The sequence below is a fragment of the Microbispora sp. GKU 823 genome (assembly GCF_002027145.1).
Classification (GTDB): Bacteria; Actinomycetota; Actinomycetes; order Streptosporangiales; family Streptosporangiaceae; genus Microbispora; species Microbispora siamensis.
Genome location: NZ_MWJN01000053.1, coordinates 1 through 57671 on the forward strand (window position 1 = coordinate 1; position 57671 = coordinate 57671).

The following is a 57671-nucleotide window of genomic DNA, read 5'->3' on the forward strand; positions in this document are numbered from 1 at the left end:
CGCCTGCCCCTGCCCTGGCCACGCTTCCAGCACACCCTCTGGCAGGCCAACCGCCTCGCCCTCGACGGCCGATTCGACGAAGCCGGCAAGCTGCGTGACGAGGCCGAATGCCAGGCCGAGCGGGTGGGGGTGTGGCACGCGCGGCCCGCCGTCGCCATGGGCCGTCTCGCGATCCGCTGCCAGCAGGGCGCCATGGCGGATGCCGGACCGCTCATCGAAGCGATCAGCGGCATCCACCCGACCATGGAGCACGACGCTCGCGTCCTGTGCCTGGCCGCGCAGGGACGGGAGGGCGAGGCCCGGGAGCTCGTCCGGGCCGGCTGGCCGTCGCCGCCTCTCGATTGGTCGTGGCTGTCCACGACCTGCCTGCAGGGGGCGGCGCAGGCCGCCGTCGGCGACGCCCCCGCCTGCCACGACACCTACTCCGCGCTGCTGCCCTACAGCGGGCGGATCTCGGCGATCTCCGCCGTGATGTGCATGGGACCGGTCGACTGGTACCTCGCTCTGCTCGCCTCCGCCATGGGCGACCACCTCCGCGCTACCAGGCATCTCTCGGCGCTCGAACAGACCGCGGAGCGAACGGGGCTCATCTGGTGGCGGCACCGGGCGCGGGAGGCGGCGCGTGATCTGCATCGGCATCCGGCCGAGCCGCAGCGGAGATCGTCGCCTGGTGGCACCCGGCCGGGCGCCTGAAGGCCGCCCCGGCCGGTAGGTCGGCGGCGGTTCGCGACAAATCTTCGGGGGCGGCCGCCGAACCCACGACGCGACCGTCCACCGAACCGTCGGGCAAGCCCGCACCGCAGGCACCGGCCGGCCCGCCCCGCTACCTGTCGCCTCAGGACCAGGCCGCCATGGCGCGGCAGGAACCGCTGGTGCGCGCGGCCTCGGCCGTACGCACCGTCGTGGAGCAGGGCGCCGACGACGGATACGCCGGACTGGAGATCAGCGGGGACCGGGTCCTGCTGTGGTGGAAGGGTGCCCCGCCCCCGGCCGTGACCGACACCGCCCGTGCCGCCGGTGTCGCGGTCGAGGTCCGCGCGGCGGAGCATTCCCGCGAGGAGTTGCGGGCGGCCGCCGACCGGCTGTGGCGCTCGTCGGGAGTGGAGCACGGCGGTCAGCTGCAGGCGGTGAAGATAATCTCGGACGGAAGGGGCCTGGAGGCGGCCGTCCGCCCGGGGCGCAAGAGCCCGCTGGCTCCGCTCCCCGAGCTCGGCGTCCCGGTCGACGTCGTCGAGCAGGAGCCGCCCACCCCCACCAGCCGCTGTGACGACGGCGTCCCCTGGTACGGCGGCCTCGCCATCCGTCCCTCGGGGGAGTGGGGCGGGGCCTGCGGCGGCAATGAGAACCTGAGGTACACGTGCACCGGCGGGTTCGGCGTTCATATCGGGTCCACCGAATACCTGCTGACAGCAGGACACTGCGCCACCGTGGGCGAGACCCTGCTCGACGGCGCCGGCCAGTACATCGGCGAAGCCACCCTCAGGCACGCCGAGCACGACCTGGTCCTGGTGCGGACCGACGCGGCGGACCGGATCTGGGACGGCGTCCCCGGCGTCAGCGACTTCACCAAGCCGGTGGTGGGCTGGGTGTGGACCTTCCCCGGTCAGTCGCTGTGCTACTCGGGTGCCACCAGCGGGGCGAACTGCGGCTACACCGTGGTCAAGGACGAGTACACAAAGTTCTGCTACGAGGGCCGGTGCTGGAGCGACCTCATCGCGGCGAAGCGGAAGGGCCGGTTCAGTGTGGCGGGAGGCGACAGCGGAGGCCCGGTCTTCTCCCTGATCAACAACTCCGCCTGGATACAGGCGGCCGGCACCGTCACCGGGACCCTCCAGCAGACCGACCTGCTGGGCAACAAGACAGAGTGGGTCATCTTCCAGGACTTCGGCACCGCTACCAGGGACTGGCCAGGTCTGGACACGATCAATTACCTCGACCCCATGTGACGCCCGCAAGAAAGCACAAGAAATTCGCAAAGGGTCGCTGCACATGATTGGCCGGTCAAAACCGGCGGCTCGCCCTTGCCAGGCGGGCCACACACGCAAGGAGATCCTCATGGCGAACGACGGGCGCAGGAACACCACCACGCGTGGACTGTCCCTCAACCACAACGAGGTGGTGCTCGAGGACGGCAAGGACCTGAACCACAGCGAGGTGGTGCTTCAGGACGGGAGCAACCTGAACCACAACGAGTCCCTCATCGGCTGAACGAGTCCCGGTGATCCGGCGGGGAGTTGACCCGGAAGGCCGCTGACCGAATCAAGGGCCTTCCCGGGACCGGGATCCTGCCTTGGACCGGAAGACAAGGGGAAGAGATGTCATTGCGCCGCATGGTGCCGGGCCTGCCTCGTCAGGCGTGGTGGATACTCACCGGCGACGCGGTGTCCGCTTTCGGTAGCGGCCTGACGCTGCCGTTCTTTCTGGTCTATCTGCATAACGTCCGGGGGATCGAACTCGGCCTGGCCGGGCCGATCCTCTCGGTGATTGCCGTGGCGGGACTCGTCGGAAATCCGTTGGGCGGCCTGCTCACGGACCGTATCGGTCCGCGGCAGGCCGCCGTCGCCGGTCTCGTGGTCGCGGCGGCCGGCACCGTCGGGATGGCCGGTGTGAGGTCCGCCTGGCAGGGTCTCGTGGCGGCCGTGGTGTACGGGCTCGGCGTCGCCGTCACGCTCCCGTCCTTCCAGGCGCTAATCGGGATCTGCGTTCCCAGGGAGCGGCGGTCGCAGATATTCGCCGTGCAGTACGTCATGATGAACGCCGGCTTCAGCGCCGGGGGCCTGCTGGCCGCGGTGCTGGTGAGCGCCTCGGCGCGGAGCTTCGTCACGCTGTATCTGCTGGACGCGGCCACCTTCCTCGCCTTCGCCGCACTGATCGCCCGATCGCCCGGCGGGCGCGTCCCGGGCGTGCGGTCCCCGGCCCCCGGCGAGCGGGGCGGGTATCGCGAACTCCTCTCCGACCGGCTGCTGCTGCGGATCTGTGTGCTGGTGGTCGCGGTCTTCTCCTGCGGCTACGCGCAGTACTACAGCGCCTATCCGGTCTACGCGATGGAGGAGGGCCGGCTCGACGCCGCCGCGTTGCGGCTCACCTTCCTGGCCAACACGGGCACGGTCATCGTCGCCCAGTTCCTGGTGCTGCGCCTGCTGCGGAGCCGGCGCCGTACCCGGGCCTTCGCGCTGTCGGCCGTACTCATGGCCGCCGCGTGGACGGCGGTGCTGTGGGCGGCGGCCGCGGGAGGAGCGGCCGGCATGGCGGGGTTCGCTATCGCGATGGCCCTGTTCGCCGTCGGGGAGACGCTCATGGCCCCCACCGTGCCCGCCATCGTTAACGACCTCGCGCCCGACGCGGCGCGCGGCCGGTACAACGGGGTCTACAGCCTGGCCACCACCCTCGGCTCCATCGCCGGACCTGCGGTCGCCGGCATCGCGCTGTCGGCGGGCCTCGGGGCGGCCCTCTTCGCCGCCATGGCCCTGGCCCTCGGGCTCGTCGCCGTACAGGCGCTGCGGCTGGAGCGGCACCTTCCGGACGCCGTGAACCTGGTCGCGGCGGACGACCGCGCCGCCGGCGAGCGGCACGAAGCAGGCGCAGGAAAGCGGGAGAAAGCAGGCGCAGGAAATGAGTGAGGCCATGGCGGGGGCCGGCACCGGGGCCCAGGCGCTGCTCAGGCTCTCCCGGACCCTGCGCGAGCAGGGCCGGTACCGCGAATGCGACGGTGTGCTGCGGCGTGCGCTGCGGCTCGCGGAGCAGGAGACCGGACCCGGCTCCCTCCTCGTCGCCCACGTGTGCAACGGCCTCGGCGTGCTGCACAAATACACCGGCCGGTTCGAAGAGTCGGAGCGTTTCTACCGCCGCGCTCAGGCGATCGTCGAGGCGAGCGTAGAGCCGGGCCATCGGCTTCTGGCCGACCTTTACCACAACCTCGGCGGGCTCAACCACGCACGGGGCACTCATGCTCAGGGCGAGCCCTTCGCCCGCCGTTCCGTGGAGATCCGGGAACGGATCCACGGCCCCGCCCATCCCGCAGTGGCCGCGGACAAGGCGGCGCTCGCCGCGATCCTGCACGCGCTCGGCGGCAGCGACGAGGCGGAGCGGCTGCTGCTGGACGCTCTGGCCGTGTTGGAAGAAAACTTCGGGCCCGAGGACTACGAGGTCGCCTCGTGTCTGAGCAACCTCGCCGCCATCCGGTACGCCAGGGGCGACCTCGACGGCGCGGAGGCGGGGTACGCCAAAGTGGTCGAACTCAAGGCAAAGAGTCTCGGCGAGACCCATCCCGACCTGGCTGTGCCGCTGCACAACCTGGGAGTCGCCGCCTCCAGACGGGGCCGGGCGGAGGTGGCTGCGGCGGCCTTTCACCGGGCGCTCGCCGTGCTCGGCGACGAGGTCACCGCCGACCATCCCGTACGGCTCGCCTGCCTGCGCGGACTGGACGCCGTCCGCAGGGCGGCGGGGAGCGGGCACGGCGCCGGCTGACCCGGCGCGGGATCACGAGGCGAACGGTCGCCGCGTCCACCGGGGACCGCCGGTGGTGACCGCTCCACGAGTTCACAAGCGGCTTTCAAGCGGGATTCGCAGAGTACGTCGCATGAAAGTCCCGGTGATACTTCAGCACAGCATGGTCGAGTGCGGGGCGGCCTGCCTGGCGATGATCCTCGCCGCACACGGGCGGCGGGTCCCCGCCCGGGTGCTGGCCGAGGAGATGGGGATCGGGCGCGACGGGGCGAACGCGCTCGCCCTGGTCCGCACCGCCCGGGCACACGGGCTGACCACCCGGGCGCTGGCCGTGCCCGCGGCGCGGATGCCCGAGGTGTCGCTTCCCGCGGTCGTCCACTGGCGGCAGAACCATTTCGTGGTCGTCGAACGTGTGACGCGAGGCCGGATCGCGGTCGTCGATCCCGCCGTCGGCCGCTACGGCCTGACACCCGAACAGTTCGCGCACGACTACAGCGGGGCGGCGCTCGTGTTCGCCCCGGGCCCCGGTTTCCAGCGCGGGAGCCTCGGCGAACGGAGCGGCTGGTGGTCGCGACACCTGCGGGGCGTCCTCTCCCGGCACCGGACGACACTGGCCCTGCTGGTGCTGCTCGCCATCCTGATGCAGGCTCTCGGCCTGGTCCTGCCCGCCGTCACCGAATTCGTCGTCGACCGCGTCCTGACCCCGGGGAACGCAGGCGCGCTCTCCGTCGTCGGGCTGGGTCTCGCCGTGACGGTCGCCACACAGGTGGCGGCCGGAGCGGCGCGCGCCTGGGCGCTCGTCTTCCTGCGCACCCGCGTCGACAGCGCCCTGCTCGACGCGGTCGCGCGGCGCCTGCTGTCGCTGCCGTTCCGGTTCTTCGCGCATCGGGGCTCGGCCGACCTCGTCTCCCGCGTGTCCGGTGTGAGCATGCTCAGGGAGATCCTCACCGGCCAGGCGCTGGCCGCCCTGCTCGACGGGCCGCTCGCCGTCGGTTACCTCGTGCTGGTCACCGTACGGTCGCCGCTGCTCGGCGCCGTCCTCATCGCCTTCGCCGCGGCTCAGGTCCTTTCGCTGACGGCCACGCACCGGCACATCAGCGATCTCGTGCACCGGGAGATGGAGGCGCGCACCGGTGCGCAGCGGCAACTCATCGAAAGCATCCGGGGCATCGAGACGATCAAGGCGTCCGGGGCGGAGCCGCGCGTTCTCGACCGCTGGTCGCGGGCGCTCGCGGTTCAGACGCGTCAGGCGGGGGAGAGCGGACTCGCGCAGGGCCTGCAGGACGTCCTTCTCGCCGGGCTGCGGTTCGCCACCCCGCTCACGTTGCTGTGGGCCGGCAGTCAGCAGGTGCTCGCGCACCAGCTCAGCGTCGGCGCCATGCTCGCCCTGCAGGCGCTGGGCGCCGCCACCATCACCCCGCTCGCGTCGCTCACGAACACCCTGCGCGGCCTGCAACTCGCCCGCGTGCACGTCGAGCGGCTGTCGGACATCTGGAACACGGACCCGGAGCCGCAGATCCGCGAGCCCGAGTCCGCACCGGGCGGCGCGCCCGGCGACGTCGCCCCTCACGCGGTCGAGCTACGCGGCGTGGGTTTCCGCTATGGGCCGCAAAGTCCGTGGATCGTGCGCGAACTCGATCTCGCGGTGCGGCCGGGGCAGAAGATCGCGCTGGTCGGCCGGTCCGGGTCCGGGAAGACCACCCTCGCACGGCTGCTGCTCGGGCTGCTGCCCCCTACAGAAGGCGAGATTCTCTACGCCGGGGTACCCGCCTCCCGCTTGGACCCGGGCCGGTTGCGCCGCCGCTTCGGCGTCGTGACCCAGGAGCCGGCTCTGTTCACCGGGTCGATCCTGGACAACATCACGCTGGGAGACCCGGACGCGTCCCTGGAGCGTGTACGTGAAGCGGCCCGGCTGGCGTGCGTCGACGACGACATCGCCGACATGCCCATGGGATGCCACACGATGCTGACCGAGGGCGGCGGCCTGTCCGGCGGGCAGCGCCAACGCCTCGCGCTGGCCCGGGCGCTGCTCGCCCGGCCGGACATCCTCCTGCTGGACGAGGCCACCAGCCATCTCGACACCGGCACGGAGGCGGCGGTCGAGGCGAACCTGAGCATGCTCACGCAGACCCGCATCGTCATCGCGCACCGCCTCAGCACCGTACGGGACGCCGATCTGATCCTCGTGCTCGACGGCGGACGCATCGTCGAGAGGGGGACCCATGACGCGCTGGTCCGCCACGGTGGCTTCTACGCCCGCCTCGTCGAAGCGCAACTCGACGCAGGCTTCCGGTTTCCGGCCTGAGAGCTGCGTCTCTTCGGCCGTCAAGTGACGACATTTCGTCTCAGGTCCTTTCAAGCCATCGGCAAGTCCGCCCGGACACGATCTGCCGCAACCCGGAAGAAGGGAGGGAACGACATGAAGAACGGGCGTACCGAGCTTCGGGACATCACCGCCCTCGGCGCGGAGCTGGACGAGAGCCTGCTCGTCGGCATCAGCGGCGGCATGCTGCCCAACGGGGCCACGAGCCTCTGCGGCGTGGTGGTGCACACCGACGACTGGTGGTGCTAGAACCGCCGCCCACCCGGCGACGGAATCCCGAACAGGAAAGGAGTAAACGATGAGGTTGACCACCGAACTCGCTGACATCAGCGCCCTGGGCGCCGAGCTGAACGAGGAGCACCTGCTCGGCATCGCCGGCGGGCAGCTGTACGAGGAGCAGAAGACAGGCTGCTACACCGACAACAGCTGCGCGTACGACGACATCCTCATCTGATCGTGTGCGGGGGCGTCGCGCGCCGGCGCCCCCGCCACCGCAGGACGAAGGGATCCCATGTCCTCCCCGCATGTCCTCGTCCTCACCGGAGAGGACGACCCGCATGCCGATCGGGTCCGCGCGCTGCTCGCCGGCCGGGGTGCCCGCGTCACCGTCTTCAACCCCGAAGACTTCCCCGTCTCCGTACGCGCGGACCTCGCCTATGAAGCCGGCGGCCTCGTCCGCAGGCACCTGCTCGGCGCGGGCGAGACGATCGACCTCGACGCGCTCACCGCGCTGTGGTGGCGCCGCCCGAGACGTCCCGCGCCGCACCCGGAGATCACCGATCCGGTCGTCGCGGCGTACACCGCCGAGGAATGCCACAGCCTGACGACGGGCCTGTGGGAGAGCCTCGCCTGCCGGCAACTGCCCGGACGGGAGTCGGTCTTCCGCCGGGCCGGGCACAAGCCCGCCCAGCTCGCCGTCGCGGCCGAACTCGGCTTCCTGGTCCCGGAGACCGTGATCACCACGGAGCCGGAGACGTTCCTCGACTTCTACGAGCGGCACGACGGCCGCGTCATCACCAAGCCGCTGCACATTCCGTGGGTCTCCGGGGTCGCGGGTCACCTCACCCTGAACCGCCTGTGCGAGCCGGTCTCCTCTCGCGACGTCGCCTACGCGGACGGTCTGAGGTTCTGTCCGGTCATCGTCCAGGAGCGGATCCCCAAGCGCGTCGAGCTGAGGATCACCATCGTCGGGCGCCGGATCTTCGCGGCCGAGATCCACTCTCAGGTGGCCAACCGATCCGCGCTCGACTGGCGGCGGTACGACACCCAGGTCACGCCCTACCGGGAGCACCGGCTGCCGGACGAGGTGGCCGCCCGCTGCCTGGCGCTGATGGACCGCCTCGACCTGGCGTACGGCGCGATCGACGTGATCCTCACCCCCGACGGCCGTCACGTCTTCCTCGAGATCAATCCCAATGCCCAGTGGCTGTGGATCGAGAACATGACCGGCCAGCCGATCAGCCAGGCGATCTGCGACTACCTGTACGAAGGACCGTGACATGCCCCTACCCGACCGTCTGCTGCCCGACGCCCTCGCCTGCCTCCGCCGGATCGCCGACATGGCACCCGGCCCGGCCAAGGAGGAGCTGGCCGGGCTCCGCCGGCGGCATCCCGGCGTGCGGATGCGCCTGGTCTGGGAGCGCGACGCGCCCGGCGGGAGCTACCACTACGACTTGCTCGTCACGACCGCAGGAGGCACCGTCTCCCTCGCCTTCGCCCCGGACCGCGCGCTTCCCTGGCCGCTGCGCGGCAGTCACCACACGAGCGAACAGGTCCTGCTCCGTGTCAACGGCATGGAGGTCACGATGGAGCACGCCGTGGCCGTGCTCGACGTGCTGTGGACCGATCCCTCCCTCGCGGCCCGGCTGGTCGACGCCAGCCTCGTCGAGCAGGAGCTGGCACTCGACCCGGTCGAGCTTCCGGCTGCCGAGCTCCAGCAGGCCCTCGACGCGTTCCGGCGGGCGAGGGGTCTGCTGACCGTGGAGGCCACGCGGGAGTGGATGGCCGAGCGTGGGCTCGACCACGGGCGTCTCGAGGAGGTGGTCGCCGCCGAGGCCGCCGTGGCGCGGCTGCGTGCCCGGGTGGCCGGTGACCGTGTGGAGGAGGTGTTCGCGGCCTCGCCGGGTGACTACGACCGGCTGAGCGTGCTCGCGCTGCGTTACCCGGACCCGGCGGCGGCCCGGGAGGGGCCGTACGGCTCGCCGGCGCGGGACCCGGCGAGGACGCGCTCGCCCTGGCCGCCCGGGAGGCCCTCGAGCACGGAGCGCGAGGCGAGGTGCGGCTCGCGTACCGAGGTGACCTCGGCCCCCGGGCCGCCACCGCCCGGGCGGGCGACCTGCTGGGGCCGTCCGGGCACGAGCCGTCCGTGACCCGCGTCCTCGAGGCGCGGCCCGCCGCGCTCGACGGCCCGACCCGCGGGGAGATCGAGAAACGGATCTTCGAGCAGTGGCTGGCCGGACGGCGTCGCGAGGCCGGAATCGAATGGATGTGGGGGACGGCGCCGCGCACGGACGCCCTCACACGGGCCCTGCGCCGGCAGGCCCCCGACGCCGTCGGCGTGTGACACGCACGAAGACGCCGCCGCCGCACCGCTTCGGTGCGCCGGCCGGCGTCCCGTTGTCGGGGCCGGCGCTACGCCACCGGGAAGCTCTCCCGGCCGAGACGGATCCGGGCGAGCTCTTCGGTCACGGCCGGGGCGACCTGCGCGGCGAGCGCGGAGTGATCGCTCATAAGCCGCTCCGGCCGGCAGGCCAGCAGCTTGACCACGTCGCCCACCTCCGGCAGCGGGTGCCGGTTCGGCGAGGCCTCCCAGAAGCCGAAGTGGCGGAGGATCGCGTCCTGTCCCGCGACCGTCCCGGCCAGCACCCAGATCAGGCGGCGCTCCAGCTGCTGCGCCAGGAGGTTGCTGGCGACGACGAGGAGCTGCCCGATCTTCCGGCCGCGATGGCCCGGGTGGACGACCCAGCGGGCGCCCTCCAGGACATCCGTGCGCCGGAGTCGCTCCGAGCTCAGCAGGCGCGTCGCTCCCGGCTCGTCGAGCGCGACGACCCTGCTCGGAGTGAGCAGTTCGACGGGTGCGAGCCGGGCCGAGGCGATCAGCTCTCCCGTCGAACGCAGCCGGGCCAGGAGGTGGTAGGCGTGACCGTCGTGCTCGTCGGCGTCGTCGAACCCTCCGTCCTCCGTCCGGAAGTGCGGAAACCGGCCGTTCTCGTAGATCACTTCACCGCGGAACGATCTGATCTCGCGTTGCCACGGTTCCGATCCGAAGGACGAGCTGCGGGAAGTCGGTGGCTGGATTTCGAGACGTACCGTCTCCAAGAGATATGCGTCTGTTGTGTCGTTTCGCATGACGTGCCTCTCCCGATGGCCGTGAATGGGCGTCCGTCCGCCGGCGCGCGAGTGACCGTGCGTGCCCGTACGCCTGCGGAGTGATGGCAGCGGTGCTGAGCGGGATCGCGGCCGGGCTCAACCGGGGAAGAGCCCGTGGCCCGCTAGTCCTGGAAGGGCCGGGTCGCGACGGCCACGTATACGGGCATGGCCATCAGGAAGTGGCCGCGCATGTCGGCCAGGGCGAGGCCGTCGAACCACGCGTCCCGGTCGTCCTCCGCGACCAGGGCGGCCTGCCGCCGGTCGAGGACGGGGATGACGGACGCGGCGTCCGCCAGGCCGGTGGACACGGCGTGAACCGAGCGCACCACCGGATCGACGAGGCCGGCCTCCACGAGGCGGCGGCGCAGCGTGCGGCCGGCGGCCGGCTGACGCACCTTCAGCTGAAAGGCCTCCAGGACCCGCGCCGTGAGGGCCTCGTCCACTCCGTCGACGACCAGCGCGCCCCAGTCGACGTCGAGGAGGCAGACCCGCCCCCCGGGCGCCGCCGCCCGCGCCAGCGATCCGGCCGCCGCCGCGGGATCGGGAACGTGCTGCAGCACCCGCTCGCACCACACCACGTCGAATTCGTCGCGGTAGCCGAGGGACGCCACGTCGGCGACCTCGTACTTCACCGCCGCGTCCGCCGGCATGGCGGGGTCCCTGTCCCGTGCCGCCGCCACCATGGCGGGATTCAGGTCGACGGCGTTGACGGACCCGGCCGGCCCGACCATCGAGGCGAAGGCTCTCGACATCTCGCCGAGTCCGCAACCGACGTCCAGCACCCGGCTGCCGGACGCCACGGACAGCATGCCCACGGCTGTGGCGCGTACCGCCCGTATCACCGGGTGCTGGGCGACCTGCGCAAGGTAGGTCTCCGCCGCTTCCTGCTGCGCGACGTCGGGCTTCCTTGAAATACCTTGTCGCCGGCGGGCATTACACGCCGCCGATCATGCGCGGGTTGAACCGGAAATACATGAATCCTCCTACGCCGATGCCGTTGAAATGGGCGAAAGCGTCTGAATGGAAGCGCTCCGGCTCCCAGAATGTCCGTTTCTTCTTGGGAAACGCATGAGCTGCCTTGTGCGTCCTGCGAAGAAATCGCCTGCCGGTTTCGCCCAGGAGACGCAAGACGGTTCAAGAACCCTTCAAGGCCACCCCGCCGGAATGCGGCCGGCGGCCGGCGCGGGAAGGGAGGCTTTCGTCCTCGGGCGAGTCGGTTCTGCCGCACGGTGATCGCGCCGGTGAGAACCCGGCCATCCCCCGGCGGACGCCGTCCACGCGTCGTGGTTGCGGGTCTGCTGCCGCGGCCCTCGCGGCACGGGTTCGCCGCGGCCGAGATGCTCGCCCGCACCCGTGAGGTCTACGCCGACAGCGTGCGGACCCTCGACTTCCTCGCCGGCCCCTCGGCCAACCCGGTCATCGCCGCAGGACGAAAGCGCTCGGGGGATGGGCCGGGTGACAGGAGGGCGGCCCCGGCCTGAGTCTCCTCGGTCGCAAGTTGTCTCAAGGGAGCGGCAAGAGGCGGCCGGACACTCATGGTCGACCACTTTCATCTCTGCGTATCCGGGGCCCCGCGGCCCCGAGGGGCCGCCCATGTTCATGCCGGAAGCACAACCGTTCCCATTCCCCGTACGGGTCCTTCGACGGCCCGTCATGCGCCGACGGATTCGGCGTTCCGCAGTCTGAGGATTTCCTCTCGGCAAGCTGCCCGCAACGGGATTTCATCGGACCGTGAAGGGCTTGCCCGCATATTCGGAGAGTATTCCGTGAAACGTTTATTCAGCCGGGCGCTGGTGCGGCGGTCGGCACTTCCCGTGCTCGCCGCGCTGGCCGGCTCCCTTCTCACCCCGATCCCCGCGCTCGCCGCGGGTGATCCGCGGCCGTTCGGCGCCCGGCGGCGGCCGCCCTTCCCGACCCCGGCTCCGTCACCTACACCGACCTCGGCTCCCTCGGCACCATTCCCATCTTGGAGTTGAACCTGGGGGGAAAGGTCAACAAGAAGGGCGAGGGAGCCACGGCGATCAGTGGGCAAGCGGTCACGCTCGCCGCGGACCGGCCCCTCAAGGACATCAATGGGCGTCTCGGCGCCGACGTCACGGGGAGCCGTGCCTTGGACGTCAACGACTACGGCACGGTTGTGGGCACGTACACCGCCTACTCGAAGGGCGAGAAACACACCGGGTCCTTCATCTACTCCGACAAGGCCGGGGCCAAGCTGCTGGAGGGCAGGTCGGGGGCAACCGCCATCAACAATCTGGGGCAGGTAGCGGGCGGCTCGTGGGTCTACGATCCCTCAGACGACTCCTTCCTGGACCTTCGGGCGTACAAGGGCCAGAGCGTCAGCGTCAGAGGGATGAACAACTTCGGCGCGACCGTCGGCATCGCCGATGAGAGCCCCGTGCCCGCCGCCTTCCGCAGCCGGCCGGGCCAGCGCCTCGACATGGCCCGCGACCACCTGGAATACCCGGGTGGGTCCACCATGGCCATGGACATCAACGACAGGGGCGAGGTCGCGGGCTACGCGCGCGTGGGCGGCACGGACACCCCCGTCTACTGGGACAGCAAAGGCACGCCCTACACGATCCCGACGCGCCGCGGCGGCATCGCCTACGCAATCAACAACTCGAGTGTCGTCGGCGGAATGATGTACGGCGACGGCCCAGGCGGCTCTGTGGAATCGCTCTGGCGTGCCGCCGTCTGGTTCCCGGACGGCACCGCGATCAACCTGAACGACCTGGTGCCGGCCGAGCAGCGGAACGGTCTGACCCTGCGGCAGGTCACCGGCATCAGCGATCAAGGGGTGGTCTTCGGCAACTCCATGGCGCTCGACGGTTCCGAACGGGTCCACGCCTTCATGCTCGACCTGCACCTCGGCGAGCCCACGATCGACTCGGTCAGGCTTCTCACGCAGTTGCCCCCGTCCACGGCGTTCGTCCCGGTGCCCGACAGAGGGGTGTACGAGGGCAACAGGGTACGCGTCAACCTACAGGTCACCAACCCCACAAGTCAGCGGCTGAACAGGACGCTGCAGGTGGTCGAGGAGGGGACCGGCAAACCCCTGCCGAACGGCACGTTCCCGCTGACCCTGAAACCCAACGAGACCGTCGAGCGGACACTGGTGTGGGACACCAAGGGCTATGCCTGGCTCGACGGCAAGCCGCACTCGGATCGCTCCCTGTCGATCCGGCTCTTCTCCGGCACCGGTTACGTCGAGGGTGTGGACACGAAGGAGAGGGCACCGATAAAGATCCTGCCCATGCCTCTGGTGCTGGTCCACGGCTTCACGAGCACAGCGGACACCTGGAGCGCGTTCGGCACCTTCGCCAAGCAGCAGCACCCGGCCCAGGAGGTCTACGCGGTCGGCGACGGGCGCTGGCCGGGCACGATGAACACCGGCGACAGGCGTCACCCGGAAAAGAGGACCAAGAGCCTGCTGGAGAACGCCGACGAGGTGAACATCTACACGCAGCACATGCGTGAGGGACTGGGCGCCGACAAGTTCCGGCTGGTCGCTCATTCCATGGGCGGCAACATCTCCAAAGAGTACATCTTGAGCCGGATGCCGGACGGGGTCGACGGCAAGCCCGTGGTGGACCGCCTGCTGCAGATGGGCACCCCGAACATGGGGTCCGCGTGCGCGGACGCATTGCTCGGCAACGGGCTGTCCAAGTATTGGTGGTCGCCGGCGTTGCGGCACAACGGCACCGCCTACGTGGCCGGCCTGAACAAGTTGTTGCAACTGGCCGGGTATTCGCGCGGTGTTGTGAAGGGTGTGCCGATCTCCAACCTCGTCGGTCTGGGCCGGCGCCTGCGCTGTCCCACCAAGGACTGGATCTGGCACGGCGACGACACCGACGGAGTCGTCGAATCGACCAGTGCCTTCTGGGACCTGCTGGACACGCCGACCACCCGCAGCGAACACAGCGAGATGGTCGCCAACCAGAAGGACTACGCCGGCTACATCGCCCCGCGGCTGATGCAGGGAGGGTCCACCAGCTCGGGCATTCCGGGGGGAACGCCTCTGGCGCCGGAAGGCGCACCGCACAAGCGGCTCGCCGGTGCGGCGAACGAGTCCGGGACGACCGGGACAGCCGGCGTGAGCGCCGCCGCGGCCGAGGGCGGGGGCGGGGGCGAGGCCAGTTCGCTGTTCGCGTTCCCGTCGGCGATGGTGGAGGCGGGCAAGACGGTCAGCGTGCCGCTGGAGGTGCCGCAGGGCACCGCGTTCGGCGTGGTGACGGCGCTGCCGCCAACGGCGGGAGTGCTGCTGCGTGACCCGTCCGGCAACCCGGCCGCCTCCTCCGCCGCGGGCGGTGACGACGCCAAGGAGCCGATCCAGGCACTGGACGTCGACAAGCCGCAGGCGGGGATCTGGCGGCTGGAGTTCAGCAACACCGGGTCCGAACCGATCCAGGCCTGGGGAAGCGCGTGGATCGCGGGCACCGCGGTGAACGTGACGGCCACGGCCGAGCAGTCCTCGGAGGAGGGCCGGGTCACGGTGTCGGCCACCGTGACCGACGGCGGTGACCCGGTTTCCGGGGCGACGGTGCGGGCCACCCTCACCGGTGAGGACGGTGCCGATCACGAGCTGACCCTGACCGACGAGGGGGCCGGCGCGGCCGGTGACGGCGTGTACGGCGGCACCACCGAGGCGCTGGCCGACGGCGTCTACACCGCCGTGATCACGGCCGACACCGCCAAGGGCATGCGGGCCACGACCGCCGGTGTGGAGGTCAGGCAGGTCGACACCCGGGAGTTCCCGTTGACGCTGTCGGCGCAGTCCGGAGGGTCGGTGGCGGCCTCGCCGGCGCGGGACTCCTACCGGGCCGGGACGACGGTGAAGGTGACCGCGACCCCGGACGCGGGGCGTGTCCTCATCGGCTGGGTCATCGACGGCCAGGAGCGCGGCCCCGGCCCGCTGACGGTGACCATGGACAAGGCGCACACGGTGGAGGCGCGGTTCGGCACCTACCAGGTGACCGAGATCGGCACTCTGCCCGGCGGGGATGTGACGAAGACCGACGCGTGGTCGCTGAACGACCGCGGCCAGGTCGCGGCGACGGTGACCGGCAAGGACGGCAGGCAGCACGCGGTGCGCTGGCAGGACGGCACGTTCACCGAGCTGGGCGGCCCGCCCTGCACCGACGGCACGCTCACGTGCGAGACCGGCGCCGTGGGCATCGACGAGGCCGGGAACGCGTCCGGCTGGGCCGTGGCGACGACGCGCGGCTACAACTCCCAGCACGCGGTCACCTGGCGCAGCGACGGCTCGGTCACCGACCTGCAGCCGAACGACACCGCGGCGGCAGCCCTGGCCGAGACCCTGAACGACAACGGTCAGGCCTTCGGTGCGACGGGGTGGCACAGGTACGTGATGTGGGATCGCGGGGCCATGCTCCCGGTCCCCGAGTACGACACGGGCTTCAACTACCAGGGTGAGGCGGCGCAGGTCAACATCTCGCGCATCAACGGCAGCGGCGAGGTCGCGGGCGCCTACGCGCTCGGCCGGAACTCCCAGAACGAACCGACGGAGACCGTTCCGGCGGTGTACGCCGACGGCGTGCTCACCAAGCTGCCGATGGGCGCCGTGGAGGGCTGCGCCGGGACCGGCGGCAGAGCCAACGACCTCAACGACACCGGTCTGGTCGTCGGCACCGTGCGGTGCGGCTACACCGAGAGCACGACGACCAAGCGCGCCTACGTCTGGAAGGACGGCAAGCCGACCGACCTGGGCGCCGGTGAGGCGATCGCGGTCAACGACAACGACCTGATCGTCGGCCTCGAGCAGGAGCCGCGGCGCAACGGCATGCGGTCGCCGGTCATGTGGGTGGACGGCACCGCGTACCCGCTCAAGGATTTGCTGTCCCGGCCGTGGTGCCCGGAAGACGGCCGGAAGACGACCGTGCCGTGCATGGGCATGGCCGGCTCGTGGTCGGTGCGGGACGTGAACTCCTCGGGCCAGATGCTGGTGGCCGGGTTCGTGCGCGAGCCGGCGCCGGCGGAGGACGGTGGGTTCCACCAGGAGAATCGGATGTTCCTGCTGACGCCCACCACGGCGCAGGCGGACCTGAAGGTGGAGCAGACGGTCACCCCGGCCGAGCCGGGACCGGGCTCGACGGTGATCTGGACCACCACGGTGACCAACCGGGGTCCCGACACCGCGACCGACGTCCAGGTCGACGTGTACGTGCCCAAGGAGCTGGCCGGGGTGGCGGTGTGCGAGCCCTGGCGGGGCAGGTGCGCGCCGATCAAGGGCGGGTTCCGTACCAAGATCAACAAGCTGGAGCCGGGCTGGGACGCCGTCGTCGAGGTGTCGGCCAAGATCCCGGCGACCACGGCCGACGGGACCGCGCTCACGGCCAAGGCATGGGCGGTTCCCCTCGAGGTCCGCGATCCGAAGACGGACGACAACGGCGCCTCGGCCACGGCGACGGTGCGGCCGTTGCTGAACACTCCAGGGGTGGTCTGGCAGGACCCGGTCAAGATCGGTACGACCAGTTACCCCGTGACGGTGACGCTGACCAACCGGCTGGACGCCCCGATCCCGCTGAAGGCGATCGCGGTGGAGGGACCGTTCGCGCAGTCCAACGCCTGCCCGGTGGAACTGGCAGTGGGGGACAAGTGTGTCGTGACGGTGACCTTCAGTCCGACGGCGGAGGGTGCCGCGAGCGGGAAGCTGACCTTTAGCACCGCTGACGGCGCCGCGCCGGCGTACACCGTCACCCTGGCGGGAACCGGCGTCGCCGCGGTCAACTCCAGGCCGGTGATCAAGGTGCCGTCGGCTCCGCTGCGCGGGGTGGCCGGTACGGAGTTCACGCTGGAGGCGGAGTTCACCGACGCCGACGTGAACGACACGCACACCGCGAAGGTGACGTTCGGAGGCGCCGAACCGGAGCCGGCGACGGTGAAGCAGCAGGCCGGCGGCGGCACCGTCACGGCGACCAGGACCTTCACCGCCCCGGTGAACGGCATGGCGCTGGTCATCGTCAGCGACGGTAAGGAGACCACCATGCAGGGCATCCCGTATGTCATCGAGGCGGCGCCCGCCAACACCGCTCCGGTGGTGACGGCCGGACCGGACGCCGAGGTGACGGTGGGGGAGAAGCTGCAGCGCAGTGTGTCCTTCACCGACGCCGACTCGGCCTCCTGGTCCGCCACGGTGGACTACGGCGACGGGTCCGGGGCCCAGCCGGTCACGCCCGGTGCCGACAAGCGGATCGGTCTGGAGCATCAGTGGGGAACCGCCGGGACCTACACCGTCACGGTGAAGGTGAAGGACGACGGCGGCCTGGAGGGCACGGCGAGGTTCACCGTCACGGTCAAGACGGCCGAGACGCCGAACCAGCCCCCGAAGGTGACGCTGCGGACCGGGTTCGACACCGTCGAGGCGGGCAGCGAGTGGATCGGGATGGGGTCGTTCACCGATCCCGACTCCTCCTCTTGGAGTTACACCGCCGACTACGGCGACGGGGCGGGCCCGCAGCCGCTCACGCTGACCGCGGGGCAGCTCAAGCTCGTCCACGCCTACGACAGCGCCGGTGACTACACGGTGGTGCTGACCGTGACCGACGACAAGGGCGGCTCGGGCAGCGCGCCGCTGGTCGTGCACGTGACCGACGCCGCACCCGAGGTGGCGCTGAAGGCGCCGGTCACGGCCGTGGAGGTGGGCACCCCGGTGACGCTGACCGCCTCGTTCACCGACAGGGCCAAGGGCGACACCCACACCGCGACCTGGACGGTCGGCAAGGAGCAGCTCACCGGTGCGGTGACCGAGCACGACGGCAAGGGCACGCTGGCCATGCCGCACGTGTTCACCGAGCCGGGCCTGTATCCGGTGTCGGTCACGGTGGCCGACAACCACGGCGGCCGGACCACGGCCGACGCCGCGGGCGGCGCGAAGGCCCATGTGCTGGTGTACGCGCGAACCGCGGCGCTCACCGGGGCGGGCACCCTGGCCATCCCCGCCGGGGCCTGCACGCTGACCGCGGAATGCGCCAAGGCCGGCGAGGCGTCCGTGACCGTCACGGCCCACTATCCGCGCAAGGGCAGGACACCGGCCGGGAAGCTCCGCTACTCGGCGCCCGGCTTCACCCTGGACGACACCTCGTACACGGTGCTGTCCACGACCGGCGCCACCGCGATCCTGCGGGGAACCGGGCAGGTGAAGGGCGTGGGGAAGGTGTCCTTCGAGGTCACCGTCCTGGACGCCGGGGCCGGTGACAAGGACCGCCTCCACCTGGTCGCCCGGGACGGCAAGGGCACGCTGGTCTACGACAACCAGCCGGCCGGCGCGCCCTCGCCCATGACCGGCGTCCTGCGCGTCGCCGGCTGATCGCACCCGCCGTCGTCGAACCGGCGCCTGCCCGGGCCGTTCCCGCCAGGGATGGCCCGGGCAGGCGGCCCGTCTGCGGGCCGTGCGCCGGGTGACGGCGGTCGCGCCGCAGGACGGGGCCCTGATCGCCGTGAGGTGGGCCCGCACCCTCGGATACGGCTTCGGCTTCCGGCACGAGCCGGCGCCCGGACACCGGGCGCCGGCTCGGCGCGTCAAGGAACTCGCCGTTCCGGCGACCTCGATCACGGCACCGGCCGGGTGCCCGGAAACAGGGAGGACACGGGATGGCCAGGCGCATGCGCCTGCCCGGCGTGGGACAGCGGGAGCGCGGCGGCGAGTTGCCGCCGGCTGCGGACGCCCAGCTTGTGGTAGGCCCGGGCCAGCAGGTTGGTGACGGTACGGACCGAGACGCCGAGGTTTACGGCGATGGCGGAGTTGCTGAGGCCCGCCGCCGCCAGCTCGCACATCTCCCGTTCCCTGCTGGTGAGAGAGGAGAGGTTCGCCGAGGAGGACGAGGACGGCGGGGAGACGGGTGGGAGCCACGGGGGGCGGAGGCCGTCGCAGCGGCCGGCGAGGTCGTCGAGGCGGTCCCGCCCGGTCCGGCCTCCACCCGGCACGGCGCCGGCGGCCTCGAGGGCCAGGCCCGTGTAGCCGAGTTCGGCGAACCGCTCGGCGAGCCCGCGCAGCGCCGGGCCGTCGCCCGTGGCCAGCGCTTCGCCGTGCTCGGCGAAGAGCTCGAAGAGCGGGCTGTCGCAGGCGGCGGCCGCCTCGCGAAGGCGGGCGGCCGCCCTGGGCGAGGGACGGAGCCGCACGTGGTAGTAGGCGCACTCGACGCCGGTGGTGAGCCGCGACTCGCGCAGGTAGCGGTCGGCGAGCCGGTTGGCGAGGTCGGCGGCGTGGGCCAGGCTGCCCGAATACGCGAGCAGCCGGATCCGGCTGAACTCCAGCCTCTCCTGCAGGCTCAGACCGTCGGGGATCAGCGCGCGGAGCTGGTCGAGCTCCCGGGTCGCCTCCTGCGGGCGGCCGAGGGCGGCGAGGCACACGGCGTACTCACATCCGATGAAGACGCGCAGCGGGAAAGGGGTGTGCTCGTCGGCGAGCGCCCGTGCCTCGCGCAGGGGGGCGAGTGCCCGGCCCGGCCGGCCCTCCCACATCGCGCAGTGACCTCGCATGTGCGCGGTGATGGCGACCTCGGACGGCTCCGCACGCCCGACGGACTCCGAGTAATAGGCCTCCGTGAGGGGGAGCGCCTCCCGGAGCCTGCCCGCCAGCACGAGTGCGTTGATGTGACAGGCCGCAGCCGACCCCCGCATGGCCGGCCACCGGGAGGGCGGCTCCAGCGTCCCGCGGTCGAAGTCCTCGGCCGCCCGCGCGGGCCTGCCGCGGAAGGTGAGCCGATAGGCGCGCAGGACCATGGCGGCATCGGCGACCAGCGGGCTCCGGGGGCCGCCGACCTCGGCGGCGGGAGGCGGGGCCGGGTTGGTGATTGAGACGGTCCCGGTGAAGAGCGCCAGCCCGAGTTCGGCCACGCGGAGATCGGCCGACGACGCGGCGTCCCGGGGCCGTCGTGCCATCTCCGCCTGCGCCTCCGCGGGCCGGTTGAGCCCCCAGAACAGGTTCAGTGAGCGCAGCGCGACCGTCTCGGCGCTGTCTCCGCCGTGGTCGGCCAGCAGCCGCTCACCGTCCGCCGCCCGGCCCTGGGCGATCAGCGCCTGGCCCCTGAGAACCGCCCCGGGCGCACCGTGGACGTGCTGTGCGAGGTCCTCGGCGAGCACGGGGTCGCCAGAGGCGAGTGCGAGGCCGGCCGCGGCGACCGCCTGTGCCAGCGGTACGTCGAGGCCCGCCTCCAGCCGCCACAGCACGGTCGCCGGGTCGCCGTCGTCGGGGACGCGGTCTCGGCCGCGGCGACGATCAACTCCCGGTACCTCTGCCGGCGGCGCAGCAGGCCGATCCCGGCGAGCAGGGCCTGACGGTGGAGCGCGTGGGACATCGTGACCGCGTCCGCCTTCCCGCTCGAGGTGAAGGCGACGACCCCCCGATCCGCCAGTCTGCCGACCGTCGGCGATCCGGCCAGGTGCTCGAAGGTGGCCCGGGGGAGGGATCCCGTCAGGGCGACGTACTCGAGGGCCTCCGACTCCGGCGCGCTGAGCGTGGCGAGGTCGGCGGCGACGAGTTCGTGCAGGCGCGGATGCCTGCCGGGAGACCCGCGCCAGGACCAGACCTCGCGGACCGACGCCAGGTCTTCGGTGTCGAGGCCGATGCCGACGACGCGGCGCAGCAGCAGCGGGTTGCCGCGGGTGATCCGCCACAGCATGTCGGCGGTGAGCCCGTCGACCGGCCCGTCCAGCACCCGGGTGAGCAGATCGAGGACCTCCGTGCGGGGCAGGTTCGCCAGGCGCAGCACGCGCAGCGGACCCCTCCCGCACAGGTGGGCGAGCGACCCGTCGAGGCGCGCGCCGGAGCGAGCGGTGAGAAGCAGCGTGACGCCCGCGGTCCTCACCAGGTCGCCGACCACCGCCGCGGACGACGCGTCGAGCTGATCGGCGTCGTCGATGCCGAGCACGACCCGCCGCGCCGGGGCCGCTACGCCGCGGGCGCCCCGGCGGGCTTCGGCGACGGCGGCGGAAAGGCCGGAGAGTCCGGAGAAGGCGCCGGCGGCCGGCCGGCCGACGATGTGCAGGCCGGCGATCCCCACTCCGGGGATGTTCCTGGTGGCCTCGGTCGCCGCTCCCCGGACGATCAGGGTGTCCGCTCCGGCGCACTCGCCGAGCACGTGGTCGATGAGCCGGGTCTTCCCGACGCCGGGTTCACCGGTGACGAGCACTCCCGATCCCGAGTGCCGCGCCATCGCCACGAGAACCTCCCGCGTCACCTCCTCCCGGCCGGTCAGAGGCCATTCCAGGGCGTCCGCGGGACGTTCGACGGCATGTTCGATCATGATCTCTCCGGAGTCGGGGTGTGCTCCCTCTACCCGCCGGCCGCCTCTCATCCCCCTCCACGGGATCCTCCGCCGACCCGTCTTCTCCGACTGATTGTCTCCCGTTATTGTCCAATTTTGACACCCTCTAATGGATTATTTGCTTTTGTCCCATACATGTGGTGGAAAAAGTGCGCTTCCCGATGAACTTCAGGCGAGCGGGGGAGGTCGTGTGCGAGCGCGCGAGGACGTCGACGGACGGGCTTCCCGCCCTGCCTGGCCCTTCCTGGGGCGTACGGCGGAGATCCGGGCCGCCGTCGCCCAGCTGAGGCGGCAGGGCGAGCCCGGCGTGCTGCTCGTCGGGGAGGCCGGGGTCGGCAAGTCGCGGCTGCTCGACTCGATCGTCTCGCGCTGCCGGGACGAGGGCATGCACGTCGTCGTCACCGCCGGGGCGGAGGCGTCGCGCGGGCTGCCGTTCGCGACGATGGGGATCCTGCTGCCGGAACCGGCCGGCGACGACACGGCGAACATCTTCGCGGCTGCAGCCGGTGCGATCCGTGAAGCCGCCGGCGACCGCACCTGCGTCGTGGTCATCGACGACCTGGACCAGCTCGACGACCTGTCCGCCGCCTTGGTCCAGCATCTGGCCGCCGTCGCCGGGGCGCGCGTGCTGGCCGCCGTCAGGGCCGGCGTCACCGGCGCCCCCGCCGTCACGGCGCTGCTGCGACGGCCGTTCGTCCAGACGACGGAGGTGGAGACGCTCGACCGCCCGACGGTCGGCGCCCTGCTCACGGCGGCGCTGGACGGGCCGGTCGACGGAATGACGATCGACAGGCTGTGGCGCGTCACCCGCGGCAACCCCCTGTTCCTGCGGCATCTCGTCGAGGAGTGCCGGGCCTCGGGCACGTTGCGCCGCGTCGGGGAGGTGTGGCGGTGGATGGGGCGGATGCCGATCCAGCGCGGGCTGCGCACCATCGTCGCAGATCTCCTCGCCGGCCTCATGGAGGAGGAGGCCCGCGCCCTGTCGTACGTGGCGCACGCCGAACCGGTGCCGCTCGACCTGATCGAGGCGCTCGTCGATCCGTCCGTACTGGTGAAACTCGAACAGCGCTCGCTCATCACGGTCGAGCGCGTCCGGCGCGACCTGCTGGTGCGCATGGGTCACCCGCTCTACGCGGAGGAGGTCCGGGCCCGCTCCGGTGAGGACCACCGCCGGAGCGTCTACCGGGCTCTCTCCCACGCGGTCACGCACACCTCCTCGCCCATGGACGGGGCGCGGCTGCGCGCGGTGACCTGGCAGCTGTCCGCGGGCGACCCGGTGCCCGGCGATCAGGTGGTGCAGGCCGCCGCCGAAGCGCTCGCCCGCTGCGACGCCCCCCTGGCGGAACGGCTGGCACGCCACTCCGGCACCACCGCCGCTGTCGACGTGCTGGCGCGGGCTCTGGTGGCGCAGAACAAGGCGGACGAGGCGGAGGAACTGCTGAGGCGGCGCATGGCCGCCGGGGGACCGCCGCCGGAGCTCGCGCCGGTCGCGGCGTTGCGCGCGCTCAACCTGTTCTGGAATCTGCGGCGACCCGCCGAGGCCGAGGAGGTCGTCCGCGCGGCTCGCGCCGGCGCCCCTCTCGCCGGCGAGGCCGCCGCCGAGCTGGCCGTCGCCGAACTGGCGCTGGCCGCCTTCGGCGACGGCGCGGCCGATCTCGGCCCGGCCGGCCTGGCCTGCCTGTCCACGGGAGTGCGGGACGGCGTGATCGCGAGCGTCCGCGAGCCCCTGCAGGCCTACCTCGACATCTACCTCGGCCGGCCCTCCCTCGTGGTCGACGGCTACGCCTCGGGGCGGCTGGGTGCACCGCGGGTGTGGAGCGCGATGGGGGCCGCCACGGCGCCTGCCACGTGCAGGCCCTCGCCCTCGCCGGCTGTCTCGACGGGGCCTTCGCCACGGCCCGCACCGGCTATCGGGCGGCGATCGAACGGGAGGACTCCGCCGGCGCCTCCCTGCTCTCCTTCGAGCTGGGCATCTGCGAGGTGTGGGCGGGACGGCCGGGCCGGGCGCTGCCCCACTTCCGGGAAGCCCACGCGCTCCTCGACCATCACGTGCCCTTTCCGATCCAGGTCTACGTGTTCGCCGAGTACGCGGCCTGCCTGGCGGCCGTCGGCCGGTTCGACGAGAGCCGCCGGGTGCTGGACGACATCGCCCGCCGGCTTCCCGCCAGGTCGCACCTGCACGACCATCTGACCCTGTCGAGGATCCGCATCGACGCGCTGGCGGGTGCGGACCGGGTGAAGACCGCCGAGGCCGGCGCCTCCCTGGGGGAGCGCTACCGGTCCGGCGGATGGTTCACCAAGGCGGTCGAAGCCTTCTACCACTCCGTACGGCTGCACCCCTCGCCCTCCGTCGCGGACGCACTGCACGAGGTGGCCGGGCGCTGCGACAGCCGCCTGTTCCTGCTGTTCGACCGGCACGCCCGGGCGGCCGTCGACGGAGACGCCGACGGACTGGCCGCGGTGGCGGACGCCCTCGCGGAGTGGGGCTACAACGGCCTGGCCGGTCAGGCCGTCGCGACCGCGGCCGAGATCGCCGCTGAACGGGGCGAGCACCGCCTGACGGCCCGGCTGCGGATCCGAGGCCGCGAGCTGGCCCAGTCGTGCGAGGGCTACTGGCCGCCGTGGACGGCGACATTCGAGCAGCAGGCGGCGCTCAGCCCGCGCGAGCGGGAGATATGCGAGCTCGCAGCCGGCGGCATGACCAACGACGCCATCGCCGCACACCTGGCCCTGTCCAAGCGGACCGTCGCCAACCACCTCCAGCACGCCTACGGCAAGCTCGGCATCCGCGGCCGGAAGGATCTGCCCGCGGCCCTGGGCATGCCCCGGCCGCTGCCGCCGGTCGGGCCTGCCTGGACCACGGGCGGCCCGACACGTGACGGCGTGGGCGAGGGCGGCCGGAATCAGCCGCATGAGACCGGGCCCACGCCGGCGGGTATCTCGCCGTCGTCCCGCTGCCAGGAGTAGCCGGTCTCGGCCAGACCGAGTGCGAGAACACCGTCCGCCTGCGGCCGCCTCCCGCCGTTCACCCGCATGTCGAAAGAACGGCCGGGGCGGCCGTCGGAGGGACGTCGGCGGCGCGCGCGGCGCCCCAGCGCCGGGAGCGCCCGCACCGGTCTCGAGCCTGACATGTCTCTCGTCTTCCTGTCGCCGGATGTACAGGGTTTCGGCGTTAGAGCACCAGGCCCCGCGATCCCGGGGAGGGCGTCGCTGGGGGCCGCTCCTGCGGTGTCTGCTCGTGGGCTGATCTGCGTATGCCGACAGCATCGACGAGAAGCGCGCGCCGGTCATGAGTAACCGATGCTCATCCGTGGGCCGTGATCCAGATGAGTACCGCCTACTCATGACCGTCGTCCCGGGGTCGGTGACGCTGACGGCGACGGGCACCCCGGCAGGCGACCCCTGCCGGTCCAGGTGGTCCGCTCGGTTGATCGTTCCCCCCACGTGAGGAAGGTCCACGTGAAGAAGACCGCGGTATACGCCGCACTCGCCCTGGCCGCCACGCTCATCGGCGGTGTCTCCAACTCACCCGCCGCGACGGCCGCACCGACCCCTGCCCCCGCCCCGCAGGCGGCGGACGCGTCCGCCGCCGCCCGGGCCGACGCGCTGGACGGCTTCAAGCGCCACCTCGCCGAGGAGGTGGCGCGCCGCCTGGGCGATCGGCGGTTGCGTGACGCGCTCACCCACGAGCTGGCCGGTGACGGCGAGGCCGACCTGGCGGCGCTGCTCGGCTCCGTGCCGGGCACTCAGGACCTGGCCGCGTACGCCCGCGACGCCAACAGTCAGATCCTCAAGCTCAAGGGCATCGAGGCCGAGGGGGCGCTGCTGCAGATCCGGATCGACCCGCAGTCGGTCGAGCGCATCTCGGCGGGGGGAACCCTGGTGATGGCCACCCCCTCCGGCGACGAGAAGACCGTCCGCACCGTCGTCGCCTACGGCTCGAACGGCCACACCCAGGAGCTCGACGCCTTCAGGGCGCCGCAGCGCCCGGTGCTGATCGTCGGCCTCGACGAGCACAAGTCCGCCGAGCTGGCGCAGCAGACCATCCGGCGCTACCTGACCGAGGCGGGCATCGGCGGGACCGACCGGTCGGCCGCCGACGAACCTCAGACGAGCAACAGCCTGGCGACGCGGCCGGTGTCCACCGTCTTCCGCATCGTCAACCGCGACGACCACGAGCCGTGGTACAAGGGCGGGCCGGAAATCTACGCCTGGGTCGCTGGCGCGGGGCTCGACGGGAAGGCCCGCGTGGACCAGGTGGAGATGCCGTACATCACCAAGGAGGGCACGGTCTACTCGCCGGGGCAGTCCCTGATCGAGTGGTCCAACTTCAGCTGGACCTCCGTGGACGTGGTCTTCATGGAGCACGACGACAACTCCGACCTGTCCGGGCTGATCCGTGCCGTCGTCGACGGCGTGCTCACCGTAGCCGGCTACGAGAAGTACGTCCCGGTGGCCGACAAGATCGTCGCGGCCCTGCCCAGCGGCTGGACCAAGGACGACGACGACTGGGTCGACTCCTGCTACAACATCAACCGCCAGACCACCGACGTGCACTGCGCTGCCATTCCCAGCGGAATGAGCCTCGTCCTCGCCTTCCACTGGCTCTGACGAACGAGGCCGTCGGCGGTGACGCGGGCGCCGGCGGCAGTGCAATCGGCGGCGGCCCCGACAACCCGGGGGCCGCCGTCCATCTCGCCGGTGAAGACGACGAGAGCGCCCGGTGGCAGTTCGAATCGGGTTATGGGGGCGCCAGGAGTCCCGGCGCATCGGTCAGGGCGTCTTCGACGGCCGCGTCTGGTCGGCCCTTTCGGCGTCTCGGGGACCATGTCATCTTGTATGCGACCTCATGGCGCTTCTTTACTGCGGCCAAGATGGAAGGTCCCCGCTATCGGCGATGTCAACGTCACTTGGAGAGTCTGCGTCATGGGACGGCGGCTGCAGAGGCGGACGGGAACAGCGGTGAGCGCCGCAACCACGACCACGGCAGGCAGGAGCGGACCGGCGCCGCTCTGCAAGCGCTCGCCGCGGCCTTCGGCAGCGCTCACCGCGCCGAACGCGTTGGGACAGTGTCGCCCCCACAGCGTGTGCACAGCAATGACGGCCTCAGGGAACTCGGACAGAACCACCGAGAGTATTACGGAGAACCGTTGCTTCACCCGGGCGCGGCTCGGCCGCAGGGGAGACGTTGCTTGATCATTCCGTGAGGGATGTCATGAGTCCTTACACAGACGTTCTCGGACGTCCCAGGCGCGCTATGTCGGGGGAGCGTTCGCCGCGCGTCGGGGGTTACGCGCTGCGGCGTTCGGTCTGGACGAAACGCGCTTCCCAACGGGCGAGCAGGGCTGCGTCCTCCTGCGGGTCGCCCGCCAGTTCGGAGAGGGTGATGGCGGTCACGGCATGAACGTCGTAGTCCGGATCGCGTGGAGTCACGCTGACGGCGCCATCGGCGTGCGAGCATTTCCATAAACTATGAATATAAAAATGTTATGCTTCGAGCGTGAATCGTCAAGACATCGCTCCTGACGCGTCCGCCGCCATCGCGGCAGCCCTCTATGGCCTGGCCACCAGGGCCGCGAGACGCCTGCCCCGGGACATGAGCCTGACGTCCGCCGCCACCCTGGCCACCCTGGACCGGACCGGCCCGCGGCGCATCACCGATCTGGCCGCAGTCGAGGGCGTCACCCAGCCCGCGATGACCGCCCTGGTCCGGGTGATGGAGCAGTCCGGCCTGGTCGAGCGGCGGGGCGACGCGTCCGACAAGCGGGTCACGCTGGTGTGCCTGACCGAGGCCGGCGCCTCCTATGTCCGGACGCGGCGCCAGGCGGGCGTCCACGCGTTCGAGCGGTTGATCGGCGAGCTCACCGGCGACGAGGTCGAGGCGCTGGTGGCGGCCCTTCCGGCGCTGAAGCATCTGGCAGAGCTCGAAAGCCAGGACCGTGAAGGGCCGAAGCAGTGACCGGGCAGCCGGTCGGCTGGGGCACGGTGAAGGCGTCCCCGGTGGCGCGTTCCGAGGCGCGGCTGCTGGTCCCCGCCCTGATGTTCATCGCTTTGGTCGTGGCGGCGGTCGCCAGCCTCGGGACGCCGCTCATCACCAGCGTGGCGACCTCGTTCCACGTCTCGCTCGGCAGCGCGCAGTGGACGCTGACCGTCGCGCTGCTCAGCGGCGCCGTCGCCACGCCGGTCCTGGGCCGGCTCGGAGCCGCCCGCACCGGCGGGCCACGATCCTCGCCACGCTGGCGGTCGTCGTCGCCGGCAGCGCGCTCACCGTGCTGCCGCTGCCGTTCGCGTGGCTGCTGGCCGGCAGGGCGGCCCAGGGCGTCGGGCTCGGGCTGACGGCGCTGATGATGGGCGTGGCCCGGGACCATCTCCCCGAGGAGCGCAGCGCGGCCGTGATCGCCCTGATCTCGGTGGTCTCGATCATCGGGGCCGGCGTCGGCTATCCGCTGGCCGCACTGCTCGCCGAGCTCGGCGGGGTACGGGCCGCCTACGGCCTCGGCCTGGTCGTCACCGCCGCCGCCCTCCTGACCGCGTGGCGCTCCATGCCCGAAGCCCCCGAAGGCCGCTCCGCCCACGTGGACGTGGCAGGCGCGGTCGTCCTGGCCGCTGCGCTGCTCCTGGTGCTGTTCCTCGCCGGCGAACGGAATCTGTGGAGCCGGCACCTCGCCGTGGCGGCGGGCCTCGCCGTCGTCGCGGTGGTGCTGCTCTGCGTCTGGGCCGTCATCGAGCTGCGCAGCACGACGCCCCTGGTCGATGTGCGGGCGGTGCGGCACCCGGCGGTCGCCGGGGCGAACCTCGCCATGGTCGTCGGCGGGATCGGCATGTACCTCCTGCTCACGCTCATCACCCGGTACGCGCAGACGCCGCACGGCGCCGGCTACGGCTTCGGGCTGACGACCTTCGTCGCCGGGCTGGTCCTCATCCCGTTCTCGGTGCTGGGGTTCGTCGCCGGCAAGCTCACGCCGCGGGTCCGGACGCGGATCGCCGACCCCCTGCTCCTGGCCGGCAGCGCCGTCGTTGTCGGCGGCGGGTTCGCCCTGTTCGCGGCGGCCCGGTCGAACCTGGCCGAATTGTTCGCGGCGATGGGCGTGCTCGGCTTCGGCGTCGGCGGCTTCTCGGCCGCGATGCCCGGCGTCATCCTGGCCGTCACCCCCAAGAGCGAGACGTCGAGCGCCATGAGCTTCAACTACGTCGTCCGCAGCGTCGGGTACTCCCTGGGCAGCGCCGTCGGCGGCCTGATCCTCGCCGCGGGCACCGGCCCCGGCCACCTCTTCCCCGACGACAGCGCCTACACCACCGCGGCGCTGGTCGGCATCGGCGCCATGGCGATCACGACGCTGACAAGCCTCGCTCTCGCCCGCCGTCGCCCGTCCGAGACCAACCCGTAAGTCAGATGCACTCACCCCAACACTGGAGGTTCCATGCCCAAGGGCTACTGGGTCAGCGTCTACCGCACCATTTCAGACCCTGAGAAGCTGGCTGCCTACAACAAGCTGGCCGGTCCGGCCGTACGGGCCGGGGGCGGTCGGACCCTCGTCCGTGGTGGTCGGGTCGTGGCGCATGACGCCGGAATCGCCGAGCGCACCGTCCTGGTCGAGTTCGACAGCTTCGAGCAGGCCGTCGCGGCGTACGAGAGTGCGGCCTACCAGGAGGCGCTGGCCGCCCTCTCCGAGGGTGTCGAGCGCGACTTCCGAATCGTGGAAGGCATCGACTGACCGAGGTCCAGTCGATCTTCACTGAAGATCCACCATTTTGGTTTTCGCTGGTGCGGCTGCTGGTGTGGCGGGGTTCGTGGGTGCTCGTGCTGGTCGTGGGCGGCTGTCTTCGGTCTTGATCGTCTGTCGGCGGTCGAGTTCGAGGTTCGTCAGGACGAGCAGGGCGCGGAGCAGGTTGGTGGCGCGGGCGGGGCGGAGGCGACGCCGGTGAGCGCTGGGCGGCGGTTGGTCTGTGCCGGCGGTGATCATGCTGAGAGAACCTTGGTGGGAAGCGGTCAGGGCCACGCGTGGAGCTCCTCGCCGTGCGGGTCGTCCACCATGCTCCACTCGGCGCCGATGCGCATGGTGGCCCGGCGGGCGGTGTCGTAGCGGTCCCAGCCGGGGTGGCCGGTCGCGGCGAAGGCCACCCAGGCCGCGTGCATCCGGGCGGCCAGGTCCGACGGCGGCTCGTACGGACCGAGCAGAGCCTGTGGGCCGCGCAGCCGGGGCAGGTCGGCGACGTCGAAGACGAACGGCAGCTCCACGGCGTGGGTGGCACCCAGCTCGCCGTCCAACGCGTTCGAGCGCCATGCGAACGAGTAGCGGTAGGTGGCGGCGGCCCTCCCCGCGTGCGCGTCGCCAGCCGCCGGCTGCCCACACCGAACAGGGCGTCGCCCATGATCGCCGAGCGCAGTTCGCCGGACGACGCCTGCGGCCGGGCCCTGCGGTAGGCCTCGACGAGGCGGGCGGGCCGCGGGTGCGAGCGGGCCGCGGCGGCGTGCACGTCCGCCGCCGTCGAGGTGGACAGGTTCCCGAACGGTGCGAGGTAGAGGTTGCCCTCCTCCGTGTTCGTGCCCACCAGCAGGTCCACGCCGTCGCCGCGGCCCGCGGCGACGGCCTCGGCCGGCTGCCGGTCGAGGACGATGCTGAAAGGGCTGAGCCCGATGAGCGGGTCACTGTGGGTGTCGGTCCGCAGGTCGATGCCCGACAGTTCGGCCATGACCTCGACCAGCCGCAGGTCGGGGATGCCGGCGAAGGCGTCGGCATGCGCCTCGACCCCGAGCGCGTGGGCGGCGGCGCGGGTCACCCGGGCGGCCTGCTCGGGCGTGAAGGCGCCCAGGCCGCTGCCGCTCTGCATGATCACGCGCCGGAACAACCCTTCGGCCTCGGGCGTGGCCAGCACGGCGCCCACGATCGTGGCGCCCGCGGACTGGCCGAACAATGTGACGCGGGCCGGGTCGCCGCCGAACGCGGCGATGTTCTCCCGTACCCATCGCAGGGCGGCGATCACGTCGAGCAGGCCCCGGTTGGCGGGGGCACCGGGCAGGTCGAGGAAGCCCGCGATGCCCAGCCGGTAGTTGAGCGTCACGAGCACGACCCCGTCCCGGGCGAAGGCGGTGCCGTCGTAGAGCTCCGACCTGGTGGATCCCGCCACGAAGCCGCCGCCGTGCACGAACACCATCACGGGCAGCCGCTCTCCAGCGACCCCCGGCGTCCACACGTTGACGGTCAGGAAGTCCTCGCCGGGGATCCAGCCCGGCCCGAAGTACGGGGTCATGTCCACGCTGCCGAGCCGGCGTTCGGCCTGCGGCGCGGTGGGCCCGGGCTCCGTCGCGTCCCGTACACCGTCCCAGGGGGCGTGCGGTCGTGGAGCGGCGAATCGGGCGGCGCCGGTCGGCGGTGCGGCGTACGGGATGTTCAGGAACACGGTCGTCCCGTCGCGCCGCAGCCCGCGCACGACGCCCTGCGCGGTGAGGACGGTGTCCGCCGCGTGGTGGTTCATCGGGCCTCCTTCGAGGTCGCGGAGTAGGGGGCGAACGGAGCCCAGCCTTTGATGACGAACCCGTTCCCTTCGCGGACCACCTCGGCGGCTCCCTGCCCGCCCAGGTGCGCGGGGACGACCAGGGCGCCCAGGTCGGCGGCCCAGTGGAGGATCCTGCGGCGGGTGGCGCGGGCCGCGGCCGGGTCCTCGCAGAAGCAACTGTTGGCGTCCGGCTCCACGAACTGCACGGGGTTGTGCACCAGGTCGCCGACGAACACGGCGCGGTCCGTGCCCGATTCGAGGGTGATGACCGAGGACCCTGGCGTGTGCCCCGGCGCGAGGTCCAGGCGCAGGTTGGAGTCGATCGTGTACGAGTCCTCCCACAGGTGTGTCAGCCCCGCCTCGTGGACGGGGGCCACACTGTCCTCGAACACGTTCTGGTTGCCCCGCCCGAGCAGCGGCTTGTGCTCGTTCGCCGGATTCCAGAAGTCGAAGTCGGCCTTGGAGATGAGGTACGTGGCGTTGGGAAAGGTCGGCACCCAGGTACGGCCGTCCAGGTAGGTGTTCCAGCCGACGTGGTCCACGTGGAGGTGGGTGTTCACCACGATGTCCACGTCCTCGGGCCGTACGCCGGCCTCGGCCAGGTTGTCCAGGAAATCGGTGTCGAGGCGACTCCAGACCGGCGAGTACGGCCGCTCCTTGTGGTTCCCGACCCCGGTGTCGATGAGGATGTTCCTGCCCTCGCTGCGCAGCAGCCAGGTCTGAATCGCGGAGTTGACGATCCGCGTCTCGGGATCCACGAACTGCGGCTCCAACCAGGAGGAGTGCTCCTCCCAGGTGCGTGGCGAGCTTTCCGGGAAGAACGTCTCGGGCGTCATGTCGACGGGCCCGTAATATTCCCAGACCCGTGTGATCGTGACGTCGCCCAAAGTGATCTGATCGGCAGGCATGAGCGTTCCTTGATCGGACGAGCGGTGATCGGTGCGACGAGATCCGCCGCCCGTTCATCGTGGGCCACCGCCGGGGGCCGGCGGTATGCGTCAGGTGACTGCATCCGTTGCGGGGGCACGCACTTGCTACCGTGACAGCGAGGGGACGAGGACCCGCCGTGACGCCGCGGTCCTGTCCGGTGAGACTTCTGGAGGGCCTGTGGACGGGCGGGCGCCGGGTTGCCGCGCCACAGCGGAACGTGACGCGGTCGTCGGACGGGACGCCGAGGTCGAGCGGCTCTCCGCTCTGGTGACGGACGCGTCCGACGGCGGCCGGGTCCTGCTCCTGTCCGGAGCCGCGGGGATGGGCAAGAGCACGTTGCTGGAGTACACGGCCCGCCGCGCCGAGGAGGCGGGCGCCGGGTGCTGCGGGCGAGTGGTCGCGAGTCCGAGAGGGATCTGGCCTTCGCGGGCCTGCACCAGCTTCTCCGGCCGGTGCTGGACGAGGCGGACCACCTGCCGGACCGGCAGCGCCGGGCGCTGCTCGGCGCCTTCGGGTTCGTGCCCGACGCCCCTGATCCGCTGCTGACGGGGGTCGCCGTGCTGACTCTGCTGTCCCAGGTGGCCGAACGGGCGCCGCTCGTGCTCGTGCTCGACGACGCCCAGTGGATCGACTCCGCCTCCGCCGACGCCCTCGCCTTCGCCGCCCACCGACTGGACGACGACCCCGTCACCCTGCTGGCCGCCGTACGCGACGACGACCCGGTCGCGCCGCCGGTCGGCGCACGCGACGACGGGCCGGGGTTCGGCCGGGGATTGCCGACGCTTGTGCTGCCCCCGCTCGACCCCACGGCGTCCCGGCGGCTGCTCGACCTGCGCGCGCCCGATCTGACGGGCAGGATGAGGGAACGCGTGCTCGAGCAGGCCGCGGGGAACCCTTTGGCCCTTCTCGAACTGGCCGACCACGCTTCGCTTGATCCCGACGACCACGGCCCGCTGCCGGTCGGCCGGCGGCTGGCGGCCGTCTACGCCGCTCGTCTGGCGGAGCTGCCGGAAGCCGGGCGACGGGCCCTGTTGCTTCTGGCCGCCGCCGACGTGGAGGATCCCCCGGACGCCGTGCTGGCGCTGCTGCCCGACGCCGACGACAAAGCCTGGCCCGCCGTCGAAGACTCGGGGCTGATCCACCGGGCAGGCCGGCACGTACGGTTCCGCCACCCACTGGTCCGTTCCGCGGTCTACCACGCCGCCCCGTTCGACGCCCGCATGGAGGCTCACCGCGCGCTGGCCGACGCCCTGCGAGACGAGCCGGACCGGCGTGCGTGGCATCTCGCCGCCGCCACGCTCCACCCCGATGCGGAGGTGTCCGCCGCCCTGGAGCAGACGGCCGACAGGGCTCGCAGACGAGGCGGCTACGCGGCGGCGGCCAGGGCGCTGGCCCGCGCGGCGGAGCTGCGTCCCGGGCGCGACGACAGCGCCCGGCTGCTGGCGGACGCGGCCGGCCTGGCCGTCTTCACCGGAGACCTGCCCTGGGTGGAGGAACTGGCCGGCCGGGCCCGCGCACGCACCGACGACCCCGCCGTGCTCGCCGCCGCCTCACTGCACGTCGGGCGGCTGTCCGCGCTGACCGGGCAGCACGCCGCCGTCTTCGGCGGCATGGCCGCGATCGCCGACGACCTGGCGGCCGAGCGACCTGCCATCGCGCTCGACGCGCTCGCGGCCGCCGCGGTGCTGCGCTTCTACTCGGGTGAGGAGTTCCAGCGGCGGGAGATCGACCGGCTCCTCCCACGCCTGCCCGCCGGGCCGCTGCGGGAGTGGGCGCGGATCGTGTCGGATCCGCTGGGCGGGCGCGAGCTGGCGCCTCGCCTGCCGGACATGATCGCCGCGGCCGGGGGGCGCTCCACAGCGGGTGATCGCGAAGGGGGTGGCGACGGCGCCGGTGCGGGTGGTCGTCCCGCGGAGTTGACCGCGCTGGCCGTCGCGGCCTGGGTGCTGGATGAGACCCCGCTGGCGATCCGGACGTTCGACGAGGCCGTCGAGTCGTGGCGCACCGACGGGCCGCTCCCCGACGGGCTCGGCGGCGTCGTCGCGCTGGCCTACTTCGAGTACGGCCGCTGGGATCGGGCGCGTGCGGTCTGCGCGGGCCTCGGCGCGCTGCCGGCGGCGGCCAGACTCAACCACGCCGTCGCGTGCGCGCACGCCATCGAGGCCATGGTCGTGGCCTGCCAGGGCGATGCGGCGGGCGCCCGCGCTCTCGCCGATGAGGCGCTGCGTCTGGTGGATCCGCTGGAGAGCCGATCGGTCGCCGTGTACGCGCGCCGCGCCCTGGCCGCCGCCGCCATGGCGGAAGGCGACTACGAGGCCGCGTATGAGAACGCGCGGGTGGTCTTCGACGCCGACGGCGCCCCCGTCCACTACCACGCCTCCTACCCGGCCCTGCCGGAGCTGGCGGAGTCTGCCGCGCGTGTCGGTCGTGAGGCCGAGGCGATCGAGATCGTCGAGCGTTCGGCCTGTACTCTCGCCCGCGGCGGCTCGTCCCGCCTGCGGAGCCTGGTGCGTCACAGCCGTGCGCTGCTCGCCGAACCCGAGCACGCCGAGCCCGAGTTCCTGGCGGCACTGGCCGATCCCGCGCTGGAGCGCTGGCCGTTTGAGCGTGCGCAGGCGGTGCTGAAGTACGGGGAATGGCTGCGCCGCCGTCGCCGGATCGCCGAGGCGCGGCCGTTCCTCACCGCGGCGTACGACACATTTCGCCGGCTGGGGGCGCGGCCGTGGAGCGAACGCGCGCAGGCGGAACTGCGGGCGGCCGGTCTGGATGTCGACGCGACCGACCCCCGAGCCTTCGCCGGCCTTTCCCCGCAACAGCAGCAGATCGTCCGGCTCGCCGCCCGCGGGCTGACCAACCGCGAGATCGGGGAACGGCTCTTCCTGTCGCCGCGTACTGTCGGCTCCCACCTCTACCGCACCTTCCCCAAGCTGGGCGTCACCGCCCGCTCCCAGCTTCGCGACGTGGTGGAGGCGGCGTTGGGGTCGGCCGTCTAGGTCACGACGCAGTGGGCGGCGCCGTCGTCGAGTGCCTGCGCCAGTTCGGCCGTCGCCTCGTCCAGGCGGTTCACGTGATAGCTCTCGCGGGACGTACGATCGGCGGCCCACCGGCGGTCGGCGGCCAGCCGGGCCAGCGTGCCGCGGCCGTCGTGGCAGGGGATGGCGGGCCACCCACCGGCCTCCATCAGGCGGATCGCCCGGTCCAGGTTGGCGCGGACGTGCTCGGCGGCACGGATCTCGTGCCCTGTCTCGTCCGCCTGAGCCGCTGCGGTCACGGCGGCGAGGCTGCGGACGTGGTAGGCGCACGACTCCAGCAGGGCGAGCAGGTGGCGCGCGTGGGCCCGGCGGGCGCGACGCGGGTTCAGCGGGTGGGTCAGCGGGCGAAGGGCACCGCGCAGCTCTTCCAGAGCCCGATCCAGCTCACGGGTGTCGAGAGACCTGCCTCCTTCCGGCACACGCGTACGCCGGAGGGCACGCAGCACCTCGAGCAGGCGCTCGCCGCCTGCCCGGCGCACGGTCGTGGGCAGCACGAGCGCCCCCGCCAGCACCCCGCACAGCGCACCGAGCGCGGTCTCCCAGATGCGCAGCGCGAGCAGCTCGGCCGAGAACGTGCCGAGCAGGACGAAAGCCATGGCGATCAGGCAGGTGATGAAGAAGGTCACCGCCCAGTACGCGTTCGGCGGGGTGCGGAAGACCCCGAAGACGCACAACAGCGACACGCCCAGGGCCGACGGCACGTCACCCCCGGCCACGGCGGCGATCGCCAGCCCGCACGCCACGCCCAGCACGGTGCCCAGCACGCGCTGGAAGCCTTGGATCAGGACCTCCCCGAGGCTCTCTGTGCCGACGAAGACGACCCACGCGGTGAGCACGGCCCAGTACCAGCGTTCGGACGACGACAGCTCGCCGCTCACGACGGCGACGGCCGCCGCCGCGGCGGCTTGCACGGCCTGCCGCGGCGCGACGCGCCTCAGCCGGCGGGCCGCGCCGGCCGTACGAGGGCCGCGGTCCGCCGGGGCGCCGGCGACCGATCGCAGCCCGTCGACGGCACGCATCAGCTCGCCGATGGCGTGGTGGACGTCCCGGGGCACGGCGGGGGCTCGGTCGCACGTAGTTCCCTCGAAAGCCGGACCGGAGCGGACGGCCAGCACCGCCAGCCGCTGCGCGGCCGTTTCGGCCCGCACGATTCCCTGCAGCACCCGGTCGGCGGCGCGTCCCCGGTCGAGGAGATCGGCGATCATCAGCGCGCTCCGGTGCAGCCGGGCGACCCGGCGTTCCAGTGACCGCGTCAGGCGGGTGTCGTCCCCTCCCGCCCGGACCACCTCGATCGCGCCGAGCACGACCTGCTCCAGATGGAAATCGAAGGCACGCCGCAGCCGCCGCAGCGTCCTGGCGGGGGTCGTCCGCAGCAGGCCGAACCCCACCAGCGCGTCGGCGGCGAAGCCGACGCCCACCGCGGCGGACACGCCGGGCAACTGGCTCAGCCGCGCCCCGAGGAACTGGGTCAGGAAGTACGCCATGAAGGCGAAGATCCCGAGCGCCTGCTCCCGTGGCCCGTACCGGCGGACGTACACCGCGCAGAAGACCAACAGGACGAAGACGGCCTCGGCCGCCCCGGGGAAGGACGCGAGCGCGCAACCCGCGAGCAAGACGGCGGACACCAGTGGGACGGCGGCGACGACGACGAGTACCTGATCACGCGGAGGGCTGTCGCCGGTGGCCAGCGCGACGGTGAAGGGGGCGAAGCAGCCCGCGACGAGGAACGCGGCAGGAAGGTCCGTCAAGGACAACACGGCCAGGGTGAGGGCGATGCCCGCGACGGCTCTGAGTGCGGTGGTCGTGCGCACGAGCCCCGGATCGCCTGCGGCGAGGCGATCCCACGCGCGTGCCGCGCGCTGCAGCGAAGTGCCCATCGCTTTCCTTGCGGTCGTACGGATTCCTCGGCCATCATGCGGACGCGCAGCCCGGCAGGGGTATCGGCCGGATGACTGCACTTCGACGGACGCGGGCGCACCGCCCGTCCGCGAGGGCCGAGGCGTCAGCCGCACGCACCTGCGGCCGATCGGCACCCCGTCCGTGCTGTCGGAGGCCGGGTGACCGGCAGTACGGGCGTGTACCTGCCGGCCGAGATCTGCGACCAGGGCCTGGCCGACAAGCTTGGCATCCTCCTGCCCTACCTGCGGCGCCTGCACGCCCACCAGCCCGCCCTCAAGGTGTCCCGTTTTTCGGCTGACTGGGGGTTGTCTCCCATCTCCGACGGGTGCCAAGGCGGTTCTCCGCCCGGTGATCGCGCTCCTAGCGTTGCCACCGCACGGATTGCAGGTGCGAGCAGGAGGTGGTCGATCGTGAGCAGGGTGACCCGCCGCGGATTCATGGGCGGGGCGGCGGCACTCGGCGGAACGGCGGTGCTGGGTTCCGGCACGCCGTCAAGGGCGGAGGCGCTGGAGCCGGGGCCGGTCCGGATAGATCCCGGTGACCCCCGCTAGGAGGATCTCGCCGTAGGGTCTGTCCAAATCAACGGGTCTGGCCCGATGTTCTTACAGTCCCGCGCCGCCGTCAGAGCGGTTCAATTGGGTGCGCTCCAGGTGGGTGCATCCGTAATCGGTTGCGCTTGTCGGGACTGCCGGCACTCCAGCCTCGGTCACAGGACTCATAGCTGAGCAGCGAGTCGGGTAAGGGTGTCGGCGGCGGATTCGGCCTTCGCTTGCCGGTAACCGGTTCCGGCCCACAGGTGAATCAGGCGTGTGTCGCCGGCCGCGGTGGCTGCCTTGCGGAGTGGGCTTGTGAGGTGGTGCAGGGCGGGGTAACCCTCCGGGGCGATGGGGTCGTAATGATCGATGAAGTAGTTGCGCAGGGCTCGCGCGGGCCGTCCGGTGAAGGCGCGGGTGACGGTCGTAGTGGTGAAGGCCGGATCGGCCAGGGCCGCCTTGTGCGGTGCAGACGCTCCGCTCTCGTGCGTGCACAGCAGGACGGTGCCGACCATGACGGCTTCCGCGCCTGCGGCCAGCGCGGCCGCCACATCGGCGGCGGTGGTGATTCCACCGGTGGCGATGACGGGCAGGGCGACGGCGCGACGTACTCCAGCGATCAGGTCGGTCAGCGGGATTGGCGCGGGCACCCGCGCCGGGGTGAGCGTGGCCGAGTGCCCACCCGCGGTCGGCGCCTGCACGATCAGCGCGTCGACGCCGGATTCAGCCGCCCGGCACGCTTCATCGGCTGAGGTGACGCTCTGCAGGACGGTGCTCCCGGCCCTGCGGAAAGCACTGACGACCGCGCGATCCGGGATGCCGAAGGTGAAAGACACCCAGGGGACGGGAGCGGAGGTCAGCACGTCGATCTTGTCCGCCCAGTGGTCGTCGTCCTCAATCGGTTCCTCGGGCAGCTTGAGGCCATAGCGGTCGGCCTCCGCCTGGACCGCCCGCGCGTAGCGCCGGTACGCCTCCTCGGAGACCGGGACCGGGTTGGGAACGAACAGGTTGACACCGAATGCGACGCCTTCCGCGCGCGTGGTGTGGATCTGCCCGGCGAGTGCCTGTGCGGTCTTGTACCCACCGGCGAGAAAGCCCAGGCCGCCCGCTCGGGCGGCTGCGGTGACCAGCGCGGGCGTGCTCGGTCCACCGGCCATCGGCGCTGCGATGACGGGAAGGTCTACTCCAAGGCCGGCCAGCAGTCTGCTCACGACAACTCCTTTGAAGGTACGGGCGTCAGGCCGCCGAGGTCACGGGGCCGAGGTGGTGCGGGAAGCGGACGCATACGGCGGCGGCCGCGACCGCGGCCACGCCGACCATCGCGCTGCCCAGCAGGAGCGCCTCGTGGTAGCCATGCCCCAGCAGCGGGGCGGCGAGCAGCGGGCCAAGGATCTGACCTGCGCTGTATCCGGCGGTCAACACGGCGACGGCGCGGGGCACTTGCAGGTGGCTTCCGATCGACAGTGCGATGGTGCTGACGCCCATGAAGGTGGCGCCGAACAGCACGGCGGAGACAAGCGCGGGCGTGGCGCCGCCGAGCAGCGCCGGCAGGGCGATGCCGACGGCCTGGATGATCAGCGAGGTGAGCAGGAGGGCGGGCCTGGACCAGCGGTGTGCCAGCCGGGTCCACAGGGTGCACGAGGGAAGGGCTGCGAGGCCGACCACTATCCAGGCTCCTCCGCCAAGCCAGCCCTTGGCGCCCTGCTGGATCGCGACGACCAGGAAGGTACCGGCGATGATGTAGCCGATGCCCTCGAAGGTGTAGCTGGCGAGCAGTGCGAGGAACCAGCGGTGGGTGCGGGGCCGTTCGGCTTGCTCCGCTGCCGTGGAAGTCCTCGGCTGGGGCTGTGGGGCCAGGGGCCAGGCGACCGCGGCGAGCAGGGCCGCGAGGGCGGCACACGTCCACCAGGCCGCCTGCCAGGTGGAGGCGGCCTGCACGGCGACGACCAGCAGGCCGGACAGGGCGATTCCGGCACCGACCCCGCCAAAGGCCCAGCCGACCAAATGGTGGGCGTGTGCGTGCAGCCGGGAGAGCATGGCGCTGACAGCGATCATGAAGATCAACGCGCTGGCGGCTCCGGCCACGAGGCGCAGTAGGAACCAGACGGTGCCGTCTTGGGTGACCGGCATGAGCGCCAGCGTCACCACCAGCACGACAAGGGAATAGCGCAGAGCCACGGCCGACCGTACGACGGCGGGTACGGCGATGCCGACCAGGGCACCCGCGAGGTAGCCGATGAAGTTCGCCGTGGCCAGGCTCGCCCCAAGTCGAGAGGAGAGCCCGGCCTGGGTGTGCATGAGGGGAAGGATGGGGGTGTAGACGAACCTACCGATCCCCATTCCCGCCGCGAGCGCTGCTGCCACCTGGGCGACGATCGCCCAAGGGGACGGCGTTCGGCGGGGCAGGGCTGATGACTGCACGGTCTTGGGCACCTTCCTCGTGACTCAGTGGCCGGCTCTCACGCTAGGCAGCGCGTTCATGCCCTGTGAAATGCCGGTTAAGGTGCTGCTATGCATGGCAGGCATGAATGCGGCGAAGGGGCGCGAGGAGCATGGACGTCGAACTGCGTCACCTGCGGGCCTTCGCGTCCGTGGCCCGCCATCGCTCGTTCTCCCGCGCCGCCGAGGAACTGCTGATCACGCAGCCGGCGCTGAGCCGTACGATCGCGCAACTGGAGGACAATCTGAGTGTCCGTCTGCTCGACCGGTCCTCACGGCACGTTGAACTGACCGACACCGGAGCCGAGTTCCTCGTCCACGCCGAGCGGGTCCTCGCGACCCTCGACCAGGCCCTCGCCGCCGTACGCCACCGCGTCACCCTCCGGCTCGGCTTCAGCTGGCTGCTGCCCCATCCCTGGACGCAGCAAACCGTCAGCCGCTTCGAGGAGAGCACGGGGGCGTCGGTCTCGCTGATCCGGACCGACGATCCTCTCCAGGCGCTGCGTCAGCGTATGGTCGACATCGTGCTGGTCCGCGGTGACTTCGACGCGCCAAGAGGGGCACGCACCGTGCACCTGTACGACGAGGCGCGTATCGCCGTGTGCTCCGAGAGCTGTGATCTGGCCCGCCTCGGCCATCTGGACTGGACGGACGTCCAGTATTGGCCGCTGGTCGTCAACACGGTCAGCGGCACCACCGGCCCATGGTCATGGCCGGAGGACCAGCGCCCAGCCCAGATCATCGAAACGGCCAACTACGACGAGTGGCTGGAGACGGTGGCCGCCAACCGGGGCATCGGCATCGTGCCCGAGGCCGCGCAGCGCCGCACCCAGCACCCCGCCCTTCGATTCATACGCCTGACCAATGCACCACCGAGCCCGGTCAGCCTCGTCCATCTGCCCGACACCCAACGCACGCTGATCCGCCGGTTCCTGGACGGCGCCGTATTAGCGGCAGCGGAGTGACGGACCCCGCGGCGCAGTGAGCAGCATCCATGCGTGCCATGCATGGATGCGTCGCCCCAGGCATTTCACGCAGGACTGAGCGGTCACTAGCGTAGATGTGCGACCGAACGGAACCGGACCATCCGGCGAGGACAAGATGAGCACGACAGGGCTGGCCCCACAGGAATGCGCGATCACCGTCCTGGGCGGCCCGACGACCGTAATCGACATCGGCGGCCTGCGCATCGTCAGTGATCCGACCTTCGACGCGGCCGGCCCGCACGGCTACCTCACCAAGACCGCCGGACCTGCCGTCGACGAGGACGCGGTAGGGCCGGTGGACCTGGTTCTGGTCAGCCACGAAGCGCATCCGGACAACCTGGACGAGCGTGGCCGTGCGTTCGCCTATGCCGCCCCGCTGGTGCTCACCGGGCCCCTGAGCGCTGAACGGCTCGGCCGCCCGGTCATCGGTCTTTCCCCATGGACCAGCTACACCCTGCCTCGCAGGGACGGCGGGGGCGACCTGACCGTGCTTGCGGTTCCGGCGGTCCACGGCCCCGAGGACGGCGAGCGCGACGCCGATGGCAACATCAACTGCGAGGTCACCGGATTCGTGCTGTCCGCGCAAGGACTTCCCACCGTGTATCTGAGCGGCGACAACGCCTCGATCCGCGCGGTCGCGGAGATCTCCCGCCGGATACCGGACATCGACGCGGCCGTCCTGCACGCGGGTGCGGCACGCGTACCGGCGAAGTTCGACGGCCGGCCGCTGTCCCTGGACGGCCGCGGAGCCGCCGCCGCGGCAGCCGTCCTCGGCGCGGACACCGTGGTCCCAGCCCACTACGACGGCTGGGCCCACTTCTCCGAGGGGCTGTCGGAGATCGAGCTCGCATTCCACGAGGCCGGCCTGTCCTCTGTGCTGCGGGTGGCGGCCCATGGGACGTGGGTGCAGCTGCCCCGCTGATCCGACCGCCCCGGCAGGCCCGTCTGCAACAGACAAGCAAGGAGCGACACGCATGCCATTGGTACGGATCGATCTCATCCGCGGACGTCGTCCCGACGAGCTGAGGGCGATCGCCGACGCGACACACCGGGCGCTCGTGGACGTGCTGGACATCCCCGAGCGGGACAGGTTCCAGATCATCACCGAGCACGACACTGGATCGCGCGGCGCTGACCGCGCTGGCCACAAGCGCCGCCCGGCCACCAAGCTGGGGTGGGCGGCGCAGTGGGGCACGGTGCGGATGCTCGGGGTGTTCCTGACCGAGGACCCGCTGGCAGTCCCACCCGGCGCGGTGGCCTTCGTTGCGGAGCAGTTGGACCTGGATCCGGCCTGTCTGGCCGATTGTGGACAGCGGCCCAAGACCGCCTACGAGCACGCCTGGCAGATCCGCGAGCTGCGGCGTCGTGCGGGCGCAGGGTCCCGAGCTTGCGCTCGGGGTCGCTGATCTGGGCGTCGTGCAGGCGGCCGATCTCGCCGACGATGGTGTTGATCGAGCGTGGGGACAGCCGCCCGTCGGGGCGGCGGGCGGCGACGGACGCGGCAGACAGGAACAGCGCGGTCGGCTCATGGCTGGCGGCGGCGTCGCCGGGCCGCTCGCCTTCCAGGTAGTCGGCCAGGGCCTGGCGGGTGTCGCGGCCGAGGAACACCGTGCGGGTGGTGCGGCCTTTGCCGCGCACGCCGGTCAGGCGGGCTTTCTTGGCCTGGCGCAGCCGGTCGGGGTCGGCCGGCTCCAGTTGGTCCAGGTCCAGGCCGACCAGCTCGGCGCGGCGTAGCTCGGTGCCGAATAGCAGGTAGACGATGGCGCGGTCGCGGGCGGGGCGGGCGTGGGTGTGCAGGCGCGGGCTGCTGCCGCGATGGCGGCAGCCCTTGAGCTCGCGGAAGACCTCGATCCGGTCGACCACATTCTTCGTACGCCTCAAGGATCTCCATGATCTCCCTGCTGTTCTTCACCCGCCCGGGCCTCGCCGAGCGGGATGCGTCCAACGCGAGCGGGGAGATATCTGGCCGTACGTGGGGAATCCCGTGGCCGCGCCCGGCCTCTGGAGCACGTCCTCGCCTGGTCCCGCCTCCGACGCCTCTATCAAGCCCGCGCCCGGCACGCCCACTATCAGCAGAGACACCTCAGAAACAACGAACTACTGTTGTAGTACTAAGCCTCTGCGATGCATATCTCCCACCAAAGTTTGTCCCACGTCATGACATGCATCTTGGACGTTCCGTCTTCGTGCAGGTATGCGTGAGAACAGGCGAACATGGTGGGGGGATGCTCATGTGGGCTTGGTGGCGATATTGCTCGATCCAAGCGCGCTTCACACTCCTTGCCGGGGTGCTGTCCCTGCTCGTCTTCACCGTGATCGCGGTAGGTCTCGACCTGATGATCCGCACCAGGATCCGAGACCACATCTTCCGCCTGACGCAGCGCGTGGCGATCGACTGGATCGCGTCGATGAAGCCCGGCCGTCCTCCGGCTGCGGTACCGACTACTCAGGTCAACCTCCTGCAACTCATCGACTCGCGTGGCCGGGTGGTGGCGGCCAGCCCGGCCCTCGCGGGCAAGCCGCCGCTCAGCGCTGTCCGGCCGCCCTACGACGACCGCATCCTGCACCTCACCGAGTGCTCCCACGGCAGCTGCGTTATGCTCACCGCCAACCGCGTCTCACCCCAGGAGGCCCGCTTCGTGTGGGGGGGCGAGTCTCACATCGTCTACGCCGGAATGATCGAGCCGCCCGCCCTGGCCTCGCACATCTTGGAGGTCGGCACGCTGACTGCGGCCCTGCTGACCAGCATCTTCACCACCTGGATAGTCTGGTCGCTGGTCGGCCGGACACTGCGCCCCGTGGAAGCGATCCGCGCGAGAACGGCGGAGATCAGCGTCAGTGACCTGAGCTTGCGGGTGCCGGAACCGGCCTGCGATGACGAGATCGGGCGGCTGGCGCGCACTGTCAACAAGACTCTGTCCCGGCTGGAAGAGGCAGTGGAGCAGCAACGCCACTTCGCCTCCATCGTCTCTCATGAACTCAAGACCCCGGTGACCGGTCTACAGACCCAGCTTGAAGAGGCGGTGCTGTACCCAGACCACGTCGATCAGGGCGAGGTGATCCAAGCGGGGCTGGCGACGACGGAACGGCTACGAGCACTGATCGACAACATTCTGATCTTCGCCCGGATCCGCACGGCCGCTCCCGACCCCCCCGAGCCGGTCGACCTCGGCGCGCTGGTACAGGAGGAGTTGATCACCACGACGCGACCCGTGCCGGTGCATACCCAGGTAAAGAGCGACGTGAAGGTCCTCGGCAACCCTGTCCAACTCACCGAAGTGCTCAACAACCTGGTCGTCAACGCCCAACGGCATGCCGCAACCCGCGTCGAGGTCAGCGCCGAGCGCAAGGATGGCCAGGCGGTCGTCACGGTGAGCGATGACGGAGACGGCATCGCCCCCGAGGACCGCGAACGGGTCTTCCAGCCCTTCACACGACTGGACGGTGGGCAGCGCAAGGACCCCACCGGGTCCGGGCTCGGACTCGCCATCTCCCGCGCGATCGTGACCGCCCACCATGGGACACTGGAGATCGAGGACAGCCCGCGAGGCGCACGCTTCGTCCTCCGACTGCCGCTGCTCCCGCCCGGCACCACAGACCGTCAGGCGTGACCGCGCCACTCAGTGCAGGCCGATCCCCAGGTGCGGGAGCAGAGCCGCACCCGCCGACGGTGACGCCGACCCAGATCAGCCACATTCGCGTCGCGACACGGCGCCTCCTCGTATCGGAAAGTTCACGAAAAGTCTTGCCCGTAGGGCTGGTCCATGCGGCGCTGTGGTAGCCATCAGGCATTACCGCCAGGGCTGCTGACCTGCGCGACTCCGAAGGCAGGCGTGCCCGCCGTCTAGTACGGGCGAAGTCGTTGGCCACGGGCTTCGCGGCGCGGGCCGGGTCGTTGGTGGGCGTGAGAACGACCGGTGCCGGCAGTGTGAACGCAGCCATCATGCCGCTGTGCCCGGGGCGGCCGTCCGTCCTTCGTCAGCCGGCCGGTGTCGGCCCAGGTCCTCGGCCATGAGCGTCAGTGCGGACTGGATTGCCAGGTGCTCCGTGGCGTTCAGAAACCGACCGGCCGAAACGAAGACAGCGTTGACACCGCCGTGGCGGAGCCCCCAGAGGGGGCACGGAGACGGACGGCCAGCCATATATGAAGGCAACCTTTGTAGGTAACCTTCGTATATGTTAGCTTGAGTACATGACCGAAACGACTGACCTGGCCCAATCGCTGCGAGAGGTGTTCGGCCGAGCCCAGCGCACGCTGCGCGAGCAAGGCGGCCGGATGGGGCTGAGCGCCAGCCAGTCCGAAGCGCTGGGATACGTCTTGCGCGAAGGTCCGCTGACGATCACCACGCTCGCCAAGCGGCAGCGCGTCCGCTCCCAGTCCATGGGGGCGACGGTCGGCGTCCTTCTCGAACGGGGGCTGGTCACCGTCACGCCGGACCCCAACGATGGCCGCCAGAAGGTCGTGGCCGTCACGGACGAGGCCAGGGCCCTCATTGCCGAGGGCCGCAGTGCGCGTACCGACTGGCTCACGAAGCAGCTTCAGGGTCTCTCGCCGGCCGAGCAGCAGACCCTCGCCGAGGCACACAAGATCCTCGATCGCCTGTTCCCCTAAGGAGTTTCTCCATGCCCATCACCGCCCTTGATGCCACCACCGCCCTGGTCGTCATCGACCTGCAGGCCGGGAGCGTCGGCGTCGATATGGCGCCCCACGCCGTTGCCGATGTCGTCGCCCGCGCCGCCCGGCTCGCCGACGCCTTCCGCCGCCACGGCCTGCCGGTGGTCCTGGTCAACGTCGCGGCTGCCCCCGGCGTGCGCAGCGACCACAACCCGGAGGGCACGCCGTTCGTGATGCCCGAGCACGCGTTGCCGGTAGTGCCCGAGCTGGGCGAGGCCAGCAAGCGGATCACCAAGCGCACCCCGGGCGCCTTCACGGGCACCGACCTTGAGGACTACCTGCGCAGCCAGGGCGTCACGCAGGTGGTCGTCACCGGTGTCGCGACCGGCGACGGTGTCGCCGCCACCGTCCAGCAGGCATTCGAACTCGGCTTCCACGTGACCACCCCGATCGACGCGATGAGCGACCCCGACCTCGGTCGGCACGAGTTCTCGGTGACCCATCACTTCCCGCAGCGTGCGGAGACCGGCAGCACCGACGACGTCATCAAGCTGCTCGCCGCCCGCGCCCGGTGAAACACACAGCCCCTCAGCTGCGCCGTCGAAGGGATACCGCCCGACCGGCAGTCCCAGCACCAAGCGAATATCCACTGATGCGCGCACCGGAAGCGCAGCAAGGAAGTTCCGAATGCCGTCACGGACCTCATCAACAGGGCTGACCCGCACGGAGCAGGAGCACGCATTCTCGTGGCGTTTCCTCACGCCGCTGTACGTCGGCTCGGCGCTCAACCCGGTCAACAGCTCGCTGATCGCCACGGCCCTGGTCCCGATCGCGCACGGCATCGCAGTGCCGATCGGGCAGACCGCCACCTTGGTGACGGCGCTGTACCTGGCCAGCGCGGTGGCGCAGCCCACGGCGGGCAAGGCCGGGGAGGTCTTCGGGCCTCGCCGGGTCCTTCTCACTGGGATCGTGGCCGTGGGAGTGGGCGGGCTGGTCGGCGGGCTCGCCCAGAATCTGCTCGCCCTGCTGATCAGCCGCATCCTGATCGGCATAGGAACCTCTTGCGCCTACCCGACCGCAATGCTGCTGATTCGCAAGCGTGCCCGCGAGGCGGGCTTGGAACAGCCGCCGGGCGGCGTGCTCGGGGGCCTCCAGATCGCCGGCGTCGCAACCGCGTCACTGGGCCTGCCTGTGGGCGGTCTACTGGTCAGCGGCTTCGGCTGGCGAGCCGTCTTCTTCGTCAACATCCCGGTCGCGCTGGTCGCGCTCGCGACCGCCCTGGCCTGGGTCGAGGCCGACGGGCCACTGGAAGGATTCCGCCTCCGCGAGGTCGCCTCACGCCTCGACGTGACGGGAATCGTCGGCTTCGCCGCCGCGATGCTGGCCCTGCTGGTCTTCCTGTTCGAGCTTCCTTCGGCCCGCTGGTGGGTCCTGGCACTCTCGATCGTGCTGTGGGTCGCCGACATCCTGTGGGAGTTGCGAGCGGCCAGTCCCTTCATCGACATACGCCTGCTTGCCACTCGCCCAGCGCTGACCAACACCTACGTGCTCTTCGGTCTGGTCATGCTCTGCCAGTACGTCGTGCTCTACGGCGTCACCCAGTGGGTCGAAGCGGTACGCGGCTACAGCGAGTCGGCTTCCGGCCTCCTGCTGCTGCCCATGACCCTTGTCTCCGGGATCGTGATCGCGCTGATCTCGCGCCGGAACATGGTGCGCGGCCCCGTCATCGCCGCCGCCCTGACCGCCCTGGCCGGCTCCGCCGGTGTGCTCCTGCTCGACTCCAGCGTCTGGATCGGCGTCGTCGCACTCCTCACGCTCGTCTTCGGCGCCTCGACGGGCTTCGCCGTCGCCGGCTACCAGACCGCTCTCTACACCCACGCACCACAGCAGCAGCTCGGCACCGCCGCCGGCCTGCTGCGGACCTTCGGGTACGTCGGCTCGATCGCCTCCTCCGCCATCACCGGCATCGTCTTCCACCACCAAGTCAGCAACGACGGCATCCACCTCATCGCCTGGATCATGATCGGCGTCAGCCTGGGCCTCACCCTCCTCACCCTGGCCGACCGAACCCTGCGAACCCTCCCAGATCAGCCAACCCAGACTTGAAGCCGAACTGCTGCCTCCGAAACAGTCGAGAGCCGCTCAGCCCGTTGAGCGACCCGTGCTCGCGTCCTCCCGGCTCATGGCTCCGGTATCGGGGCTACCTGGCGGTTCAGCAGGCACATGCGCCAGCTCGCCCAGCTCGTCCGGATCCCACTGCTTGCGCACTCCGGGCAGAGATCACGATCAGGGACGCCGAACTCATCACCGCCAGGTATGCCTGAGCCGCAATAACTACGCTCGGAAGCCGAGACCTACCTCACCGCTACCTTGCGACCCGCCGTGGCTTCCGGCCTCGGGGAACATCGGTACAGCGGTTGACGCCAAGCCCGTGATCTTGCTCAGGCCGGAGTTCCGAGGCCGGTGACGCGGTTCTCCTACTCGCGCCGGGCGTTGCGCTCGGCAGGGACACCCTGGCCGCCGTCGAGCGGTTGGCAGCGGGCAAGAAGCTGGCGGTGGACCCCTGGCACAGCCGTGATGCGCAGGGTGTAGCCCTGGCCGCCCCGTACGGTCACCCCTTGGTCGAGCGCGGCTTGCTCGGCGGGCTCCAGGTCGGACGCGCGGAGGAAGTCCGCGACCTTGCCCGGCATGTCGAGGGTGACCGGCAGTTCCGGAGCGGGGGCGTCCTCCTGAGCGATGGCGTTGTAGTCGGGCATGAGGTCGGCGACCGCCGTGCGGATCGCGTCGCGGCTGACGCCGTGGTCGCGGGCGAGGGCAGCGATCGAGCGGCCATCCAGGTACGCGGTGCGGACGTCGCCGGTCTTCTCCGCCGCCACGGCGGGGTGGCGCCCGTCCTTGCTGCCCTTGGACTCGGCGGCTCGCAGTCCGTCGTAGGTCAGCTCGCGCTGGAGGTCTCGCTGGAGTTCGCGGCGGCGGCGAGGGTCTGCACCATGAACTTCACGGTGGACAGCAGCTCCCCGGTGCGCGGGTGACGGGCGGTGAAGTCCACCGCGGAGAACGCGCCGTCGTGGATGCGCAGCGCCACCTGGTCGCGGTGGAGGACGTCGAGCACGTCGAGGATGTGCCCGGTGCCGCGCACGAGGCGGAACATCTCATGTGCTCGGTGTCGCCCGGCCGCGCGTAGGTGAGCAGTTCGCGGAACTTCGGGCGCTGGAGGGGGTGGAGGCGGCTGGAGGCGCCCGGGTCCTCCTCGAAGACGACTGGGTCCTCGATCCCGGCCTCGTCCAGGACGAGGTTCTGCCGGGCGGGCGACTGCTGGTCGGTTGAGACCCGCTTGTAGCCCAGGTTCGCCACCAAGGGCCCTCTTCCGTGCGGAGGATCGGACCTTATCTGTCATCAAACCCTGTCAGCAATCACCATCGGATCTGATGGGATTCGCGCCGCCGCGAACCCCGGATTGCACGGGTTCATTGGACGCGTCGGTCGCCTGTCGTCAAACGATCGTTTGCCGACACTCGCATAGCCGATTACATGGCACTCCGTTCGGTGCTCGTTGACGACCCCGGTCCAGGTCCCGGCCGCGGAGCGCCAAGTTAACTTGACACTGTCTCCCGTCGCCGGTCATCGCTGGCTGTGGCGGGGATGGCGTTGTCGATGAGGACGGCGGCGATGGCGGCGGCGGTGGGGAAGGCGTCGGCGTTGAGGACCCGGGTGCGGGCCGCGGCGCGTCGATGAGCAGCGCGAGCTGTTCGCCGAGCTGTTCAGGCTCGGCGGCGCCGGCTTCGCGGGCGGTGTCGGCGAGCCGCGCGGCGACGGCTTTCTTGTACTCGCGTGCGTACTGGGACGCGGGGTGCTCGGGGTCGTGGAGTTCGACGGCGGCGCCGATGTAGGGGCACAGGGGGGGTGGTGGGGGGGGATGTCGAAGGCGGCGAGGAGCCGTTCGCGGGGCGTGAGGTCGGTGCGGTCGAACACGCCGGACAGAACGGAGGGGTCGAACCGGCGCAGGTACTCGGCGACGAGTTCGTCCTTGCTGGCGAAGTGCTGGTAGGCCGTGCGCTTGGACACCTGGGCCGCCGCGCAAAGCTGGTCCATGCCGGTGCGGTTGATGCCCTGCTCGCGGAACAGCTGTTGGGACGCGCTGAGGATGCGCTCGCGGGCGCCCCGGCCCCGGCGGCGGCCCTTGGGGCCCTTCTCCAACTCCGTCATGGGTCCATGATACGCCGGCTGGGTAACGACCGGTGTACATAGTTTGCGCCCCGGCCGACCGCCCCATACTGTAAGCACACAGATCGGTGTACATAGCATCGTCACCCCTGGTGCGCACGGCACCACCGACCCAAGGAAGCGACTATGGGAAAGCTTGACGGCAAGGTTGCGGTCATCACCGGCGGCACCAGCGGCATGGCGCTGGCCGGCGCGAAGCTGTTCGTCGATGAGGGAGCGCACGTCTTCATCACCGGCCGCCGCCAGGAGGCCCTGGACGAGGCCGTGAAGCAGATCGGCCGCAACGTCACCGGCGTCCGGGGGGACGCTGCCGACCTGCACGACCTGGACCGCCTGTACGACACTGTCAAGCGGGAGAAGGGAAGCCTCGACGTGCTGTGGGCCAGCGCCGGAGGGGGCGAGCCCGCCCTGCTCGGCGAGATCACCGAGGCCCAGTTCGACACCTGGTTCGGGCTCAACGCCCGCGGCACCCTGTTCACCGTCCAGAAGGCCCTTCCGCTCTTCAACGACGGCGGCTCCATCCTCATGACCGGCTCCAACGCCTCCCTCGGCGCCTTCCCCGGCTGGAGCGTCTACGCCGGCAGCAAGGCCGTCCAGCAGGCATGGGCCCGCGTCTGGCTCAACGAGCTCAAGGACCGCCGCATCCGCGTCAACGTCCTGACCCCCGGCCAGGTCGCCACCGCCAAGCAGGAAGAGCTCTTCGACGAGGCCACCAAGCGCCAGTTCGAGTCCCTCATCCCCCGCGGCCAGATGGGCCGCCCCGACGAAATCGCCACCGTCGCCCTCTTCCTCGCCTCCGACGACTCCAGCTACGTCAACGGCATGGAACTCGTCGTCGACGGCGGCACTACCGCCATCTGAGCCGAACAACACACAACCAGGGCAGGACATCTCATGAGCAACATCAGCATCATCGGCACCGGGAATATGGCCCGCACCATCGGCGCGCGGGCGGTAGCGGGCGGAAACACGGTCGAGGTCATGGGCCGCGATTAGTCCAAGGCCGCTGACCTGGCCAAGGCTCTCGGCGGCGGCGCCACGACGGGCGAATGGGGCACCGCCCCGGCCGGGGACATCGTCATCGTGGCCCTGTTGTACGACAGTGTCGTGCCGGTCGTCGCCCAGTACGGAGACGCTCTCGCGGGCAAGGTTATCGTCGACATCAGCAATCCCTTCAATTCCACGTTCGACGGCTAGCCCACCGCGAGGAGACCTCGGTCGCGCAGGAAGTCGCCAAAGCGGCCCCGGCCAGCGCCAGCGTGGTGAAGGCGTTCAACACCATCTTCCGTCATGTCCTGGAGAAGGGTCGGCCCGACGTCTTCATCGCCGGCGACAACGCGCAGGCCAAGGCAAGTGTGGAGGCGTTCATCGAGAGCCTCGGGCTGCGCCCGCTGGACGTCGGCGACCTGAAAATGGCGCACTGGCTGGAAGGAGCGGGCGTGGTCACGGTGGGCCTCGCCAACCACGGGGTGGGGAACTTGGACTTCGCCCTCAGCATCACCGAACTTCCCGTCTGAGCAAACGGTTGACGGATCACCGAATTGCCGCCCAATCTCGGTGTTGCGCCGCACGTAGCGGGCGCTCTCGGGGCCCAGTGGCATGCCCGGCATGCTAAGACGCCTACGCTCTCGCCGCCGAGATCGAGGGCGCCCGGGAGATGTCGAGCAGCGTGCTCACTCCTCGGCTTCGTCGTCCTCGTCCAGCCCAGGCGCGTCCGGGGCGCGCAGCGGGCCGTAGGGCGCCGGCGGCCGGGACGCTGGCGGTGAAGCTGTAGCGGCCGAGCAGGTTCAAATTGCAATGCTTGAGCGGGGAAAGCCGGGCGATGTCCTCCTCGCGGATCTCGTGGCCCTCGGCCTGGAGCTGGGCGATGGCGGCGTCGATGTAGCGGGTCGTCCAGAGCACGATGGCGTTGAGGACCAGGCCGAGCGCGCCGAGCTGGTCCTCCATGCCGTCTCGGTACGCCTGGTGGATGGTGCCGCGCTTGCCGTGGCACACGTCCCGGGCCAGCTTGTGGCGGGATTCCTGAACGGTGAGCTGCCGGTTCATCTGCCGCCGGTAGGTGTCATCCACCGGGTCGACCACGCGCAGCAGGTGCTCGGTCTTCGCGATCCGCCCGTACCGGCGTCCAGGAACGTCAGGCCCTCAACGGTCGTTCGCGCACCAGCCAGAGGAGGCCGAGTGCAGCAAGCGCCAGCGCGCCGGTGTCAAAGAGCATCCACCGCCATCCGGTCAGATCGACCAGTGCACCCACCACCGCTGGTCCGACGGTCTGAGCAATGGCCGACACCGCGGTCCATATACCCGTGAGCACCCCGACCAGTGCGTTGCTCGGGGCAAATCCCCACCAGGCGACCGTTGCGTTGATCGCGAACGAGGCGTAGCCGATCGAGGAAACAGCGAGGGCGATCATGGTCGACCAACGCCCCGGCAGCAGGGACGCCGCAATCATCGGCACGATGAATACGCCGACTCCCACGCGTGCGACCATCATGTGCCCGTAGCGACGCCCGGCGATGGCGAGCGGGTAGGCAGCCAGGATGAATGCCACCCCGCCCACGAGGGAAAGTCCCCCGGCCTGCCCCTTGGTCAGACCGACTGTTTCCGTGCCGTACGGGGTCAGGAGGGACCGCAGTCCGGCCCACGCGCCGAGAAACAGGACGGCCGCGACCAGGAAGTGCCGGGCCTGCGGATGCCCCGACCCGAGCACGGTCTTGATGTCCCGCCAGAAGCTGCTCTCGCTCCTGCCGGCGGCGTCTGCGTTGTCCGCCGCGAGCGCTGCGCGGTAACCCGCTGAGCGCGTCTCGTGGATGGTCGGTGCCAGCACGGCGACAGCACCGACCATGAGCGCCGCGGGGATGGCGAAGGCAAGGCGGGGATGTTCGTCGATGACGAAGATACTGATGAGCGCGGACACGATGATGGTCAGACTGGTGCCGATCTTGAGGATCGCCGTGCCGCGGGAGAGGTGCCGCAGGGGCACGAAGTCGGGGAGCAGAGCGGTCGCAACCGGCTTGAGCACATTGGCCGTCAGTGCGTAGACCACGATCGCCAGCAGCAGCAAGGGCAGCGAGGGCGCGTGGGGAAGCAGGACGAATGCAAGGGCGGCCACGGGCGTCAGCACGACGAGGTACGGGACGCGTCTTCCCCAACGTGACCGTGTCCGGTCCGAGCGGTGCCCGATCCACGGGCCCAGGAAGATCCCCAGGACGTTGTCGATGCCCATGACGAGCCCGATCGCCGTGGCACTGCTGACGTAGTGCTGGATCAGCGGCGGGACCTGGGCGTCGTAAAAGTTGCCGGTCGCCTCGAGCGCGAATACGGCCAGTGCGACGAGCAGGGTCGTCCGCAGCGAGAGCGACACCCCCTGTCCTGCCTGCACGTCCTCCTGGCCACCTTGTGACCGCTCGCTCCACCCGTGTGTCTCGGCGCGCATCGCATCTCCCTGGGACGGCAACTATGCAATCCCTCGGACCGTAAACTTGAGATGGCAAATTGTAAACCCCACGTTACGACACCGTTTTAGCTGGATCTTCTCTTGGTCGCTTGTTTTGCCGTATGAGATGGCATCTTGCATAAGGTGAGCCTCGTCGCTACGGTCGAGGGCATGGCGGAACAAGACGCGGACGGTCCACTGGCGTTCGAACCCCTGGCACGCTCGGAGACGCTGACCGAGCGGGTGTACGGGACATTGCGGGAAAAGATCGCTGCGGGACAGTTGCCGCCCGGCCAGCGACTGAGCGAGCGCCGCTTGGCGGTCCTGCTGGGCGTCAGTCCCACTCCGGTGCACGACGCGATGCGCCGGCTGGAGCAGGAGGGACTGGTCTACCGCTCCGGGCCCCGGACCCTGCGGGTGGCCGAGCATTCCGAGCGGTCGCTCCGCGAGTTGCTGTACGTGCGCGCCCTGCTACGGGGCGCTGAAGCTCGCTTCGCGGCGGGAAGGATCACCGAGCGTGGCCTGGCTGCGATGCGTGAGGCACTGAACGAGCTGGAGAGTGCCACGGCCGAGTCCGCGCCCGAGGACGTGCTCGCCGCGGGCCGCCGGTTCGACGCCGAGATCACGGCCGCAGCGGACAACGAGCGGCTGCAGACCATGATCGAAAGCACCACGGTCATCGGCCCTGCTCGCAGGCTGCAGTCCGTCACGGCCATGGCGACGGTAGCCCGCGACATCGGCGAGAAGCACCTGCAGGCACATCGCGACATCCTCGCCGCCCTGACCGCCGGGGACGCTGACGAGGCGGAACGCCAAGTCGTGCAGCACATGCTGTCGGCGATCGACCTGCAGCTTGCCCAACTCACTGAACCCGAACGGACGGAAGGCACAGCACGATGACCGAAACCCGGGTCCTGGTGCCTGTCGGCATGCTCGGAAACGACATCGATCCAGGCCTCGTCGCCCACGGAATCGAACTGGGCGCAGACGCCATCGCGGTGGACGCCGGCTCCACCGACCCCGGCCCGTTCTACCTCGGCAGCGGACAGCTGAAGAACGCGGACAACGCCATGCGCCGGGACTTGCGGGCCATAGTCCCGCCGGCCCGCAGGGCCGGAATCCCCGTCGTCATCGGCTCGTCCGGGACAAGCGGGTCCAATGCGGGGGTGGACTGGATAGCCGGCCTGGTCACCGAGGTCCTGTCAGAAACCGGACAGACAGCCAAGGTTGCGCGCATCTACAGCGAACAAGACCCCGACACCTTGCGGCAGCGACTTGGAGAAGGCCGCGTCCACGCACTGCGCCCTGCCGCCCCGCTTGACGAGGACACCATCGACAGGTGCGAACGCATCGTGGGCGTCATGGGCCACGAGCCGATCGCCGCCGCGCTGTCAGCCGGGGCGGACATCGTGGTGGCAGGCCGCGCCTCCGATGCAGCCGTGATCGCGTCCGTGCCGTTGCTACGTGGCTGCCCTCCCGGAGCCAGTTGGCACGCGGGGAAAGTCGCCGAATGCGGCGCGCTCTGCACCACCGATCCCCGCAGCGGCGGTGTCATGATCACGGTCGACGACACGGGATTCGTCATCGAACCACTGGCCGCGACGGCCGCCTGCACCCCCAGGACGGTCGCCGCGCACATGCTGTATGAGAACGCCAACCCCTATCGGCTGACCGAACCGCCCGGGACACTCGATGTGACCGGGGCTCGCTACATCGCACTGGACGAGCGCCGTGTCCGGGTTGAAGGCTCGGCCTTCGAGCCGGCCACCCACCACACCATGAAGCTCGAAGGTGCCGCACTCACCGGGTACCGGTCGATCACGATCGCAGGGATCCGTGATCCGCATGTTCTGCGGGACATCGACGCGTGGGGGGACCTGCTGGCAAAGGTCGTCGAGGACTCGGTCGCCGCCACGCTCGGGCTCACGCAGAAGGACTACACGCTCGAGGTGCGACTGTACGGACACAACGCCGTGCTCGGATCCCGGGATTCCTCCGGTCCGCCACCCAAGGAGGTGGGGGTGGTGCTGTCGGCCATCGCGGGCAGCCAGGACGACGCGACCCGTATCGGGCAGCTGGCCAGCAAGTACATGCTGCACCTGCCCCTGCCGGACATGGACCACCTGCCGAGTTTCGCCCTCTTCTCCTCACCGTCCGTGATCCCCACCGGCGCCCTTTACGAGTTCGTCCTCAATCACACCATCGAACTCGACAGCCCGGTCGACCTGGTCCGCACCGAATGGAGCGCGGCATGAAAACCACACAAACGATCGGAGACCTGGCGTCGCTCGTCAGGTCCAAGAACGCGGGCCCCTTCTGGCTCACGATTGACGTCTTCTGTGACAGCAACAGCTACCCAGTGCTCGCCCGTGAAGACGTGATCAACGCAGAGCGTGTGAGCCGGGCCTACCAGATCGAGCCGACCGAGGTGGACATCTACCGCGTTCCCGATCTGGAGGTCATCAAGGTCTCTTTCCCACGCCCGACGCGGCAGGCCACACCGACCGACCGCGACCTGCACGGCGGCCAGCAATACGTGCCGCTGGCCCAGCTGCCGGTCGAGCTGTGAAAGTCGCAGCAGGCCAGTTCGCCGTCGGCGAGTCCTGGAGGGAAAACCTCACCACCGCCTGGAAGTTCATCGACGATGCGGAAGCCAGGTCGGTCGACCTGCTCGTTCTGCCCGAAGGGATTCTCGCGCGGTTCCACACACGCCGGGACCGCATCCTCACCACCGCGCAACCGCTGTCCGGCGCCTTCGTGGAGGCCTTACGACGTCGCACCACGGGCAAGCGAGTGACGGGTCGTGGCAGGCACCCACGAAGCCTCCGATGAAGACCGTCCGTACAACACACTCGTGGTCCTGCGGGACGGCCACCTGATCACGCACTATCGGAAGCTGCATCTCTACGACGCCTTCGGCGGAGGAGAATCGCGCCGAGTACGAGCCGCCGACGCCGTTCCCGAAACCTTCGAAGTCAACGGATTCCACATAGGCCTGATGACGTGTTACGACGTCAGGTTCCCGGAACTCGCGCGGCTGCTCGCCGTGCGAGGCGCAGACGTCATCGCCCTGCCCGCCGCCTGGGCGAACGGACCGGGCAAACGAGCGCACTGGGAAACACTCGTGCGCGCACGTGCCCTGGACAACACCGTGGCGGCTGTCGGCAGCGGAGAATGCGGCGACGGCTGCGTCGGCTCCGTTGGGTCCAAGTCGGCACGCGGGCAAACAAGTGCAATAAGGGAGGGGACTCCGGCGCTCCGGTGTACACCATCCGACCCTCCGATGGAAAGATCATGGCCAAGGGAATCCATAGTGGGTCGACGAAAACGGACGATGGTAAGGATAGGACGGACGATTGCGTCTCTTATTTCACCGATATCTGGGACGTCAACAAAGCGTTCGGCGATAGAATTACCAAAGCAAAATAGCAAGGCCCAATCGTGCGCCCAACTAACCTCAAGAAGCCCGGCATAATAGCCATGTCTGCTGCATTGCTATTAATCGCGTCGCTTGCCATGACGGCGAACGTCCGCAAAGCGGACTGGCATACGATCGCCTGGGTAACGCCGTCAGCCGATGGGCGGACGCTGACCGCGACGTTCACCGTCTACAAGTCCGAGGATGACGACGGCCGCTTCTGCTGGGAAGTGACGGACACCGAAGTGCAGGAGTCGCCCTCTCAGGTGAAAATCGGCGTCAAGATGAGCAATCCGTGCGCACCCCTCGTGTCCTGGGGGACCATAAAGCTGCCGGACAACGGATACCAGTTCGATGTGCAGCTACATCTTCGTGCACCCTTGAACGGGCGGTCCGTCATCGAAAAAGAAAGTCTGCAAAATATTGAGGTCGCCCAGCCGGACAAGGGCTAGTGACAGGGCGCAGTCTCGGCGAGTTTATGGTGGAGCCCCGCTAGATCGGCTTCATCAGGACTCAATTTGAAGGCAAATTTGCCAGCGCCTCTATAGGTGATCGTGGGGTCTCCGTCCCGTGGGGACGATTTAACGAAAGGAGTTCTCAGCGCGTCACGCTTGCTTCCACACCTGTAAGTACAAGGTCGACCACAGCGGGCCCCAGGCGGGTACGGAACACCACGTATTCGGGGTCTGAGCCGAGTCCGAGGTAAGCGTCGGTCATGCTCGAAACAGTGACGTCCGTCGGCTGAGCATCGACTCTGAGGCAAAGTACAGTCAGACATGCCGCGACGGCCTTCTCCCAGGGTTCGGTGTTCGTGCTGTCTTTCAGGAGTGCGAGGGCGAAGTCTGCGTCGCCGGAGCACCGGGTGGCCGATTCAAGCGTTGCCAGCTTCTGCAGCGGCCTGGTAGTCGTTGACCGCTTGACCCGGTATTCGGAACCAGCGGCGAACGCGAATGATAGGTAGTTGCCCGGAGTACACAAGTCGATAGACAGTAGCCTTTGACACTCGCATCGCAGCGGCCGTCTCGGAGACGGTGAGGAGCACTTGCGCCGATGGAGTCACCGGCGGACCTGATTTCGGCGCTAGCTCGGCCGGATAGTAGTCCGGGCGCCCAACGATCCCTCCTCTCCTGACTCCCTGCATCATGCCGACAAGCCCACCTATGGCTACGTATGCAGTCAGCAATCCGAGCCAACTCCACCAGGCATGTTGCTGATAAAGCCAGAGAGTTCCATAGCCG

At 70.4% G+C, this 57671-nt stretch carries 51 protein-coding genes and 5 pseudogenes (1 of these 56 running past the window's edge); 38 read left to right on the top strand and 18 right to left on the bottom strand.

Features of this window, described 5'->3' with window-relative positions; genetic code table 11:
- The 11 genes from B1L11_RS47110 to B1L11_RS25565 all read left to right on the top strand — a co-directional run.
- Window positions 1-693 (top strand): hypothetical protein (locus tag B1L11_RS47110; RefSeq protein WP_179155316.1); only part of this gene is annotated, 693 nt, incomplete at its 5' end.
- A 158-nt stretch (window positions 694-851) separates the two neighbouring features.
- Window positions 852-1946: a serine protease gene (locus B1L11_RS25535; RefSeq protein ID WP_079316846.1), complete on the top strand. Its 1095-nt coding sequence runs from the start codon at window positions 852-854 to the stop codon at window positions 1944-1946.
- Between the two features lie 109 nt (window positions 1947-2055).
- Window positions 2056-2208 (top strand): hypothetical protein, encoded by a 153-nt coding sequence (locus B1L11_RS47115; protein WP_179155317.1) that lies wholly within the window; start codon window positions 2056-2058, stop codon window positions 2206-2208.
- A 107-nt stretch (window positions 2209-2315) separates the two neighbouring features.
- On the top strand, window positions 2316-3620 hold the full coding sequence (locus B1L11_RS25540; protein WP_079316848.1) for an MFS transporter: 1305 nt from the start codon (window positions 2316-2318) through the stop codon (window positions 3618-3620).
- Entirely contained in the window at window positions 3613-4467 is an 855-nt protein-coding gene (locus B1L11_RS25545; protein ID WP_079316850.1) for a tetratricopeptide repeat protein, read from the top strand. Before B1L11_RS25540 ends, B1L11_RS25545 begins: the two co-directional genes overlap by 8 nt.
- A gap of 112 nt (window positions 4468-4579) precedes the next feature.
- Complete coding sequence (locus B1L11_RS25550) at window positions 4580-6751, top strand: peptidase domain-containing ABC transporter (RefSeq protein WP_079316852.1); 2172 nt, start codon at window positions 4580-4582, stop codon at window positions 6749-6751.
- Between the two features lie 114 nt (window positions 6752-6865).
- Window positions 6866-7018, top strand: a complete 153-nt coding sequence (locus tag B1L11_RS47120; protein WP_179155318.1) for a hypothetical protein — start codon at window positions 6866-6868, stop codon at window positions 7016-7018.
- A 49-nt stretch (window positions 7019-7067) separates the two neighbouring features.
- Entirely contained in the window at window positions 7068-7223 is a 156-nt protein-coding gene (locus B1L11_RS47125; RefSeq protein WP_179155319.1) for a hypothetical protein, read from the top strand.
- A 57-nt stretch (window positions 7224-7280) separates the two neighbouring features.
- Window positions 7281-8267, top strand: coding sequence for an MvdC/MvdD family ATP grasp protein (locus B1L11_RS25555; protein ID WP_079316854.1), 987 nt, complete (start codon window positions 7281-7283; stop codon window positions 8265-8267).
- A 1-nt stretch (window position 8268) separates the two neighbouring features.
- Window positions 8269-9138 (top strand): TIGR04500 family putative peptide maturation system protein, encoded by an 870-nt coding sequence (locus B1L11_RS25560; RefSeq protein ID WP_079316856.1) that lies wholly within the window; start codon window positions 8269-8271, stop codon window positions 9136-9138.
- Window positions 9135-9332: a hypothetical protein gene (locus B1L11_RS25565; RefSeq protein WP_079316858.1), complete on the top strand. Its 198-nt coding sequence runs from the start codon at window positions 9135-9137 to the stop codon at window positions 9330-9332. Before B1L11_RS25560 ends, B1L11_RS25565 begins: the two co-directional genes overlap by 4 nt.
- A 68-nt stretch (window positions 9333-9400) precedes the next feature.
- Here the strand turns inward: B1L11_RS25565 and B1L11_RS25570 are convergent, their stop codons facing one another.
- Window positions 9401-9988, bottom strand: coding sequence for a GNAT family N-acyltransferase (locus B1L11_RS25570; RefSeq protein ID WP_079316860.1), 588 nt, complete (start codon window positions 9986-9988; stop codon window positions 9401-9403).
- A 272-nt stretch (window positions 9989-10260) separates the two neighbouring features.
- Window positions 10261-10980, bottom strand: a complete 720-nt coding sequence (locus B1L11_RS25575) for a methyltransferase domain-containing protein (protein WP_256862880.1) — start codon at window positions 10978-10980, stop codon at window positions 10261-10263.
- A gap of 399 nt (window positions 10981-11379) precedes the next feature.
- Between B1L11_RS25575 and B1L11_RS25580 the strand changes: the two genes are divergently transcribed.
- Both B1L11_RS25580 and B1L11_RS25585 read left to right on the top strand, forming a co-directional pair.
- Window positions 11380-11619: a hypothetical protein gene (locus B1L11_RS25580; protein WP_143737536.1), complete on the top strand. Its 240-nt coding sequence runs from the start codon at window positions 11380-11382 to the stop codon at window positions 11617-11619.
- 485 nt (window positions 11620-12104) lie between these two features.
- Window positions 12105-18467, top strand: coding sequence for a PKD domain-containing protein (locus tag B1L11_RS25585; RefSeq protein ID WP_143737537.1), 6363 nt, complete (start codon window positions 12105-12107; stop codon window positions 18465-18467).
- Between the two features lie 242 nt (window positions 18468-18709).
- On the opposite strand, the gene B1L11_RS51910 is transcribed toward B1L11_RS25585, so the two are convergent.
- Window positions 18710-20041, bottom strand: coding sequence for a helix-turn-helix transcriptional regulator (locus B1L11_RS51910; protein WP_306291712.1), 1332 nt, complete (start codon window positions 20039-20041; stop codon window positions 18710-18712).
- A 131-nt stretch (window positions 20042-20172) separates the two neighbouring features.
- The gene (locus B1L11_RS51915) at window positions 20173-21405 is read right to left on the bottom strand and encodes an ATP-binding protein (RefSeq protein ID WP_256862881.1); all 1233 of its coding nucleotides are present in this window, start codon (window positions 21403-21405) and stop codon (window positions 20173-20175) included.
- 211 nt (window positions 21406-21616) lie between these two features.
- On the opposite strand from B1L11_RS51915, the gene B1L11_RS25600 reads away from it, so the two are divergent.
- The 7 genes from B1L11_RS25600 to B1L11_RS25625 all read left to right on the top strand — a co-directional run bounded on the left by B1L11_RS25600 (window position 21617) and on the right by B1L11_RS25625 (window position 29141).
- Window positions 21617-23617 (top strand): AAA family ATPase, encoded by a 2001-nt coding sequence (locus tag B1L11_RS25600; RefSeq protein WP_179155320.1) that lies wholly within the window; start codon window positions 21617-21619, stop codon window positions 23615-23617.
- Window positions 23500-24393 (top strand): LuxR family transcriptional regulator, encoded by an 894-nt coding sequence (locus tag B1L11_RS25605; RefSeq protein ID WP_079316877.1) that lies wholly within the window; start codon window positions 23500-23502, stop codon window positions 24391-24393. Before B1L11_RS25600 ends, B1L11_RS25605 begins: the two co-directional genes overlap by 118 nt.
- Before the next feature lie 492 nt (window positions 24394-24885).
- Window positions 24886-26037, top strand: coding sequence for a DUF3103 family protein (locus B1L11_RS25610; RefSeq protein WP_079316878.1), 1152 nt, complete (start codon window positions 24886-24888; stop codon window positions 26035-26037).
- 889 nt (window positions 26038-26926) lie between these two features.
- The gene (locus B1L11_RS25615; RefSeq protein ID WP_256862882.1) at window positions 26927-27385 is read left to right on the top strand and encodes a MarR family winged helix-turn-helix transcriptional regulator; all 459 of its coding nucleotides are present in this window, start codon (window positions 26927-26929) and stop codon (window positions 27383-27385) included.
- Window positions 27382-27762 carry a hypothetical protein gene (locus B1L11_RS51920; RefSeq protein WP_256862883.1) on the top strand — a complete coding sequence of 127 codons (381 nt, stop codon included), beginning with the start codon at window positions 27382-27384 and terminating at the stop codon, window positions 27760-27762. The genes B1L11_RS25615 and B1L11_RS51920 overlap by 4 nt, the downstream gene beginning before the upstream one ends.
- Entirely contained in the window at window positions 27696-28814 is a 1119-nt protein-coding gene (locus B1L11_RS25620) for an MFS transporter (RefSeq protein WP_256862884.1), read from the top strand. The genes B1L11_RS51920 and B1L11_RS25620 overlap by 67 nt, the downstream gene beginning before the upstream one ends.
- A gap of 33 nt (window positions 28815-28847) precedes the next feature.
- Window positions 28848-29141 (top strand): DUF1330 domain-containing protein, encoded by a 294-nt coding sequence (locus B1L11_RS25625; protein WP_079316880.1) that lies wholly within the window; start codon window positions 28848-28850, stop codon window positions 29139-29141.
- A gap of 275 nt (window positions 29142-29416) precedes the next feature.
- On the opposite strand, the gene B1L11_RS51925 is transcribed toward B1L11_RS25625, so the two are convergent.
- The 3 genes and pseudogenes from B1L11_RS51925 to B1L11_RS25635 all read right to left on the bottom strand — a co-directional run bounded on the left by B1L11_RS51925 (window position 29417) and on the right by B1L11_RS25635 (window position 31832).
- Complete coding sequence (locus tag B1L11_RS51925; protein ID WP_372974723.1) at window positions 29417-29695, bottom strand: hypothetical protein; 279 nt, start codon at window positions 29693-29695, stop codon at window positions 29417-29419.
- Between the two features lie 302 nt (window positions 29696-29997).
- Window positions 29998-30903 (bottom strand): annotated as a pseudogene (locus tag B1L11_RS51930) (carboxylesterase/lipase family protein); the annotation flags it as partial.
- A complete protein-coding gene (locus tag B1L11_RS25635; RefSeq protein WP_079316881.1) occupies window positions 30900-31832 on the bottom strand; it encodes an MBL fold metallo-hydrolase in 933 nt (310 codons plus the stop codon). The pseudogene B1L11_RS51930 and the gene B1L11_RS25635, both read right to left, overlap by 4 nt.
- An 85-nt stretch (window positions 31833-31917) precedes the next feature.
- On the opposite strand from B1L11_RS25635, the pseudogene B1L11_RS51935 reads away from it, so the two are divergent.
- Both B1L11_RS51935 and B1L11_RS25640 read left to right on the top strand, forming a co-directional pair.
- A pseudogene (locus tag B1L11_RS51935) lies at window positions 31918-32205 on the top strand (ATP-binding protein); the annotation flags it as partial.
- Window positions 32206-32234: 29 nt separating this feature from the next.
- Window positions 32235-34847: a LuxR family transcriptional regulator gene (locus B1L11_RS25640; RefSeq protein WP_256862885.1), complete on the top strand. Its 2613-nt coding sequence runs from the start codon at window positions 32235-32237 to the stop codon at window positions 34845-34847.
- Here the strand turns inward: B1L11_RS25640 and B1L11_RS25645 are convergent.
- The gene (locus B1L11_RS25645) at window positions 34844-36763 is read right to left on the bottom strand and encodes an FUSC family protein (protein ID WP_079316882.1); all 1920 of its coding nucleotides are present in this window, start codon (window positions 36761-36763) and stop codon (window positions 34844-34846) included. The genes B1L11_RS25640 and B1L11_RS25645 overlap by 4 nt on opposite strands.
- A 432-nt stretch (window positions 36764-37195) precedes the next feature.
- On the opposite strand from B1L11_RS25645, the gene B1L11_RS45605 reads away from it, so the two are divergent.
- Window positions 37196-37336 (top strand): twin-arginine translocation signal domain-containing protein, encoded by a 141-nt coding sequence (locus tag B1L11_RS45605; RefSeq protein WP_143737541.1) that lies wholly within the window; start codon window positions 37196-37198, stop codon window positions 37334-37336.
- Between the two features lie 164 nt (window positions 37337-37500).
- Here the strand turns inward: B1L11_RS45605 and B1L11_RS25655 are convergent, their stop codons facing one another.
- Window positions 37501-38529: a nitronate monooxygenase family protein gene (locus B1L11_RS25655; protein WP_079316884.1), complete on the bottom strand. Its 1029-nt coding sequence runs from the start codon at window positions 38527-38529 to the stop codon at window positions 37501-37503.
- A gap of 25 nt (window positions 38530-38554) precedes the next feature.
- Entirely contained in the window at window positions 38555-39682 is a 1128-nt protein-coding gene (locus B1L11_RS25660; RefSeq protein ID WP_218671294.1) for a YbfB/YjiJ family MFS transporter, read from the bottom strand.
- A 188-nt stretch (window positions 39683-39870) separates the two neighbouring features.
- Here B1L11_RS25660 and B1L11_RS25665 point away from each other — a divergent pair, with 188 nt between their 5' ends.
- From B1L11_RS25665 to B1L11_RS48590, 3 genes are all read left to right on the top strand, one after another.
- On the top strand, window positions 39871-40722 hold the full coding sequence (locus tag B1L11_RS25665; protein ID WP_079316885.1) for a LysR family transcriptional regulator: 852 nt from the start codon (window positions 39871-39873) through the stop codon (window positions 40720-40722).
- A 136-nt stretch (window positions 40723-40858) separates the two neighbouring features.
- Window positions 40859-41665: an MBL fold metallo-hydrolase gene (locus tag B1L11_RS25670; protein WP_079316886.1), complete on the top strand. Its 807-nt coding sequence runs from the start codon at window positions 40859-40861 to the stop codon at window positions 41663-41665.
- 52 nt (window positions 41666-41717) lie between these two features.
- Window positions 41718-42149, top strand: coding sequence for a DUF4158 domain-containing protein (locus B1L11_RS48590; RefSeq protein ID WP_218671295.1), 432 nt, complete (start codon window positions 41718-41720; stop codon window positions 42147-42149).
- Between the two features lie 19 nt (window positions 42150-42168).
- Here the strand turns inward: B1L11_RS48590 and B1L11_RS55145 are convergent.
- Window positions 42169-42606 (bottom strand): annotated as a pseudogene (locus B1L11_RS55145) (tyrosine-type recombinase/integrase); the annotation flags it as partial.
- 425 nt (window positions 42607-43031) lie between these two features.
- Between B1L11_RS55145 and B1L11_RS25690 the strand changes: the two are divergent.
- From B1L11_RS25690 to B1L11_RS25705, 4 genes are all read left to right on the top strand, one after another.
- A complete protein-coding gene (locus tag B1L11_RS25690; protein WP_179155321.1) occupies window positions 43032-44354 on the top strand; it encodes a HAMP domain-containing sensor histidine kinase in 1323 nt (440 codons plus the stop codon).
- A 581-nt stretch (window positions 44355-44935) separates the two neighbouring features.
- Complete coding sequence (locus B1L11_RS25695) at window positions 44936-45355, top strand: MarR family winged helix-turn-helix transcriptional regulator (protein WP_079316890.1); 420 nt, start codon at window positions 44936-44938, stop codon at window positions 45353-45355.
- A gap of 11 nt (window positions 45356-45366) precedes the next feature.
- Window positions 45367-45933 (top strand): isochorismatase family protein, encoded by a 567-nt coding sequence (locus B1L11_RS25700; protein ID WP_079316891.1) that lies wholly within the window; start codon window positions 45367-45369, stop codon window positions 45931-45933.
- A gap of 112 nt (window positions 45934-46045) precedes the next feature.
- Entirely contained in the window at window positions 46046-47464 is a 1419-nt protein-coding gene (locus tag B1L11_RS25705; protein ID WP_079316892.1) for an MFS transporter, read from the top strand.
- A 371-nt stretch (window positions 47465-47835) separates the two neighbouring features.
- On the opposite strand, the gene B1L11_RS48595 is transcribed toward B1L11_RS25705, so the two are convergent.
- From B1L11_RS48595 to B1L11_RS25715, 4 genes and pseudogenes are all read right to left on the bottom strand, one after another.
- Window positions 47836-48234, bottom strand: a complete 399-nt coding sequence (locus B1L11_RS48595; RefSeq protein ID WP_218671296.1) for a hypothetical protein — start codon at window positions 48232-48234, stop codon at window positions 47836-47838.
- Between the two features lie 59 nt (window positions 48235-48293).
- Window positions 48294-48509 carry a hypothetical protein gene (locus B1L11_RS51945; protein ID WP_256862887.1) on the bottom strand — a complete coding sequence of 72 codons (216 nt, stop codon included), beginning with the start codon at window positions 48507-48509 and terminating at the stop codon, window positions 48294-48296.
- A gap of 71 nt (window positions 48510-48580) precedes the next feature.
- Window positions 48581-48712: pseudogene (locus tag B1L11_RS55150) on the bottom strand (recombinase family protein); the annotation flags it as partial.
- Window positions 48713-48979: 267 nt separating this feature from the next.
- Window positions 48980-49564, bottom strand: coding sequence for a TetR/AcrR family transcriptional regulator (locus B1L11_RS25715; RefSeq protein WP_218671298.1), 585 nt, complete (start codon window positions 49562-49564; stop codon window positions 48980-48982).
- Between the two features lie 144 nt (window positions 49565-49708).
- Here B1L11_RS25715 and B1L11_RS25720 point away from each other — a divergent pair, with 144 nt between their 5' ends.
- The 3 genes from B1L11_RS25720 (at window position 49709) to B1L11_RS51960 (ending at window position 51099) form a co-directional block, all read left to right on the top strand.
- On the top strand, window positions 49709-50443 hold the full coding sequence (locus tag B1L11_RS25720) for an SDR family NAD(P)-dependent oxidoreductase (protein ID WP_079316893.1): 735 nt from the start codon (window positions 49709-49711) through the stop codon (window positions 50441-50443).
- 150 nt (window positions 50444-50593) lie between these two features.
- Entirely contained in the window at window positions 50594-50779 is a 186-nt protein-coding gene (locus B1L11_RS51955; protein WP_256862891.1) for a hypothetical protein, read from the top strand.
- A 62-nt stretch (window positions 50780-50841) separates the two neighbouring features.
- Window positions 50842-51099, top strand: coding sequence for a hypothetical protein (locus tag B1L11_RS51960; RefSeq protein WP_256862889.1), 258 nt, complete (start codon window positions 50842-50844; stop codon window positions 51097-51099).
- A 103-nt stretch (window positions 51100-51202) separates the two neighbouring features.
- On the opposite strand, the pseudogene B1L11_RS25730 reads toward B1L11_RS51960, so the two are convergent.
- Together B1L11_RS25730 and B1L11_RS25735 are read right to left on the bottom strand one after the other, a co-directional pair.
- A pseudogene (locus tag B1L11_RS25730) lies at window positions 51203-51700 on the bottom strand (Tn3 family transposase); the annotation flags it as partial.
- Between the two features lie 16 nt (window positions 51701-51716).
- Window positions 51717-53015 carry an MFS transporter gene (locus B1L11_RS25735; protein ID WP_079316894.1) on the bottom strand — a complete coding sequence of 433 codons (1299 nt, stop codon included), beginning with the start codon at window positions 53013-53015 and terminating at the stop codon, window positions 51717-51719.
- Between the two features lie 144 nt (window positions 53016-53159).
- Here B1L11_RS25735 and B1L11_RS25740 point away from each other — a divergent pair, with 144 nt between their 5' ends.
- The 5 genes from B1L11_RS25740 to B1L11_RS25760 all read left to right on the top strand — a co-directional run bounded on the left by B1L11_RS25740 (window position 53160) and on the right by B1L11_RS25760 (window position 56885).
- The gene (locus tag B1L11_RS25740; protein WP_079316895.1) at window positions 53160-53915 is read left to right on the top strand and encodes a GntR family transcriptional regulator; all 756 of its coding nucleotides are present in this window, start codon (window positions 53160-53162) and stop codon (window positions 53913-53915) included.
- A complete protein-coding gene (locus B1L11_RS25745; protein WP_079316896.1) occupies window positions 53912-55270 on the top strand; it encodes an acyclic terpene utilization AtuA family protein in 1359 nt (452 codons plus the stop codon). Before B1L11_RS25740 ends, B1L11_RS25745 begins: the two co-directional genes overlap by 4 nt.
- Window positions 55267-55584: a DUF4387 domain-containing protein gene (locus B1L11_RS25750; RefSeq protein ID WP_218671299.1), complete on the top strand. Its 318-nt coding sequence runs from the start codon at window positions 55267-55269 to the stop codon at window positions 55582-55584. Before B1L11_RS25745 ends, B1L11_RS25750 begins: the two co-directional genes overlap by 4 nt.
- Before the next feature lie 234 nt (window positions 55585-55818).
- Window positions 55819-56490 (top strand): nitrilase-related carbon-nitrogen hydrolase, encoded by a 672-nt coding sequence (locus tag B1L11_RS55155; protein WP_079316898.1) that lies wholly within the window; start codon window positions 55819-55821, stop codon window positions 56488-56490.
- Between the two features lie 5 nt (window positions 56491-56495).
- Window positions 56496-56885: a hypothetical protein gene (locus B1L11_RS25760; RefSeq protein ID WP_079316899.1), complete on the top strand. Its 390-nt coding sequence runs from the start codon at window positions 56496-56498 to the stop codon at window positions 56883-56885.
- A gap of 419 nt (window positions 56886-57304) precedes the next feature.
- Here the strand turns inward: B1L11_RS25760 and B1L11_RS55160 are convergent, their stop codons facing one another.
- A protein-coding gene (locus B1L11_RS55160) for a helix-turn-helix domain-containing protein (RefSeq protein WP_372974724.1) crosses the window boundary here: on the bottom strand, window positions 57305-57671 show its 3' portion. It continues 92 nt past the right edge of the window; 367 of the gene's 459 nt are visible here — the last part of the coding sequence; its start codon lies beyond the right edge, outside the window; the stop codon is at window positions 57305-57307.

Excerpts from the sequence above, each read along its gene's own strand:
- B1L11_RS25550 (WP_079316852.1), top strand. The coding sequence starts at position 4,580 with ATGAAAGTCCCGGTGATACTTCAGCACAGCATGGTCGAGTGCGGGGCG.
- B1L11_RS25535 (WP_079316846.1), top strand. The coding sequence starts at position 852 with ATGGCGCGGCAGGAACCGCTGGTGCGCGCGGCCTCGGCCGTACGCACC.
- B1L11_RS25665 (WP_079316885.1), top strand. The coding sequence starts at position 39,871 with ATGGACGTCGAACTGCGTCACCTGCGGGCCTTCGCGTCCGTGGCCCGC.
- B1L11_RS25760 (WP_079316899.1), top strand. The coding sequence starts at position 56,496 with ATGTCTGCTGCATTGCTATTAATCGCGTCGCTTGCCATGACGGCGAAC.
- B1L11_RS25670 (WP_079316886.1), top strand. The coding sequence starts at position 40,859 with ATGAGCACGACAGGGCTGGCCCCACAGGAATGCGCGATCACCGTCCTG.
- B1L11_RS51945 (WP_256862887.1), bottom strand. The coding sequence starts at position 48,509 with ATGTTCCGCCTCGTGCGCGGCACCGGGCACATCCTCGACGTGCTCGAC.
- B1L11_RS25560 (WP_079316856.1), top strand. The coding sequence starts at position 8,269 with ATGCCCCTACCCGACCGTCTGCTGCCCGACGCCCTCGCCTGCCTCCGC.
- B1L11_RS25715 (WP_218671298.1), bottom strand. The coding sequence starts at position 49,564 with ATGACGGAGTTGGAGAAGGGCCCCAAGGGCCGCCGCCGGGGCCGGGGC.
- B1L11_RS25705 (WP_079316892.1), top strand. The coding sequence starts at position 46,046 with ATGCCGTCACGGACCTCATCAACAGGGCTGACCCGCACGGAGCAGGAG.
- B1L11_RS47125 (WP_179155319.1), top strand. The coding sequence starts at position 7,068 with ATGAGGTTGACCACCGAACTCGCTGACATCAGCGCCCTGGGCGCCGAG.
- B1L11_RS25555 (WP_079316854.1), top strand. The coding sequence starts at position 7,281 with ATGTCCTCCCCGCATGTCCTCGTCCTCACCGGAGAGGACGACCCGCAT.
- B1L11_RS25545 (WP_079316850.1), top strand. The coding sequence starts at position 3,613 with ATGAGTGAGGCCATGGCGGGGGCCGGCACCGGGGCCCAGGCGCTGCTC.
- B1L11_RS25645 (WP_079316882.1), bottom strand. The coding sequence starts at position 36,763 with ATGGGCACTTCGCTGCAGCGCGCGGCACGCGCGTGGGATCGCCTCGCC.
- B1L11_RS25540 (WP_079316848.1), top strand. The coding sequence starts at position 2,316 with ATGTCATTGCGCCGCATGGTGCCGGGCCTGCCTCGTCAGGCGTGGTGG.
- B1L11_RS25695 (WP_079316890.1), top strand. The coding sequence starts at position 44,936 with ATGACCGAAACGACTGACCTGGCCCAATCGCTGCGAGAGGTGTTCGGC.
- B1L11_RS51915 (WP_256862881.1), bottom strand. The coding sequence starts at position 21,405 with ATGATCGAACATGCCGTCGAACGTCCCGCGGACGCCCTGGAATGGCCT.
- B1L11_RS25700 (WP_079316891.1), top strand. The coding sequence starts at position 45,367 with ATGCCCATCACCGCCCTTGATGCCACCACCGCCCTGGTCGTCATCGAC.
- B1L11_RS25735 (WP_079316894.1), bottom strand. The coding sequence starts at position 53,015 with ATGCGCGCCGAGACACACGGGTGGAGCGAGCGGTCACAAGGTGGCCAG.
- B1L11_RS25635 (WP_079316881.1), bottom strand. The coding sequence starts at position 31,832 with ATGCCTGCCGATCAGATCACTTTGGGCGACGTCACGATCACACGGGTC.
- B1L11_RS47120 (WP_179155318.1), top strand. The coding sequence starts at position 6,866 with ATGAAGAACGGGCGTACCGAGCTTCGGGACATCACCGCCCTCGGCGCG.
- B1L11_RS47115 (WP_179155317.1), top strand. The coding sequence starts at position 2,056 with ATGGCGAACGACGGGCGCAGGAACACCACCACGCGTGGACTGTCCCTC.
- B1L11_RS25720 (WP_079316893.1), top strand. The coding sequence starts at position 49,709 with ATGGGAAAGCTTGACGGCAAGGTTGCGGTCATCACCGGCGGCACCAGC.
- B1L11_RS51910 (WP_306291712.1), bottom strand. The coding sequence starts at position 20,041 with ATGGCACGACGGCCCCGGGACGCCGCGTCGTCGGCCGATCTCCGCGTG.
- B1L11_RS25750 (WP_218671299.1), top strand. The coding sequence starts at position 55,267 with ATGAAAACCACACAAACGATCGGAGACCTGGCGTCGCTCGTCAGGTCC.
- B1L11_RS25625 (WP_079316880.1), top strand. The coding sequence starts at position 28,848 with ATGCCCAAGGGCTACTGGGTCAGCGTCTACCGCACCATTTCAGACCCT.
- B1L11_RS48590 (WP_218671295.1), top strand. The coding sequence starts at position 41,718 with ATGCCATTGGTACGGATCGATCTCATCCGCGGACGTCGTCCCGACGAG.
- B1L11_RS25745 (WP_079316896.1), top strand. The coding sequence starts at position 53,912 with ATGACCGAAACCCGGGTCCTGGTGCCTGTCGGCATGCTCGGAAACGAC.